42 protein-coding genes and 2 pseudogenes (1 of these 44 running past the window's edge) are annotated in these 57,671 nt (G+C 71.4%); 26 read left to right on the forward strand and 18 right to left on the reverse strand.

Going from position 1 to position 57,671, the window contains the following annotated elements; all coding sequences use genetic code 11:
* A partial coding sequence (locus ACZ7DE_RS29940) for a cytochrome c oxidase subunit I (protein WP_470766579.1) occupies window positions 1-728 on the forward strand: 728 nt, incomplete at its 5' end.
* Entirely contained in the window at window positions 725-1,078 is a 354-nt protein-coding gene (locus tag ACZ7DE_RS29945; RefSeq protein ID WP_470766580.1) for a hypothetical protein, read from the forward strand. The genes ACZ7DE_RS29940 and ACZ7DE_RS29945, both read left to right, overlap by 4 nt.
* A 106-nt stretch (window positions 1,079-1,184) precedes the next feature.
* Here the strand turns inward: ACZ7DE_RS29945 and ACZ7DE_RS29950 are convergent, their stop codons facing one another.
* The 4 genes and pseudogenes from ACZ7DE_RS29950 to ACZ7DE_RS29965 form a co-directional block, all read right to left on the reverse strand.
* Entirely contained in the window at window positions 1,185-1,685 is a 501-nt protein-coding gene (locus ACZ7DE_RS29950) for an ATP-binding protein (protein ID WP_470766582.1), read from the reverse strand.
* 275 nt (window positions 1,686-1,960) lie between these two features.
* A pseudogene (locus tag ACZ7DE_RS29955) lies at window positions 1,961-3,255 on the reverse strand (PP2C family protein-serine/threonine phosphatase).
* Window positions 3,255-4,058 carry an alpha/beta fold hydrolase gene (locus ACZ7DE_RS29960; RefSeq protein ID WP_470766584.1) on the reverse strand — a complete coding sequence of 268 codons (804 nt, stop codon included), beginning with the start codon at window positions 4,056-4,058 and terminating at the stop codon, window positions 3,255-3,257. Before ACZ7DE_RS29960 ends, ACZ7DE_RS29955 begins: the two are co-directional and overlap by 1 nt.
* 507 nt (window positions 4,059-4,565) lie before the next feature.
* Window positions 4,566-4,958, reverse strand: a complete 393-nt coding sequence (locus ACZ7DE_RS29965; protein WP_470767077.1) for a winged helix-turn-helix transcriptional regulator — start codon at window positions 4,956-4,958, stop codon at window positions 4,566-4,568.
* Between the two features lie 112 nt (window positions 4,959-5,070).
* On the opposite strand from ACZ7DE_RS29965, the gene ACZ7DE_RS29970 reads away from it, so the two are divergent.
* Window positions 5,071-5,898, forward strand: coding sequence for an NAD(P)H-binding protein (locus ACZ7DE_RS29970; RefSeq protein WP_470766586.1), 828 nt, complete (start codon window positions 5,071-5,073; stop codon window positions 5,896-5,898).
* Window positions 5,899-6,036: 138 nt separating this feature from the next.
* Here the strand turns inward: ACZ7DE_RS29970 and ACZ7DE_RS29975 are convergent, their stop codons facing one another.
* Entirely contained in the window at window positions 6,037-6,978 is a 942-nt protein-coding gene (locus tag ACZ7DE_RS29975; protein ID WP_470766588.1) for an alpha/beta fold hydrolase, read from the reverse strand.
* Between the two features lie 97 nt (window positions 6,979-7,075).
* Between ACZ7DE_RS29975 and ACZ7DE_RS29980 the strand changes: the two genes are divergently transcribed.
* Complete coding sequence (locus ACZ7DE_RS29980; RefSeq protein WP_470766589.1) at window positions 7,076-7,690, forward strand: TetR/AcrR family transcriptional regulator; 615 nt, start codon at window positions 7,076-7,078, stop codon at window positions 7,688-7,690.
* Window positions 7,691-7,802: 112 nt separating this feature from the next.
* Here ACZ7DE_RS29980 and ACZ7DE_RS29985 read toward each other — a convergent pair whose 3' ends face one another.
* Window positions 7,803-8,786, reverse strand: a complete 984-nt coding sequence (locus ACZ7DE_RS29985) for a helix-turn-helix transcriptional regulator (RefSeq protein WP_470766591.1) — start codon at window positions 8,784-8,786, stop codon at window positions 7,803-7,805.
* A gap of 473 nt (window positions 8,787-9,259) precedes the next feature.
* Here ACZ7DE_RS29985 and ACZ7DE_RS29990 point away from each other — a divergent pair, with 473 nt between their 5' ends.
* From ACZ7DE_RS29990 to ACZ7DE_RS30010, 5 genes are all read left to right on the forward strand, one after another.
* Entirely contained in the window at window positions 9,260-9,691 is a 432-nt protein-coding gene (locus ACZ7DE_RS29990) for a cupin domain-containing protein (protein ID WP_470766593.1), read from the forward strand.
* Window positions 9,692-9,839: 148 nt separating this feature from the next.
* The gene (locus tag ACZ7DE_RS29995) at window positions 9,840-10,724 is read left to right on the forward strand and encodes a restriction endonuclease (protein ID WP_470766595.1); all 885 of its coding nucleotides are present in this window, start codon (window positions 9,840-9,842) and stop codon (window positions 10,722-10,724) included.
* A gap of 729 nt (window positions 10,725-11,453) precedes the next feature.
* Window positions 11,454-11,801, forward strand: a complete 348-nt coding sequence (locus ACZ7DE_RS30000; protein WP_470766597.1) for a carboxymuconolactone decarboxylase family protein — start codon at window positions 11,454-11,456, stop codon at window positions 11,799-11,801.
* A 119-nt stretch (window positions 11,802-11,920) separates the two neighbouring features.
* Window positions 11,921-12,340, forward strand: a complete 420-nt coding sequence (locus tag ACZ7DE_RS30005) for an SHOCT domain-containing protein (RefSeq protein ID WP_470766598.1) — start codon at window positions 11,921-11,923, stop codon at window positions 12,338-12,340.
* A gap of 112 nt (window positions 12,341-12,452) precedes the next feature.
* Window positions 12,453-12,680 (forward strand): DUF5133 domain-containing protein, encoded by a 228-nt coding sequence (locus ACZ7DE_RS30010; protein WP_470766600.1) that lies wholly within the window; start codon window positions 12,453-12,455, stop codon window positions 12,678-12,680.
* A 159-nt stretch (window positions 12,681-12,839) separates the two neighbouring features.
* On the opposite strand, the gene ACZ7DE_RS30015 is transcribed toward ACZ7DE_RS30010, so the two are convergent.
* Window positions 12,840-14,186 carry a chloride channel protein gene (locus ACZ7DE_RS30015; protein ID WP_470766602.1) on the reverse strand — a complete coding sequence of 449 codons (1,347 nt, stop codon included), beginning with the start codon at window positions 14,184-14,186 and terminating at the stop codon, window positions 12,840-12,842.
* 292 nt (window positions 14,187-14,478) lie between these two features.
* Between ACZ7DE_RS30015 and ACZ7DE_RS30020 the strand changes: the two genes are divergently transcribed.
* Window positions 14,479-16,458 carry an APC family permease gene (locus ACZ7DE_RS30020; RefSeq protein ID WP_470767079.1) on the forward strand — a complete coding sequence of 660 codons (1,980 nt, stop codon included), beginning with the start codon at window positions 14,479-14,481 and terminating at the stop codon, window positions 16,456-16,458.
* A 465-nt stretch (window positions 16,459-16,923) separates the two neighbouring features.
* A complete protein-coding gene (locus ACZ7DE_RS30025; protein ID WP_470767082.1) occupies window positions 16,924-18,348 on the forward strand; it encodes a family 43 glycosylhydrolase in 1,425 nt (474 codons plus the stop codon).
* An 89-nt stretch (window positions 18,349-18,437) separates the two neighbouring features.
* Here the strand turns inward: ACZ7DE_RS30025 and ACZ7DE_RS30030 are convergent, their stop codons facing one another.
* Window positions 18,438-19,139, reverse strand: a complete 702-nt coding sequence (locus tag ACZ7DE_RS30030) for a hypothetical protein (protein ID WP_470766604.1) — start codon at window positions 19,137-19,139, stop codon at window positions 18,438-18,440.
* A gap of 263 nt (window positions 19,140-19,402) precedes the next feature.
* Here ACZ7DE_RS30030 and ACZ7DE_RS30035 point away from each other — a divergent pair, with 263 nt between their 5' ends.
* The 3 genes from ACZ7DE_RS30035 (at window position 19,403) to ACZ7DE_RS30045 (ending at window position 21,606) form a co-directional block, all read left to right on the forward strand.
* Entirely contained in the window at window positions 19,403-19,939 is a 537-nt protein-coding gene (locus tag ACZ7DE_RS30035; RefSeq protein ID WP_470766606.1) for a hypothetical protein, read from the forward strand.
* Window positions 19,940-20,125: 186 nt separating this feature from the next.
* Window positions 20,126-20,620 (forward strand): lamin tail domain-containing protein, encoded by a 495-nt coding sequence (locus ACZ7DE_RS30040; protein ID WP_470766608.1) that lies wholly within the window; start codon window positions 20,126-20,128, stop codon window positions 20,618-20,620.
* A gap of 65 nt (window positions 20,621-20,685) precedes the next feature.
* Complete coding sequence (locus tag ACZ7DE_RS30045; protein WP_470766610.1) at window positions 20,686-21,606, forward strand: GNAT family N-acetyltransferase; 921 nt, start codon at window positions 20,686-20,688, stop codon at window positions 21,604-21,606.
* Window positions 21,607-21,812: 206 nt separating this feature from the next.
* On the opposite strand, the gene ACZ7DE_RS30050 is transcribed toward ACZ7DE_RS30045, so the two are convergent.
* Both ACZ7DE_RS30050 and ACZ7DE_RS30055 read right to left on the reverse strand, forming a co-directional pair.
* Window positions 21,813-22,775: an anti-sigma factor RsbA family regulatory protein gene (locus tag ACZ7DE_RS30050; RefSeq protein WP_470766612.1), complete on the reverse strand. Its 963-nt coding sequence runs from the start codon at window positions 22,773-22,775 to the stop codon at window positions 21,813-21,815.
* Entirely contained in the window at window positions 22,772-23,578 is an 807-nt protein-coding gene (locus tag ACZ7DE_RS30055) for an MEDS domain-containing protein (protein ID WP_470766615.1), read from the reverse strand. The genes ACZ7DE_RS30050 and ACZ7DE_RS30055 overlap by 4 nt, the downstream gene beginning before the upstream one ends.
* Before the next feature lie 423 nt (window positions 23,579-24,001).
* Between ACZ7DE_RS30055 and ACZ7DE_RS30060 the strand changes: the two genes are divergently transcribed.
* The 4 genes from ACZ7DE_RS30060 (at window position 24,002) to ACZ7DE_RS30075 (ending at window position 41,149) form a co-directional block, all read left to right on the forward strand.
* Complete coding sequence (locus tag ACZ7DE_RS30060) at window positions 24,002-24,316, forward strand: hypothetical protein (RefSeq protein ID WP_470766617.1); 315 nt, start codon at window positions 24,002-24,004, stop codon at window positions 24,314-24,316.
* 492 nt (window positions 24,317-24,808) lie between these two features.
* Complete coding sequence (locus ACZ7DE_RS30065; protein WP_470766619.1) at window positions 24,809-26,575, forward strand: cellulase family glycosylhydrolase; 1,767 nt, start codon at window positions 24,809-24,811, stop codon at window positions 26,573-26,575.
* Between the two features lie 1,038 nt (window positions 26,576-27,613).
* Window positions 27,614-27,784 (forward strand): hydrophobic protein, encoded by a 171-nt coding sequence (locus tag ACZ7DE_RS30070; RefSeq protein WP_470766621.1) that lies wholly within the window; start codon window positions 27,614-27,616, stop codon window positions 27,782-27,784.
* A 309-nt stretch (window positions 27,785-28,093) separates the two neighbouring features.
* A complete protein-coding gene (locus ACZ7DE_RS30075) occupies window positions 28,094-41,149 on the forward strand; it encodes an amino acid adenylation domain-containing protein (protein WP_470766622.1) in 13,056 nt (4,351 codons plus the stop codon).
* 103 nt (window positions 41,150-41,252) lie between these two features.
* On the opposite strand, the gene ACZ7DE_RS30080 is transcribed toward ACZ7DE_RS30075, so the two are convergent.
* Window positions 41,253-41,582 (reverse strand): helix-turn-helix transcriptional regulator, encoded by a 330-nt coding sequence (locus ACZ7DE_RS30080; RefSeq protein ID WP_470766623.1) that lies wholly within the window; start codon window positions 41,580-41,582, stop codon window positions 41,253-41,255.
* 107 nt (window positions 41,583-41,689) lie between these two features.
* Here ACZ7DE_RS30080 and ACZ7DE_RS30085 point away from each other — a divergent pair, with 107 nt between their 5' ends.
* Both ACZ7DE_RS30085 and ACZ7DE_RS30090 read left to right on the forward strand, forming a co-directional pair.
* Window positions 41,690-42,094 (forward strand): STAS domain-containing protein, encoded by a 405-nt coding sequence (locus ACZ7DE_RS30085; RefSeq protein WP_470766624.1) that lies wholly within the window; start codon window positions 41,690-41,692, stop codon window positions 42,092-42,094.
* 310 nt (window positions 42,095-42,404) lie between these two features.
* Window positions 42,405-44,423 (forward strand): eCIS core domain-containing protein, encoded by a 2,019-nt coding sequence (locus tag ACZ7DE_RS30090; RefSeq protein ID WP_470766626.1) that lies wholly within the window; start codon window positions 42,405-42,407, stop codon window positions 44,421-44,423.
* Window positions 44,424-44,643: 220 nt separating this feature from the next.
* Here ACZ7DE_RS30090 and ACZ7DE_RS30095 read toward each other — a convergent pair whose 3' ends face one another.
* Complete coding sequence (locus ACZ7DE_RS30095) at window positions 44,644-47,754, reverse strand: AfsR/SARP family transcriptional regulator (RefSeq protein WP_470766628.1); 3,111 nt, start codon at window positions 47,752-47,754, stop codon at window positions 44,644-44,646.
* Between the two features lie 324 nt (window positions 47,755-48,078).
* Between ACZ7DE_RS30095 and ACZ7DE_RS30100 the strand changes: the two genes are divergently transcribed.
* The gene (locus tag ACZ7DE_RS30100; RefSeq protein ID WP_470766633.1) at window positions 48,079-48,549 is read left to right on the forward strand and encodes a hypothetical protein; all 471 of its coding nucleotides are present in this window, start codon (window positions 48,079-48,081) and stop codon (window positions 48,547-48,549) included.
* Window positions 48,550-48,673: 124 nt separating this feature from the next.
* On the opposite strand, the gene ACZ7DE_RS30105 is transcribed toward ACZ7DE_RS30100, so the two are convergent.
* The 4 genes from ACZ7DE_RS30105 to ACZ7DE_RS30120 form a co-directional block, all read right to left on the reverse strand.
* Window positions 48,674-49,102: a MarR family winged helix-turn-helix transcriptional regulator gene (locus ACZ7DE_RS30105; protein WP_470766636.1), complete on the reverse strand. Its 429-nt coding sequence runs from the start codon at window positions 49,100-49,102 to the stop codon at window positions 48,674-48,676.
* Window positions 49,102-49,518, reverse strand: a complete 417-nt coding sequence (locus ACZ7DE_RS30110) for an SRPBCC family protein (protein WP_470766641.1) — start codon at window positions 49,516-49,518, stop codon at window positions 49,102-49,104. The genes ACZ7DE_RS30105 and ACZ7DE_RS30110 overlap by 1 nt, the downstream gene beginning before the upstream one ends.
* A gap of 126 nt (window positions 49,519-49,644) precedes the next feature.
* Window positions 49,645-50,634, reverse strand: a complete 990-nt coding sequence (locus ACZ7DE_RS30115; RefSeq protein ID WP_470766644.1) for an aldo/keto reductase — start codon at window positions 50,632-50,634, stop codon at window positions 49,645-49,647.
* Between the two features lie 354 nt (window positions 50,635-50,988).
* Window positions 50,989-51,330, reverse strand: coding sequence for a carotenoid oxygenase family protein (locus ACZ7DE_RS30120; RefSeq protein ID WP_470766646.1), 342 nt, complete (start codon window positions 51,328-51,330; stop codon window positions 50,989-50,991).
* Window positions 51,331-51,493: 163 nt separating this feature from the next.
* Between ACZ7DE_RS30120 and ACZ7DE_RS30125 the strand changes: the two genes are divergently transcribed.
* The 5 genes and pseudogenes from ACZ7DE_RS30125 (at window position 51,494) to ACZ7DE_RS30145 (ending at window position 55,361) form a co-directional block, all read left to right on the forward strand.
* The gene (locus ACZ7DE_RS30125) at window positions 51,494-51,988 is read left to right on the forward strand and encodes a VOC family protein (protein ID WP_470766648.1); all 495 of its coding nucleotides are present in this window, start codon (window positions 51,494-51,496) and stop codon (window positions 51,986-51,988) included.
* Between the two features lie 26 nt (window positions 51,989-52,014).
* Window positions 52,015-53,730 carry a bifunctional 3-(3-hydroxy-phenyl)propionate/3-hydroxycinnamic acid hydroxylase gene (locus ACZ7DE_RS30130; protein ID WP_470766650.1) on the forward strand — a complete coding sequence of 572 codons (1,716 nt, stop codon included), beginning with the start codon at window positions 52,015-52,017 and terminating at the stop codon, window positions 53,728-53,730.
* Entirely contained in the window at window positions 53,727-54,572 is an 846-nt protein-coding gene (locus tag ACZ7DE_RS30135; protein ID WP_470766652.1) for a fumarylacetoacetate hydrolase family protein, read from the forward strand. Before ACZ7DE_RS30130 ends, ACZ7DE_RS30135 begins: the two co-directional genes overlap by 4 nt.
* Before the next feature lie 125 nt (window positions 54,573-54,697).
* A pseudogene (locus tag ACZ7DE_RS30140) lies at window positions 54,698-54,757 on the forward strand (hypothetical protein); the annotation flags it as partial.
* Between the two features lie 103 nt (window positions 54,758-54,860).
* Entirely contained in the window at window positions 54,861-55,361 is a 501-nt protein-coding gene (locus ACZ7DE_RS30145) for an IclR family transcriptional regulator (RefSeq protein ID WP_470766654.1), read from the forward strand.
* A gap of 84 nt (window positions 55,362-55,445) precedes the next feature.
* Here the strand turns inward: ACZ7DE_RS30145 and ACZ7DE_RS30150 are convergent, their stop codons facing one another.
* Window positions 55,446-56,957: a sensor histidine kinase gene (locus ACZ7DE_RS30150; protein ID WP_470766656.1), complete on the reverse strand. Its 1,512-nt coding sequence runs from the start codon at window positions 56,955-56,957 to the stop codon at window positions 55,446-55,448.
* Window positions 56,954-57,671, reverse strand: partial view of a response regulator transcription factor gene (locus ACZ7DE_RS30155; protein WP_470766658.1) — the 3' portion only. Its footprint extends 23 nt past the window's final position; 718 of the gene's 741 nt are visible here — the last part of the coding sequence; its start codon lies off the right edge, out of view; the stop codon is at window positions 56,954-56,956. Before ACZ7DE_RS30155 ends, ACZ7DE_RS30150 begins: the two co-directional genes overlap by 4 nt.

Genomic DNA, 57,671 nt, shown 5'->3' on the forward strand with positions numbered 1-57,671 from the left:
GCGGAGTGCTGCTGCCGTTCTTCTCCTTCATGACGTTCCTCATCGCCGTACCCACCGGCGTGAAGTTCTTCAACTGGATCGGAACGATGTGGAAGAGCTCGCTGTCCTTCGAGACGCCGATGCTGTGGGCGACGGGCTTCCTGATCACCTTCACCTTCGGCGGACTGACCGGCGTCATGCTCGCCTCCCCACCGCTCGACTTCGCCGTGTCGGACTCGTACTTCGTCGTCGCCCACTTCCACTACGTCGTGTTCGGCACGGTCGTCTTCGCGATGTTCTCCGGCTTCCACTTCTGGTGGCCGAAGATGACCGGCAAGATGCTCGACGAACGCCTCGGCAAGATCACCTTCTGGACGCTGTTCATCGGTTTCCACGGCACCTTCCTGGTCCAGCACTGGCTGGGCGTGAACGGAATGCAGCGCCGGATCCCCGACTATCTGGCCGTGGAGGGCCTGACCACCCTCAACACGGTCTCGACGATCTTCTCCTTCCTGCTCGGCACTTCGATGCTCCCGTTCTTCTACAACGTGTGGAAGACCGCCAAGAACGGCAAGCCGGTCGGCGTCGACGACCCGTGGGGCTACGGCCGCTCCCTGGAGTGGGCCACCTCCTGCCCGCCGCCGCGCCACAACTTCCTCACCCTGCCGCGCATTCGCAGTGAATCCCCGGCGTTCGACCTGCACCACCCCGACGGCCCCGCCAGGGAAAGGGAGTTGGTCGCCCCATGACAGCCATGGAGGAACACCCCCTGGACACCGGGGGCTTTCTCAACGACATCGAGGGGCATCTGCTCATCGCCGCGGCCCGCCAGGAGGGCCGTACGGCCGCCGCACGCTTCTCGGCCCGGCTCGACTGGCTCACCGTGGGGCAACGCGAGGAGGTGGCACGGCAGTTCGAGAAGGAGTACCTCATTCTCAGCTGCCTGTCGTGGCAGCGCACTGCCGAACGGGGCCGGGAACTGCGTGACGAGTACGAGCAGACCTACCGCCGTCTGCGGCAACGCGTCCTCGCCTGCTGTCTGTTGGGGGGCGTCCTGCTTGCGGCGACGGCGCTCGTCGCCACTGTGGCAGTCGCCTGAGGTGCGGTGTGGCCGGCGTCGGATCGACCGACGCGGTCGCGGCTGTCTGCGTTGTCGGCTGCGGAGCCGCGGTGCCGGTGTCGGCCGGGGAGCGGGACGGCGGTGTTCAGGCGGGGAGGAACGCCGGGAAGGGGGTCCCGCAGCCGGTGGTGGTCTGCGGCGTCAGGGACAGATGCGCGGTGACCCGTTTCCCCGTGGCGCGAAGGGCGACGACGACTTTGTCGCTGACAGTGTGCACCAGGTGCAGTCCATGACCGCCGATGCGGCGAGGGTCGGCCTTCTTCGGCGCCGGTTTCTCGGTGGAGCTGTCCCACACGGTGATCGTCAACTCGTCGCTGGACAGCTGCAGGGTTATCCCGCAGGGACCCGGAGCGTGGAGGATGGCATTGGTGACCAGTTCGCTCGCGGCGAGTTCGGCGTCCGCCGCCAGGGCCGTCGGCACCGCTTCGCGGCCGGTTCGCGGCGCGTGGCCGAGAAAGGCGCGCAGGGCCCGGCGGGCGTCCGCGGCGCGGGCAGCGCCGTCCCCCCAGGTCGCGCCGTAGCGCAGTGGGGCGCCCTCGTTCGTACCCTGCTTCCCTGCCGTCTGCTTCCTCAGCGGGATGACCATACGAGGCTCTTTCATCGCGTTCACCGATCTTCGGCCCTTTTCGCCATTTCCGTCCTTCCGCTTACCCGAATACCGACCGCGCATTCCGTGGACACTCCCGATGGCGCCGTAGGAGAGCCCCCGGCGGACGGGACCGGGCACGCGTCGCTGTCAGGGTGGAGGGGATTCGTGATGAGCAGGTCCAGCAGCTCAGTGGCGTCGAGGTGGTCGAGTTCGCCGATGAATTCCAGAACGGGAGCGGTCGTGACCGGTCGTGGCCTCCTGGGTGGTGATCTTCAGCGTGCCTGTGCGGGGCTTTCGGTCCTGGGGTCGGCCGCGGGAATTCCCAAGGCGAGCAGGGCGGTGTCGTCGTCGAGTCCGTCGCCGAAGTCGTCCAGCAGGCCGCTCAGGGCCTCGATCACGGCGGGCGGGGGTTCGCCGGCGTGGTCGGCGACGAAGGCGCGCAGGGCCTCGTCCCCGTACAGCGTGGTGCGGTCCTGGCCCGTGCGGGCTTCGGTGAGACCGTCGGTGTACAGCAGAAGGGTGTCGCCGGGTCCGAGGAGCGTGGTGGCGGTGGCGAAGCGCGCGGAGGGCAGCGCGCCGACGAGGAAGCCGCCGGGGGTGGGCAGGAAGTCGGCGGTGCCGTCCGCACGCAGGACGAGGGCCGAGGGGTGGCCGCCCGAGGCGATCCGGACGGTGGCCTGCCCGGTCGTGGAGTCCGGCTCGACGATGCCGAATATGGTGGTGCAGTACCGCGGATCGCCGCCGGTGTAACGCTCGTGAAGCACCTTGTTGGGGTGGAGAGCGCGGCGACGGGATCAGGATCGTGCAGGGCGGCGGTGCGCAGGGTGTAGCGGGTCAGCGAGGTGACCGCGGCGGCCTGGGGGCCCTTGCCGCATACATCGCCGAGGAAGAAGGCGAAGCGCTTGCCGTCGATGGGGAAGAGGTCGTAGAAGTCGCCGCCGAGCCGGTCGGGAGAGGCCGCGCGGTAGTGGACGGCCGCCTCCATCCCGGGCACGGACGGCAGGGACTCGGGCAGGAGCGACTGCTGGAGCACGGCCAGGGCGTCCTGGAGCCGAGCACGGTCGGCCTCCGCCTGGCGATGCGCTTCCTCCGCTTCCTTCCGGGCGCGCAGGAGTTCGGCTTCGTAGGCGCGGCGGTCCCGCGCGTCGAAGAGGGTGGTGCGGATCAGCAGTGGCTCGCCATGACTTCCGTGTTTGACCGCTGAGGAGACCAGTACCGGCATCCGGGCGCCGCCGGTCTGCTTGATCTCCAGGGCGATGCCGCCGATCTCGCCCTGCATCCGCAGCAGCGGCGCGAAGTGCGTTTCGTGGTACAGCTTGCCGCCCACGGTCAACAAGTCGGTGAACCGCATACGGCCCACCACAGCCTCCTGCTCCAGGCCGAGCCAGGCGAGCAGCGTGGCGTTGATCTTCGCGATGGTGCCGTCCATCAGCGTGGACAGATACCCGCAGGGCGCGCTCTCGTACAGTTCCTCGGCACTGTCCTCCAGCAGCGCGGCGAACGCCGCATCCGCTGTCGCCTCGTCGCCCTTGCCCTGCGGGTCGGGCTGCTGCCCGGTGCGGCACATCAGCGCAAGCCGGCCAGGAAGGCGGTGATCGCCTCGTTGGTGGCCTCCGGCGCGGAGAGGTGGGGGCAGTGCCCGGTCGCGTCGAGGGTGACCAGCGTCGAGCCGGGGATCGCCTGGTGGACGAAGGCTCCGACCTCGCGGGGCGCGATGACGTCCTGGGTGCATTCCAGTACCAGGGTCGGCACCTGTACGGACTTCAGGTCGTCTCTCGAGTCCGACAGGAATGTGGTCCGGGCGAAGACGCGCGCCATGTCAGGGTCGGTGGCGCAGAAGCTGTTCGTCAGCTCCTGCCCGAGCTCGGGCCGCTCCGCGTTCCCCATGATCACCGGTGCCATCGCCGCCGACCAGCCCAGGTAGTTCGATTCCAGTGACGCCAGCAGCTCGTCGATGTCCTCGGCGCTGAAGCCGCCCCGGTAACCGTCGTCGTCGATGTAGCGCGGAGACGGAGCGACCATCACCAGCGCCCCGATGCGCTCCGGAGCCATCGCGGCGGCCAGCACCCCGATCATCGCGCTGACCGAGTGCCCCACGAACGCCGCGTCGCGCAGGTCGAGTGCTTCGCAGACCTCGACGACGTCCCGGGCATAGCCGTCCAGGTCGGCGTAACGGTCCTCCGAGAACGCGGACGGATCCGAGCGGCCCGAACCGACGTAGTCGAACAGGACCACCCGGTAGTCCTCGACCAGCGCCGGCACCGTCAGCCGCCACATGTTCTGATCGCAGCCGAACCCGTGCGCCAGCACCACCGTCCGCCCCTGCGGGTTGCCGGTGACGGTGACGTTGTTCCTGCGATCGATTTCCATACCCCCACCCTCTCAGACGTCACCCGCCACTCCCGCCGGGCGACGCATCAGCGCCCGCCCTATCCGCCTCCTTCACACTCTGCGCATATGACAGGGCTCAGTCGTTCCGGCCGCGCAAGGTGCTGGTCACGCCCGAAGCCGTAAGCGGCTCGGTCACCGGCTCTCGCGCCGCCCCGCACACTGCCTCCCGGATCGTCACGGCGCCCGGCGCAACGCCTGCGGCACACCGGGCGCGGCACCCCGCCCGCCCCCTGGCCCCGGCCGGCTGCACCTCGTCCGACCACCCGGCCCCTCTGGCCGGCGCACCCTCGTGGAGCCGGTGCGTTTCCGCTGCCGATGAAGATCGCGGCCCCCACTTCAGGCCCGTCCGGTGCTGCCCGACGATGTGATGGAAGTCGCCCATTGCCCGGCCGCCCAGCGATCACGGAGTTGCGGCTGTGATCACCGGGGCTCTGTGATCACCGGGGCTCTGGGCCCGGGATTCCACCACGGCTGAGCGAAGGTCTCTCAACTCCGACGGCCACGGGGCCGCTCCTTGGCGTCGTACTCCTGCCGGGCCTGCTCCACCTCGTCCAGGTTGACCGACCAGTCGGCGAGTGCTGCGAACAGCGGCGACAGGCTGCGCCCCAGTTCGCTGATCTCGTACTCCACCCGCGGTGGCACTTCGGGGTAATAGGTGCGCACGACGAGCCCGTCGCGTTCCATCCGCCGCAGCCGTTCGGCCAGCACCTTGGGGGTGATGGTGGCGATGCGGCGTTCCAGCTCCACGAACCGATGCCGTCCATGCTCATGAAGCGCCCACAGAATCGGAGTGGTCCAGCGGCTGAAGACGATGTCGACCACCGGGGCGATCGGGCACGCCTGCTCGGGGGCGATGCCGGCACGAGCCGCCGGAGTCATGTCGTGGGTCACAATGAGCCCTCCTCGCCATTACTTTCCTCTAGGTACCTACTATCCCCGTGCCGGTAGCTTCCGTTGGGCCCAAAGAAAATACTCGTCAACGGGAGCGAAAGTGATTGTGGTTACCGGAGCTACGGGCAACGTCGGGCGGCCGCTGGTGCGGGCGCTCGTCACGGCCGGCGAACAGGTGACGGCGGTGTCGCGAGGAATCTCCGCACGGGACATTCCGGCCGGCACACGGCACCATCAGGCCGACCTGGCCGAACCGGAAAGCCTCGCGCCCGCATTCGACGGCGCCGACGCGCTGTTCCTGCTGACCTCGGGCGACTTCGTATCGGCCGGTGGCAGCGTCAGCGACGTCCTCAAGGTCGCGCGGGCGGGCGGGATCAGCCGGGTTGTCCTGCTCTCTTCCCAAGGCGTTGGCACCGGAAGCCACCCCTCGACACTTGAGGACCCCGTCACGCGGTCGGACCTGGAATGGACACTGCTGCGGCCGGGGGGCTTCGACTCCAACACGTTGCAGTGGGCCGAGACGGTCCGCGCGCAACGCAGGGTCGGCGCGCCGTTCGGCGACGTCGCGCTGCCGACCGTCGACCCGACCGACGTCGCCGAGGTCGCTGCCGTGGCATTGCGGAACGCCGGCCACAGCGGCAGGACATACGAGCTGACCGGGCCGGCGCCGGTCTCACCCCGCCAGCAGGCGAGAGCGATCGCCGACGCGCTGGGCGAGCCGGTGACGTTCGTCGAGCAAAGCCGCGCGGAAGCTCGGGCACACATGCTGCAGTTCATGCCCGAGCCGATCGTGGAGGCCACCCTGGACGTCCTGGGCACGCCGAAAGCCGCCGAGCAGCGGGTGAGCCCCGACGTCGAGCGCGTCCTCGGCCGCCCGCCCCGCACCTTCGCCCAGTGGGCTGCACGCAACGTCGCAGCCTTCAAATAGGAGGCCGCACGGCAGGCGTGGACTCAATCGAGACACGCGCGTTCGACGTCGGGCCGTGCGACAAGGGGCCGAGCCAGTGCCGCATCAGGCAGCGCCGGCCCCGTTCGGCGGAGCCAGATCCCGCACCATACGGGCTTCTCATGCGCCTCCCGTGTGGTTCAGGATTTCGGCGGCCAGACGGTCGTCCAACTCCGTGGGCAGGGTGTGACCCATGCCCTCGATCATGACCAGACGGGCGCCGGGGATGGCAGCGGCGGTGGCCACGGCGTGCGCGGGCGGGAACATCGGGTCCTCGGTGCCGTGCAGGACCAGCGTCGGAGCGGTGACGGAGGCCAGTTCCGCGGTGGAGCCCGTACCGGCGGCTCCGGCGAGCGCGTGGTTGAGCGCCGCCCGCGGGTCCCGCGCCCGCCCGTACACCAGCCGCTCCATCGCCCGGTACTCGTCCCCGTGGAAGGGCAGTACCGTGCCGTGCAGCACACGCCACAGCGTCAGCCGGGCGGCGAGGTAGTCGTCCAGGCCCACGTCCGGCTCGGGGAAGGCCGAAGCGAGGGCGGCCAGCAACTCGGGCTTGGGCGGAGGCAGTTCGCCGGGCATTGGAGGCTCGCCCGCCAGCACGCGCTGCACCACGGCTGCCGTGTCCGTGCCGAGGGGCTGGGACGAAAGGCACGTCAGGGTCAGCACCCGGTGCGCGTGCGTGACGGCCAACCGCTGGGCGATGATGCCGCCGAGCGAGGCGCCCACCAGGTGGACTCGTTCGACCCTGAAGGCGTCCAGGACGGCGAGTGCGTCGGAAGCCATGTCGGCGACGGTGTACGGCTGGGCCGCGAAGTCGACGGTGGAAGAGCGACCGGTGTCGCGGTGGTCGTAACGGATGACCCGTCGCCCGCCGTCGACCAGGCGACGAACGATGCCGTCGTTCCACTGGACGCCTTGCGCCTGCGCGCCCATCACCAGCAGCACCGTCGGGTGGTCCGGGTCGCCGAAATCCTCTGCCCACAGCTTGAGGTCGCCCGCACGGACCATGCGCTCACGACCCGTCAGGTACGCGTCGTCGGTGTTCTTCAGTTCATTTTCCTGCATGACCATTCAATATAATGGTTCGGTGCACGCGCCGCACCGGATTTCCCGCCGGACGCGAGTTGGACGCGGCGGCTGCACGCCGGGCACCCTGATCCCCATGGCCGGAGTCAAGGGACAAGTGCAGAAGCGGGGCGTGGAGCGGCGCCGCGCCATGGTCGACGCCGCGATCGAACTGTTCGCGCGGCAGGGAGTGCGGGGCACCGGAGTGGCCGCGATCGCCGAGCGCGTCGGTACCACTCCGTCCGCCCTCATCCACCACTTCGGCAGCAAGGAGGGACTCGTCAAAGCCGTCATGGAGGAGGCCGACCGGCGCGCCCTGGAACGACTGTCCATCGCGCCGGGCACCGAACCCACCCTGGAGCAGGCTTTCGACTGGTTCGTGCGGGACGCCGAGCACACCGCTTCCGCCGAACGGGAACTGGCCGCCCTGCACGTCACCCTCACCGCGGAGAACCTCGAGCCCGGGTCCGTACTCCATACCTGGTTCCGTGACCGCGGCCGGGCCCTACGGGCCCATCTGGTCTCCCTGTTCACGCGGGCCGCGGCCGACGGTTCGGCCCGCACCGACCTGGACCCGGTGATCCTGGCTTCGGAGACGGCCGCGTTCATCGAGGGAGCCCACCTGCTGTGGCTGCTGGACCCCGAGCAGACGGACCTGACGGCAGTGCACCGCAGCTACTTCGAGGGGCTGGCCTTCCGGCTGCGGCCATGACCGCCGACCGACATGACGTACATCGCGCGTGAGCGTGCGGGACGGGCGCATCGCCTCCCGCCCTCGGCCGACCCCTGTCGTGGCAACCCGTACGTCGGCGCTCGCTGCGCGTCTACTGCGGTACCGGCCCCGCCTGGAACCGGTATTCCGTGGGCGAGAGGCCGTAAGCGGTGCGAAAGGCGCGGGTGAAGTCGGAGGCGTGGAGGAAGCCCCAGCGGGCGGCGATGGCGTAGACGGGAGTGGAGCGCAGCGAGGAGTCGGCCAGGTCGCGGCGGGCGCCTTCCAGCCTCTGACTGCGGATATAGGCGGCGACCGACTCGCCCCGCGCCTGCTGGAAAACCCGGTGCAGGTAGCTGAGGGATATGTGATGCGCGGCGGCGACCACGGGCGGCGCCAGCTTCGGATCGTGCAGGTTCTGCCGGATGAACGCCCGGATGCCCTCCACCGTGGCCGCCTTGCGCGCCTCCTCGGACAGGGCGGTCTCCGCGTCCAGCACTTGGGCGAACCAGGCGGACATCAGGTCGAGCACGACGGTGCCCAGACGTGGCGCGTCGGACGGCTGGAGAGTGTCGGCCTGTCTGTCCAGGCTGACGAGGAGGTCCGTCAGCACGGCGCCGAGGCCCTCCCGTCCCGACAACCCCCGGCCCAGCAACTCCCTTACCCGGTGCGGTGGCAGGGGCAGCAGCGCCTTGGGGAAGTCGACGGCCACTCCTCTGACGGCACGGCTCTCCGAGTCGTCCGTCGACCGGACGTCGTAGGGCCGTGAGCTGTCGGCCAGGTGCAGGTCACGTGGACGGAACCTGTCGATCCGCCCGGCGTGGTCGACAGCCAGCCCGCCGTCCAGCAGGAGCGTCAGGTGGTACATCTCGGGGTCGCACTGACGCACCATCTTCTGGCTTCGCCGGAAGCGCGTCGGCAGGAACGACGCCGACCACACGGCCACCGGCCCCAGCTCCATCAATCGGTACTCCGCCCAGAAGTCGGCGGCGTGAACGCTGGTGATGTCGCTTGAGCGGGTCTGGCCGATCAGTTCCCACCAGGAGTCGAACCGGTGGTCCGCCGGCACGTCCGCGGTGCGGAACACGCTCCCGATCATTCCGTCCATCCCTGATTCCCACTACGGCACTTCCGTCGGCATCCTTCCACGTGGAGATCACTCCGAATGCGTCGCGTTCATCACGGGTGCCCATGCTGCCGGCAACGATGCTGGGGCCGGCACTGGCACTGGCGCGGTGAAGGACGGTGTCCTTCTCGGCGAGGACCAGGATGCAACCGGGCGCACCCCCTCCCCCGTGCGCTCCTGATGGCCGCGTGGGCGGCCCGGCCTTCGCGGGTCAAGCTGGGCGCGGGTGCCACAGGCTGCAGGCCACCGCCGGCGAGGGTGTGACACGGTGAGAGAGCTGTCGTCCCATGCAGGAGCGGGACCCCGGACGGCTGTGGAAAGAGATCGATCTTGCGTCAGCCGACTTCCGCCGGGACGATCTTCGCGAAGGGTGATCGTGTTCTCCTGGCAGAGGGCCGGCCCACGCCGGTGATCGACCAGGCAAGACGCATCGGATGGTGGTAGCGATGACTGTGTCAGGTGGCGACTCCTCGACCCCGGCCGGCGGAGCGCCGGTGCCTCGGGTTCTCTTCGACACCGGCACGCTGGAGGAGCTCGGTTCGGCATCGACGGGCGCGGTGTGGCGATTGTCGGAGCCCGGTCGCCAGCTCGACGCCAACATCGTCCGCATCCCGGCCGAACAGCGCGTCGAAACCCATGCCGAGCCGGACCTCGACGTCCTCCTGCTGGTCGTGTCCGGGGACGGCACCTTGGTCACCGCCGACGGGCCGTGTCCCCTGGGCGAAGGCAGCCTCGTCTGGCTGCCCCACGGATCCACCCGCGCCCTCGTCGCAGGCCGGCAGGGCATGGCGTACCTGACCGTTCACCGGCGTCGGCCCGGCATGCGGATCCAGTCCGCCGGGGACGGCCGGGACCGTGGGTCCGACCGGCGGCCCTGAACTCGATCAAGGCTGCACCAAGCCGGTGTCGCCGTACACGATGCAGGTGTGCCCTCACCGTGCAGGGGAGGGACCGAACGTGCCGAGCGGCGGCCACCGTCACGGGGGCTACCTGCCGAGGTCGGATGTCGTAGCCCTGTGATACTTCATGTCTGTGACCAGTGAGAATCCCCGTACCGTGACATCAGCTGCCCCGCCGGCCAGGCGACAGATCCAGTCCTGGCAGGACGCCGAGCACAACGCCGCGGTATGGATGCGTCACTGGGGCTTCAGTGACGCCCGGGCAACGCCAGGCGGTGCCGACGGAGGTATCGACGTACGCTCGCGCCGCGCCCTGGGACAGGTCAAATACCAGGCCGCGGCGGTCGGCCGCCCTGAGCTGCAAAACCTTTTCGGCGCCCGGGGCCGCGACATGCACAAGCAGCTGTTCTTCTTCACCGGCAGTAGCTATGCCGCCACCGCCATCGAATACGCCGACACCAACGACATCGCCTTGTTCGTCTACGCCCTTGACGGGGCGATGGACCCCGTCAACGAGGTTGCCCGGCGCGTCGGCAAACCGCCGGCCCCCGTCACGCCCCCGGCTCCGACGCACCCCCTGCCCCTCATTCCGGTTGCCATCACCCCGGCCGCATCCGCTCCGCAACCCTCGGAGCCCCCACGGCATGAGCTGAAGACGCGCAGATGGGGCCGGATCGTCCTGGGGCTGGTCCTGGCCGTCGTAGCCGTTGCCGTTCCCCACGAGTCCACGGTCATTCCCTGGCCCAACACGGTCGTCATGACCATCGGACTGCTGGTGATTCCCCTCATCCTGATCTTCTGGGGGATGGGGGCGAAGAACCAGCACAGCTTCGTGTCCATGGGCGCCGGCCTGGTCCTCATCGATTTGTCCTTGAGCTGGATGATGAACCGGCATCTGCGGGACAACAACGCTTATTGGATCCTCACGATTGTGGCCCTCGGCCTTGCGACCCTGTTGATCCGATCGAATGCCCGGGGCCGTGCTCGGGCCAGGGCTGCTGCGGCTGGCTGACCTGACCTCGCCGGACTCCCCATCCGCCGGTGTCCAGCAGCCCTCATAATCGGCTCGCCAAGGCGTACACGAACACGGCTGACTTCCCGCGCCAGGACAACGAAGGTCCATGCCCAACCGGTGGCGAGGCTGAGGGCGACAAGGTCCCAACAAGGCCTACGGGTGCCCGCCGGCCGCGCACCCGCCGGTGGTAGCTGACTGCCGCCGACTGCGGCTCGTGCCGCAACCGTGCCGGACGCACAGGTCAGCCACGGTCAACAGGGGCCGGGCCATCGTGCCGGCGAGCGAGCGCAAGTTCCTCCGTCACGGCATCTACGAGCGTCCAGGATGCGGATCAGGTCCTCCTCGTCCAGTGGACCACCCGACTGGGGGATCCGCACGTTGGTCAGGTCCTGCGGGCCCCCGGCCGAGAACCGCCCAGGAAGGGGAGCCGTGACGGCCGCCGGGATGCGGGCCGCTTCGAAGCCTCCAAGGTTCTCCCAGCCGCGTCGCGATGATCGCCGTGACCGACTGGACCGGAGACGTGACCGACTGGACCGGAGAACTGGTCCCTGCGGTCACGGGAGGGGGGCGGGCCAGGCTCGACGCCGCAGCCTCGGGCACAGCCGCGCAACCCGGTCGTCGGCCTCCGGCCATTCATCCGCTCCGGGTGATGCGGGCCGACACCCGTCGGGGCTCTCCTGAAGACAGAAGTCAACCGGAACGCCAGAACCAGACAAGGGGTCCGAGATGGCTGAGCAACAGACCGGGGCAAGCGGCGTCGCCGCCCTCGCCGAGGCCGACGCGCCGGTGTTCGAGACGCTCGTCCAGATGACGCTCGACACGTTCGAGCGGTCCGGACTGGACCAGGAGACGTACCTGCTGGCACGCATCGCGGCTCTGGTTGCCATGGACGCCTCCGCTCCCTCATACCTGCTCAACATCGGCACCGCCGCGGAAGCCGGCGTGCCGCTGGAGAAGGTCCAGGGAACGCTCGTGGCGATCGCCCCCGTGGTGGGCAGCGCCCGGGTCGTGTCCGCCGCCCGTGCCATCGGCGAGGCCTTCGGGCTGGAAATCCCCGGAGAAGACGAGCAGTGACGGCGCACCCGGCCGGGGCGGCGAGTCCCGGCCGGCTGGGCAACGGCCAGAGGTCCCTGCCCCTCCTCCCGCACCAACTGCGACCTCGACCCGGACGACACCACGACACAGGAGAAGCAATGGGCAGCAACGTGAACCTTGCCTACGACTACCCGGTCCTGGGCGCCTTCTGGACGATCATGTGGATCTTCCTGTGGGTCATATGGATCATCCTGCTCTTCCGCGTCATCGTCGACATCTTCCGCGACGACTCCATGAGCGGATGGGCCAAAACGGGATGGCTGGTCTTCACGATCGTCCTCCCCTTCCTGGGCGTCTTCGTCTACCTCATCGCCCGCGGCAAGAACATGGGCAGGCGTGAACAGGAGCACGCCAGGGCCCAGAAGGAGGCGACGGACCGCTACATCCGCGAGACAGCCGGCGCCACCGGCCCAGCCAGCGAGGCGGACCAACTCGCCAAGCTCTCGGAGATCAGGGCCCGCGGCGACATCTCCGACGAGGAGTTCCGCCGGGCCAAGGAGAAGGTCCTCCACTCGTAAGTGCCGTGCGGGGCAAGCCCGTCGGTCCGAACCCGACGACGGGCGCCGGCCGGCAGGGGCCGGGCCGGCGGTAGAGCCCAGGAGTGCCATGGTCTGGCACAGGGAGGCAGTCATGACGGTGGTGGCAAACCCTTCGCTTCTGCGGGAGCTGGTCGAGCGGTGCGAGAGGCTCAGACGGCACGCCGCGGCCGGCGGCAGCCCGGAAGCCGACCGGCGGCTCGAGGACGCGACGTACACGCTGTGTGTGGTCACCGGCACCCGCCAGTTGGATGCGGCACTGTTCGTGGCCCGTCGCCAGTTGGCCGCCGCGATGACACGACATCAGCCTGCCCGCCGCTGAACACGCACCCGGCGTAGGAGCACCGGATACGTTGCTCCGCCGGCCAAACACGCCTGCATGAGCAGTGGGTTCCCGCGCTGCCCACACCGACCACTTTGCGTGCGGCCACGTCGGCGAGTCGTTGAACCGCGGTGAGCGGCGCCGGCACGGTCACAACGGCTACGGCCGACGCGGCCCCGGTTCTTCCCCGGGCTCCGGGGGAAGAGGTGTCAGCTTCACCGTCGCGACGTACGAGACCACGACCGCGACGATCACCAGCGGCATGACGGTGAGCCCCTGTGAGCCGATCAGCAGCGTGGCGAGCAGGACCGAGACCAGCGGAAGCCTCAGCATCGCGGCGCTCATCGCTCCGATGCCCATCGCGAACCCCGCGATCAGGCTCAGCCCCGGCAGGTGGGAGAACAGGATGCCGCCCGCCGCTCCCACGAACATCGCGGGAAAGATCGGCCCTCCCCTGAAGCTGCTGAGCGATGCGCAATAGGCCAGGCCCTTGCACAGCACCAGCAGCGACAACGCGCCCACCGAGTACGCGGTGCTGCGCGTGAGGAGTGGATCCAATGCCGTCTGCCCGGAATACAACACGTCGGTCGCTGCCTTGCCGGTGCCCTCCGCGTAGCCGATCGCCAGCCCCGCCACGACCAGGCCCATGACCACCGTGGCCAGCACTCGTCGCCTCTCGACGCGCGTTTTGAGCCGGATGGCAAGCCATCGGATGCCCACGCCCACGAGTGCGGCCGACAGTCCGATGGCCAGAGCCCAGCCGAATTCCGCCGCTGTCGGCCTCGTGGCCTCGGGCACGTCGTTCAGTGCCAGCGAGTAGGTGCCCAGCCCGGTCCAGTTGCCCAGACCGACGAAGATGAGTGCACCGATGCCCGCAGCCAGCAGGCCGGGCACCAACACCAGCGCCATCATCGGCCCGCCCACACCCGAGGCTTCCATCAGGAGAAATGCTCCGAGCAGGGGCGATCCCAGTAGCGAGCTGACGGCTGCAAAACTGCCGGCCGCGCCCAACACCGCGCTCACCTGCTCCGGAGGGTTCCGTTTGACCATCCGCAAGGCGCCGGCGGCGAGCCCCGCGCCGAGCGTCAGGAGGGGCGACTCGGGTCCGAGGACAGCTGCGAAGCAGAGGGTCGCCAGGGCGGCGAAGAAGATGCCGGGCAGCTCGATGGGTGTGGGCGGTCCTGTGGTCTTGAACCCGGCTGTCGGTTCATGGCCGCCGTGCCCCGGCAGGTACTGGATCGTCAGCCCGGCGAGCAGTCCCCCGACCGCGAGCAGCGGCAGCGGCCACCACGGTGGCGTTCCGTCGAACCCCAGCGACTTGGGCAGATCCGTGTAGATCAGTGGCTGAAGTTCGCCGACCAGTGCAAGGAAGCCGAACGCCGCCGCGGACACCGGCACGCCGATCAGTGCGGCCAGCACCAGGAGCACCAGGTACTGGCGGCTCCGAAGGAGCGTCAGCGGGTCCTGGGGGGACGCGGCCTCGGATCCAGTCCTGGCGACCGGCATGCGCAGTGCCTCCTCTCGATGCGGACCTCGTTGACCGTCTCACCGGCCGCTGACCTGCGCGTGTCCTGACTCTGGTGGCTGCTCGCGATTCACCCGCTCGCGCTCGCGCCGAGAACCTCGGGAGCATACCGAGGCGCCGGCCGGGAATTGGTGAGGCTCACGGGTGTCGGTGGGTCGCCCCCGGTGGAGCCGGGGCTGTGGGGAGGTCGCATACTCGGTGCTCGTCGCGGGACGTGAGTGCGATGACGGCTTTGGCCGGTGTGCTGGGCGAAAAGGAAGGCTGATGGGGGACATGAAGGACGCGAACGAACTGGCCGTGCCGGAAGAGGTGGACAGTCCCGCTCTTCGGACCCAGCCGACCGGCAGCCTGGCGCGGTGGCTGCTGCGCCACCGGGTGCAGCCGGTCGGGCCGACGGCAGGCCAGGGGCATTCCGAGTCGCATGCCTGGTGGAAGGTGATGTGCCTGACGGGGGTGGACTACTTCTCCAGCCTGGCCTACGTGCCGGCGATCGCGGCGCTCGCGGCGGGGGCGGTGTCGCCGCTGGCGACCTTGCTGATCGTCGCGTTGACCCTGGTGGGGATGTTGCCGATGTACCGCCGGGTGGCTCGCGAGAGCCCGCACGGGGCCGGGTCGGTGGCGATGCTGGAGGACCTCCTGCCGTTCTGGTGGGGCAAGCTGTTCGTGCTGGTCCTGCTCGGCTTCGTGGCCACGTCGTGGATCATCACGATCACCCTGTCCGCGGCTGACGCCTCGGTCCACATGATGGAGAACCCCTACCTGCCCCATGCTCTGCACGGTCATGAGGTCGCCATCACGGTGACGTTGTTGCTGCTGCTCGGAGGGGTGTTCCTGCTCGGGTTCAGTGAAGCGGTCAGCGTGGCCATCCCCCTGGTCGCGGTGTTCCTCGTGCTCAACGCGGTGGTCATCGCCGTGGGAATGGCGGACGTCTTCACCACGCCGGAAGCGTGGTCGGCGTGGACGCAGGCCCTCGCCGACGGCGGAGGCGTCGTCGACCTGGCAGGGCCGGCGCTCGTGGCGTTTCCCCTGCTGGTGCTGGGCTTGTCGGGCTTCGAGACCGGGGTGAGCATGATGCCCCTCGTGTCCGCCAAGGGCGCCGATCCCGAGCAGCAGCTGCGTTCGCGGATCCGCAACACCCGCAAGCTCCTCACCACCGCCGCGCTCATCATGAGCGTCTACCTGTTGTCCGCCAGCTTCGTCACCACCGTCCTCATCCCGCACAAGGAGTTCGAGCCCGGGGGCGCGGCCAACGGGCGGGCCCTGGCCTGGCTTGCCCACGAGAAGGTCGGGGAGGCGTTCGGCACCGCCTACGACATCAGCACCATCCTGATCCTGTGGTTCGCGGGCGCCTCCGCGATGGCCGGACTGGTCAACATCGTCCCGCGGTACCTGCCCGACTACGGCATGGCCCCGGAGTGGGGGCGCGCGGTACGCCCCGTCGTGAGTGTCTACACCGTCCTCTGTGTTCTCATCACCTTCGCCTTCGACGCCGACGTCGACGCTCAGGCCGGCGCGTACGCCACCGGCATCCTGGCCATGATGGTCTCCGGCTCCTTCGCCGTCACCGTCTCCGTCGCACGCCACCGACGGCGCGCCGCCGCAACGGGCTTCGCACTGCTCACGGCGGTCCTTTTCTATGCCTTGGTGGCCAACATTCTCGACAAGCCGGACGGCATCACGATCTCCGGCATGTTCATCGCCGGGATCATCGCCGTGTCGCTGATCTCCCGGGTCTCGCGCACCACCGAACTGCGCGCGGACCGCATCGTCTTCGACCAGGCCGCCCGCCGGTTCATCACCGACACCCTCGCCCACGACAACGCGATCAACATCATCGCCAACAGGCGGGAGGCCGGTGACCATGCCGAGTACTCCGCCAAGGAACGTGAGCAGCGCGGCAGCAATCCGGTGCCCGGACCGGCCGACGTGATGTTCCTGGAAATCGACGTGGTCGACCCGTCAGACTTCAGCGAAACATTGGCCGTTCGCGGCGTCGAGGTCGACGGTTACCGGATCCTGCGCGCCGAGGCCCCGGCCGCGCCGAACGCCATCGCCGCGATCCTGCTCGCCCTGCGCAACGCCACCGGCGTGCAGCCGCACTGCTACTTCGCCTGGGCCGAAGGCAGCCCTCTCCTGCACATGTTCCGCTACTTCCTGCTGGGCCGCGGCGACACCGCTCCGGTCACCCGCGAGATCATCCGCAGCAACGAACCCGACCCCGATCGCCGTCCGGGCATCCACGTCGGCGGCTGACCCCACTCCCCGCGTGCGCGCCGTCGGCGTCCGTGCGGTGGCGCGCACGGTGGTGCGCGCGACGGTCGGTGCTGTGCTGCTCGGTGATGTGGTCGGGCCGACATGGCATCGGTGCCGGAGGCGTGGCGCACGCCGGTTCCGGCACCGATGAGGCCTCGGCCGGGCTGAGGTCCGGCTGAGCCGATGCCTCGGCCGGTTCGTCGGCGGAGCCCACCCGGTCGGCTCGCTTCTCCGTTGCGCGGGAATGGGGAAGGCCACGCCCTCGTGCCGTCGTCTGAAGCCTGTGTGACGGAAGCGTTGACTGGGCCATGTACAGCACCTAACGTCTGGCCCAAATTACGAACTACGTTCGAAATACCGACGGAATACGGGCTGTTGGTGACTCTCCGCCCGCGGTTCCATCCAGGTTCAGCCCAGAGGGAGTAGTCCGTGAGACCTGCGCTCACCCGTCGAACGGTCCTCGGCATGATCGCCGGTTCGGCCGCCGCCACCGTCACCGGCGCCTCGGCCGGCGCCGCCCACGCCGCCGTCCCCGCGTCACCCGGTGTGACGTACACGAACACCATCGCCGAGCAGCGGGCCGACCCGCACATCTGGAAGCACACCGACGGCTTCTACTACTTCACCGCCACGGTGCCCGCGTACGACCGCATTGTGCTGCGCCGCTCCACCACGATCCAGGGGCTTTCCTCCGCCGCCGAGACGACCATCTGGACCAAGCACGCCACCGGTGTGATGGGGGCCCACATCTGGGCCCCGGAAATCCACTTCATCGACGGCAAGTGGTACGTCTACTTCGCCGCCGGTGACGCCGACAACGTGTGGAAGATCCGGCCGTACGTCCTGGAGTGCACCGCCGCGAACCCGGTCACGGGCACCTGGACGGAGAAGGGGCGCATCGCGCTGCCGCTCGACACCTTCTCCCTGGACGCCACGTCCTTCGCCGTGAACGGCACCCGCTACCTCGCCTGGGCGCAGAACGACCCGGCCGTCGGCTCCGGCACGAACATCTACCTGGCGCAGATGTCCAGCCCGTGGGCCATCACCGGCACCCCCGTCATGCTCAGCCGCCCGACCGCCTCGTGGGAGACCGCCGGCGGCCAGACGGTGAACGAGGGGCCGGCCGTCATCCAGCGCAACGGCAAGGTCTTCATGACCTTCTCGGCCAGCGCCACCGACGCCAACTACTGCCTGGGCATGCTGACCGCGTCCGCCTCCTCCGACCTGCTCAACGCCTCGTCCTGGGCCAAGTCCGCCGGCCCGGTCTTCGCCACCAACGCGGTCACCGGCCAATACGGCCCCGGCCACAACCAGTTCACCGTCTCCGAGGACGGCAAGTCCGACATCCTCGTCTACCACGACCGCAGCTACAAGGACATCAGCGGCGACCCCCTCAACGACCCCAACCGCCGCACCCGCGTCCAGAAGATCTACTGGAAGGCCGACGGCACGCCCGACTTCGGCATCCCGGTCGCCGACGGGCTCACCCCGATCCGGCTCTCCTCGTACAACTTCCCCGACCGGTTCATCCGGCACTGGGCGTACCGCGCCCGGATCGAGCCGAACGTCTCCCCCTTGGCCGACTCCCAGTTCCGTGTCGTCACCGGTCTCGCCGGCAGCGGCACCGTCTCCCTGGAGTCGGCCAACTTCCCCGGTTACTTCCTCCACCAGAAGAACTCCGAGGTGTGGGTGGAGAAGAACGACGGGACGGCGCAGTTCGCCGGTGACGCCTCCTTCACCGCCCGGGCCGGCCTCGCGGACTCCGCCGGAGTGTCCTACGAGTCGTACAGCTTCCCGGGCCGCTATGTCCGCCATTACGACTACCTGCTGTACGTCCAGGCTCCCAGCACCGCGACGGACCGGGCCGACGCCACCTTCTACACCCAGTGAGCGGTTCCGAGCCGGGCTGACCCCGCGGGCGCGCGCCGTCGGGATCCGTCCGCCGATCACGGTGTTGGCCGGCCGGTGCTGTGCCTCGGTCACGTAGCCGGGGGGCCGCCGAGGTCGAACAGGTAGGGCAGTTCGCTCGCGTGCGGTGCGCCGAGGGGAAACGGCCGTGTGCCCGAGGTGAGCGGTGGGGCGTGCTCGCCGGCGAACTCGTGGCGCCAGACGGGTACATGAGCGACGAGAAGGTCGTCGGTGCGCACTGTCGCGCAGGCGAAGTTCGCGTCGCCGATGACCGTTCGCCGAACACCGGGCCCCGTCGGCGCGGTGCGCCGGGTGCTCGCGGACGATCTCCTGGGCCTGCCCCGGTGAGGGGAAGAAGGCCGCCACGAATGCGCGAGGACCAGAGCCACGGCCACCGGGAGCCGTCGGCCGTGCTCCGTGCCGGCGACCGGCACCGCGGTGCCGAGGCCCGTGAGCACCAGGCCGGCCGACCCCCACACGACGCCCGGGCGGCCCGGGGCGACGCGCGCTCCCGGCTTCCCCGACGAACGCCTCGTCCGGCAGTGGTAGGCGATCTCGGGACGTGTGGGCACCACGGCGAACGCCGACACCAGACACTCGCCCAGCGCGTCCGGTGACGGCCGCGCGAAGGTTCCCTCCCTGATCAGCGTGAGCGCCGCCTGTGTCGACATGCTCCCGTCGGCGACCTGCGCCGCCATGAAGTAGAGGTCGCCGAACGGCGGCCCGATGACGATGCGGTCCCGTCCGTTCCCCCGAGGGCTGCGTGATGACATTCCCGGGGTATTCCCTGTGTCCCGGTGCGCGGAATCCATGAACGGGGCCCGGATCTGCCGGACTTGTCACACCGCTCACCCTCGCGCCCGGACGCGCAGAGGCATGCCTCGAACCGGTTCCCCTCAGAAGGGAACCGAATGACGGCCTGTGGCCCTCACGGTCGCGAATCGCCCGCCGTCCGCGCTTCGGTTCCGAGCAGCCTGGAAGCAGTGGAGCGCCGCTCTCGGGAGGACTGTCAGTGCTCGTTCTTAGGATCACCGGCATGACTGATGCCTTCACCGTCTTGTGGACCCATGACACGTGCCGCGCTCTGCGCAGGGCAGGGCGGGTGGGCGAGCGGCCGCCCGTCGCCTTCAGCGGCGTCCATTCCTCGCTGCCCGCCTGGTCGGGCGCCCGTGCCGGAGACGAGGTGTACGCGTTGCACGTCAACCGATGCGAGGTGTTCGTGGTGAGCCGGATGCGGGTGATCGACTTGGAGCGACGGGACTGCTGCGGCGCCGCTGCCGCGACATGGCAGGAGTCGTCGTTCCCCGGTCACGGCGACTGGTCGATGCTCGGCGCCGGCGGCTGCGGAGCTGCGGCCGTGCACGTGGACGCGACGCCCGTGCGCTTCGACGTGCCGATTCCCGGCGATCTTCTGTCGAGGCTCGCCTGGCGGAACCGCCGAGGTCATACGCGCAACCTGAAGTACGTGGTGGACGGTCGTCTCGAGCGATCCGTCAGCCTCCAGGGGTTCTACCGCCTGACGTCCGAGTCGGCCGACGAGCTGGCGGAGGTCGTCGGCAACGCCGCCCCTTGATCCCGGGCTGCGGCGCTGACGTCGGCGGCTCGGGACCTTCCGTGCATGTCGCCCTTCGAACGGAGCGACTCCTGACCCGCCCGGCTACTCACCACATCCACAACCTTCACACAAAGAGCACATTCGCTGATCACTTTTCGCTATGCTCCTGACGCTCCATTCGCACCACTGAGGGGGGATTTCCTCATGCGCATACGCCACGCCCTGGCCCCACTTGCCGTCGCAGGCACGGTCGCCGTCATCACCGCCGCCCCGGCCCAGGCCACCGAGTACTCGTCCGCGCTGAAGCTCAAGGGCGTCCAATACGACGCGCCCGGCAGCGACTCCAACCGGTGCTCGGGCGGCAACACCAAGGACGAGTACCTGACGATCAAGAACTACTCCCGCACCGCGACCGTCAACCTCAAGGGTTACGTCGTCAAGGACGCCACCGGCAACAAGTTCACCTTCACCGCCGGCCACAAGCTGGAGCCGGGCGACTATGTGAAGCTGCGCGGCGGCCGCGGCACCGACTCCGACGCCGGCAACGTCGTCTACCGCCAGAACTGCAACTTCATCTGGAACAACGACAAGGACACCATCTACCTGCTCAAGCCCACCGGCGCCAAGGCGGACGTCCACTCCTACACCAAGCGCGCCAACGACCCCGACGGCAACGGCTACATCAACTACCACGGCTGAACCCGCGAGGAGAAATCCGGCGCGCGGCCTTGTGAGGAAATCCGGTGCACGGCTACCCTCCGCCGGTGCCCTCCCTCGTCCCGCCCCTGCCGCCCGGCTATCGTTCCCGGCCCGCGACCGCGGACGACGTCCCGGCCCTTCACGCGCTGGTCACGGACTGCGAGCGGGAGGTGTACGGGCGGGCCCGGAGCGACGCCGGGGCCGTGGCCGCCGATCTCGCACGGCCGGGCCTGGACCCGGAGTCGGACACCGTCCTCGTTCTCGACCCGGCCGATCGCCTCGTCGCCCGCGCCTGGGTGGACCGGCGCTCCGAGGTGGACGTGCATCCGGAGCACCGGGGCCGGGGTCTGGGCGCCGCGCTCCTCGGCTGGACGCTGGCGCGGGCGCGTCAGGCCGGTACCGCCCGCGTCGTGCAGACCGTGCCGGACGCGGACACCGGCGCCGTGGCGCTGCTGCGCACGCACGGGTACGAGCCGCTGGTGACTGCCTGGCTGCTGGAGTTCGCCATGTCGGCCGAGCCCGCGGTGCCCGAGCCCCCGGCGGGCATCACTGTGCGGCCCTTCCGCACCGGCGACGGGCCCGCCGCACACGTCCTCGTCCAGGACGCGTTCGACGAGTGGCAGGAGCGGCGGCAGTCGTACGAGGAGTGGGCCGCCCACACCGTGCAGCGGCCGACGTTCTCCCCTCAGCGGTCGGCCCTGGCGTTCGCCGGTGACCATCTGGTGGGCGCCGCCCTCGCTCTGGACGTGCCGGGTACGCAGGAGGGCTACGTCGAAGAGGTCGCCGTACGCCGCGACCACCGCAGCCGCGGCATCGCCCGGCTCCTGCTGCGGCACACCTTCCGCGCCTTCCACCGCACGGGCATGTCCTCCTGCACCCTCTGGACCCACTCGGACACCGGCGCACTCGATCTCTATCTACGGGTCGGCATGACGGTCCGGCACAGCTCCACGGTCTTCCGCAAGGACCTCGGCCCGGGCGTATAGAACCGCTCCGCAGACCTGGCCGGGAGGTTCGGTGGGCAGGCCGAGAACGGGCGCGTGGTTCACCGGATCCCCGGTTCCACCATGGCTAGCCGCTCAAGAGAGCGATCACCGTGCCGTGACCGGCCCAGCGATCGCCACCGGGAAGAGCCGTCCCCGCTCCCCCGGACCCCCGGCCCCCCGCGACCCTCCCGTTCGCCCCGGCGGACTCACTTGGGGACGTCGACGTGGAGGCGGACGGTGGTGCCCTGGTCTCGGGTGGAGCGGATCTCGACCAGGTCGCAGAGCTGGTGGACGAGCCAGAGGCCGCGGCCGCCGATCTGGTCGGCGGTGGGGCGGGTGCGACCGGCCATCACGTCGGAGATGTAGCCGCCGTCGCGGAACTCGCACACGAACGTCGCGTCCTGGGTCCAGGTGCGCAGGGTCCCGCGGCCTCCGCCGTGCCGGACGCTGTTCGTGGCGATCTCCGTGACGGCGACGGCCAGCTTGCGCAGCCCGTCGTCCGGGACGCCCGCGTCCGACGCGCACTGGGAGACCTTCGCGCGGATCGCCGCCAGGTCACCATGCGTGTAGCTCAGCTCCTGGAACGGATCGCACGGGGCGCTCATGGCCTCGAAGGGATACTCCTCGGCGGCGAGGTAGCCCTCGTTGCGGACGTGGCGGCCGTCCTGGCGGATCAACGGGTGGCAGCGCGACAAGGACTGCAGGGCACCCTGGTCCTCGTCGGCGGCGTCGTAGGGGCACAGCATCGACCAGGCCGAGCTGCTGGCGAACGCCCGGTTCAACAGCCACTCGTGATACCGCAGTTCGGAAAGGTGCGCGGCGCTGCGGGCCTCGCGCCAGGCCGTCTCCCCGATGCCGCGTACCGGCCGGTCGCCCTCACCCTGCTCCTTCATCCAGGCCACCCAGGCGCCGAGGAGCCGGCCGGGGTTGGGTCCGAGGGTCGTGGTGTCGACGAAGGTGACGGCGAGCTCGTCGGCGAGCTCGTCGCGCAGGAGGGACGCCTTGTCCGAGGGGACGGCCACGACCACGGCTTCGCCGCCTTCGAGCGCCTCTTGGATGTAGCCCAGCGTCCCGGACAGGAACTGCGATTCGCCGCGGTAGGGATAGAGCTCGTGGCGGAACGAGGGCTCGGCCCGGCCGGACGGGTTCGAGGGCGAGATCGCGGTCATGCCGCCATCACCACCGGCATGCCGTCGGTGGCGTAGCCCGCGAGCTCCCAGCACAGACGCACGGTCTCGTTGGCACCTTCCACGACGATGCGGCGACCCGGCAGATCACGGGCGGCCTGGACCAGTGCGTGCATTCCAGCGGCGTCGATCATGTCGAGGGTGTCGAAGCGCAGCTTCACCCTGGGTGAGCACCGGATGGCTGCACGTACCGCGGTGTTGAAGGCGTCCGCGCACTCCGAGTCGATCACTCCGTCAACGCTCCAGCTGTCGGCACCCGTGCTGTACATCCGAAAGGCCGGACGCTCAGCGCGTATGCCCATCTCGTGCGGGTGCACACATGCCACGTGTTCCAGCGTAGGCCCGTCCCACTGCGACGGCCTGAAGGCGCAGACCACGATGGCGTTGCTCTCCGAGGCGAACTCGTCGAGCTTCAGCTCCTGGGCCACCAGTTCCTCGGTCCCGCTGGGCGCCGCCGCCGGCAGCCGCTCGGTGAGTACGCGCACCGAGCGGTAGCCCTCCCGCACCGCGGTACGGGCTTCCCGGCGCACCGCGGCCAGGACGGAGTCGGGGTCGGCGAGGCGGGGGAAGTCGAGGATCACCGAGGCGGACGGCACCGCGTGACGGGGCAGGCCGGAGACGGCTCCGGCGGAGCCGATCACCACGATCTTGTCGCCGTACAGAGCACCGTCAGCCACGTAGGCGAGCACGTCTGCGGGGGCCGTGGCGGCCGAGTCCGTGTGCCAGCAGACATGATCACCGAGCCCGACGTCGTCGAACGTAGTCAGCGCCCGCGCCGCTCTCACCTGATCTCCCTTCCGACCACGTACCCGTCCCGGGACAGAGAGACTACTGGGCCCGCCGGACGATCGTGCAGCCGAAGGAGGATCGACCGGACAGGCAGGTCACAGCGGGACGGCCTGTTACCCCTCTGCCCCTTGAACGCGGCACGAACCCTGGAGGGCATGCCGCCCCCGCGCCCGGCTCAGCCGGCCAGGGCCGACGCCCGTCCGCACCACACGCGCCACCGCCACCCCACCAGCACTGTCGAGATCGCCATCCGAGCCGTCTCCCGACCCGAACCGAGGAAGCCGCGCCTTGTGCTGTTCCGACCAAACGATGAGCCGCCGATGACGCCATCAGCGTGATGTACGGCCGCGACCGCAACCGGGGCGGGCTCCGCACGCCTCCTGTCCGGCAGAACCCAAGACGCCGGTGAGGAGATCAACGTGACGACCACCGCCCCCGAGTACACCTCCAGCTACACCTACGTCGACCCGTACGCCGCCGATTCCGCCGAAATTCTCTGGCCGGCCCCGGCCGACTCCGCCGACACGGACTACCCGCTGCCGCCGCCCAACCCCGCCGAGCGCCTCGACCTCCTCGTCAAGCCACGGGACCACCAGCGCATCGAACTGCACGCGGCCCTGACCGCGGCCGGCATCCCGCCCCACCCCGAGGACCGCGACGCCATCGAACAGCTCAGCGCCCTGTCCGGCAGCGTCAACGCCGCCCTCCAGCGCTGGCTGCACCACCCCAGGTGACTCCACGCACGAATCGACCCGATGCCGACGAACCTTCGGGTCGCGGCCGGAGCCCCGGCAGCCGCTGGACGGCCGGGGCTCCGCAATCCCCCGATGGATCCGGAGGGCCGGGTTGCGGGGCACGAGCCCACTGAGCCGTTACGGCAGCGGGCCGGTCGTACTCGAAGCGCATCAACGACGCCTCTCCGTTCGCCAGACGTCCCCAACTCCCCTTCACAGCACCAATCTCGTGGTGTTCAAGCCCTTGCTGCGCCGCAAGCCTCGTCACTACTCTCCCCAGAAGTCGAAGCGCTTCAACGGCTCGGCGAGCAGCCGACGGCGATGATCATTCGGCCCCAGGCACCCCTGACAGAACTGGCCCGTGCACGAGATCCGCTGCGCGCCACCGACTGCGGACGGCTGATCGCCGCCCCCTGCCCGGACTCGACACCGTGCGGGCCTTTCGGTCGTGGGCGGCGGAGCACCGAATCGGTCGGACGAAAGGGACGAGACATGAGGACGACACGACCACCCGCGCGCGAGCGCGGACGCAGGTTCAGTCGAGGGACGGGCCTGGTGCTGGCTCTGCTCGTCGCGCTCGGCCTCTTCGGCGGCGCAGCCTTCGCCGCCCCTCCCCGGGGCCCGGCGCACGGTGCCGCAGCCGCCGCCCCGGCTCCGGTCGCCGACAACACCCTCACCACCGTGGCCGCCATGCAGCCGAGTTGGAACCTGGGCAACACCCTGGACGCCATCCCCGACGAAACGTCCTGGGGCAATCCCCTGACCACCAAGGCGACGTTCGACACCGTCCGGGCACAGGGCTTCCGCAGCGTCCGGATCCCCGTCACCTGGAGCAACCGGCAGTCGGCGACGGCTCCTTACACGGTCGACCCGGCCTACATGAGCCGCATCCGGCAGGTGGTCGACTGGGCCCTGGCCGCCGATCTGTACGTCGTGCTCAACGTCCATCACGACTCCTGGCAGTGGATCGGCAAGATGGCCGACGACCACGACCGGGTGCTGGCCCGCTTCAACGCGACGTGGGAACAGATCGCCACCGAGTTCCGCAACTCACCGCGCAGGCTGCTCTTCGAGAGCGTCAACGAGCCGGTCTTCGACAACGCCAGTGACGCGCGGAAGACCCAGCTGCTGGCCGAGCTGAACACCTCGTTCCACCGCATCGTCCGTCAGAAGGGCGGCCAGAACGCGACCCGTCTCCTCGTCATGCCCACGCTGGGCTGCACGCCGGACCAGAGGCTCATGGACGAGCTCGCGACCACGATGAGCTCGTTGAACGACCCCAACCTGGTCGCCACCGTGCACTTCTACGGCTTCTGGCCGTTCAGTGTGAACATCGCCGGGTACACCCGGTTCGACGACACCGTCCTGAAGGACATGACCGACGCCTTCGCCCGGATGCGCAACATTTTCGTCGCCAAGGGCGTCCCCGTCTACCTCGGCGAGTACGGGCTGCTCAGCTACCCCGACTACACCAAGGCCAACGACGTCGTCCAGCGGGGCGAGGCCCTGAAGTACTTCGAGGCGTTCGGCAACCAGGCGCGGGTCAACGGGGTCACCACCGCCCTGTGGGACGCCGGCTCCTTCCTCAACCGCAACACGCTGCAGTGGCGCTACGCCGCCCTGTCCGCCCAGATCAAGTCGAGTTGGACCACTCGCTCGGGAACCGCCTCCTCGGACCACGTCTACGTGCCCAAGTCCGGTGCGATCACGGCCAAGACGCTCACTCTGAACCTGAACGGCACCTCGTTCCAAGGGCTTTGGCAGGGCAACACCCCGCTCGTCGCGGGCCGGGACTACACGCTGTCGGGCAGCGGGCTCACCCTGACGGCAACCGCCCTCACCCGCCTGACCGGCAGCGGCGGCTACGGTGTGAACGCCACGCTCCAGGCCCGGTTCTCCTCGGGCGTCCCCTGGCAGATCGACGTGACCAGGTACGACCCGCCGGTGCTGTCGAACACGACGGGCACGGCCAACGCCTTCTCCATACCGACGCAGTTCCGGGGCGACACTCTGGCGACCATGGAGGCCAAGTACGCCGACGGGTCGGCCGCCGGCCCCACGAACTGGACCTCCTACCAGCAGTTCGAGTCGGCCTTCGCCCCGAACTACAACGGCAACGCCCTCACTCTCACCCCCGCCTTCTTCGACGCGGTCCGCGACGGCGCCCGGGTGAGCCTCACCTTCCACTTCTGGAGCGGCACCACCGTGACGTACTACGTGACCAAGTCGGGAGGCTCGGTGACGGGCACGGTCTCCTGAGAGGGCGGCGTCCCGGGGCATGCGCGAGATCCTGACCGAAGGGTTCCTCGCCCGACCCGCCCAAGGCTCACCAGCGGTCCGGGCCCGCACTCCCGCACCCGGTCGCGGCCGGCTGCCGGCCGCGACCGGGGAGACGGGTGCGGGTCGGGACCGGGAAGACGGGTCCGGTCGGGACCGTGGCCCCTAGGGAAAGTACAGGGACGCCTTTCCAGGACGTGCCGCGTGAACATCCCGCCCCACGCGACCCCGCCGCGGTACATCGTGGCCCGGGACACCCCCGAGGCCGACGCCTCCACCGCAACGGGTCGGCCTATCACGGACGTTCCGAGAATCCGGGCGTCCGCGGCAGCCCACGCACTCGCCGACTGCTGAACGCTGCCGCCGACCAGGGCGGGCAGAACCATGACCGCGTTGCGGGCGCCGGGCAGACCGCCGCGAAGGCCCTTCACGCGGTCCATGGCCCATCCGGTGAACTCGGCCATCGCAACGTCGTCGACCTCGGGGGCCGCGGCGGCAAGGACGAACAACTCCACCTTGGTACCGAACCACCGTGCCCTGCGGTCCGATCGGCCGGCGACCACCACGGGCCGGTCCCTCCAGGTGCCGGCGGTCATCTCGCATCCGTCCGCCGCCAGCCGCTCACACAGTGCCGCCATGTACACGTTGGCCGCGTCGGCCGGCGTCGCCTCATCGGTGCGCTGCTGGGTCATGCCTGGATCATCCATCGCCGGCGACGCAGGCGGAAGACCGCTCTCACCGCTCGTCCCCTCGTACCCCTCGTACCCCTCGTACCGCCCGACTCTCGTCGTGTGGCCTCCGGGCCGTGGCAGCCCGGACTCGGCGAGTGGTCGCGAGCCGGTTCCCGATGTCACCGAACCTCCGGGCGCGCCCTGCTGCCGCACTTCGCCGGAGAGCGAAAAAGTGAAACGGCGGTGGAGAAACAGGGACCAGTTCCCGTGCGGGCGGTGAAGAAACCAGGTGAATCGGCCGTATGTTCCTCCATTCGCCGGGCACGAGGAGCGTCGGAGGTTGATAACCATGATTCCCCTGCTTCTCGTTCTGCTGCTGGCCCTGGTTCTCTTCGGCGCGGGCTTCGCGCTCAAGGCACTGTGGTGGATCGCCGTCATCGTGCTGGCCGTCTGGCTGCTCGGCTTCGTCATGCGCAGCGCCGACACCGGCGGCCGCAAGGGCCGCTGGTATCGCTGGTAGCCCGTCCGGCACCAGACCGTCCGTGGGCCCCGGGAACACCCGGGGCCCACAGGCATGTCCCGCCTCGGAACATCGCTTGCGGCAATCGGTGTAACCGCCACCTTCACCGGGCAGCAGACCTCATGGCTGGGGCCCGGTGAAGCAGCGGAACCTGCACCTCCATCCACCGGACCCCAGCCACACCCCGACCCCTCACCCGCCGACCGGGGGGCACCGCCGCGCCACGGGCCGGGAAACTGCCGGCACTGCGTGACTCGTGCCCGCCACCCGACTTGTAGGGTCCGCAAGGTGGAGAGATCGAATGAACGTGTGAACGGCGGATCCGCGTCGACGCTGCTCGACGTGCTGCTCGGAGCGGCGCAGGAGGCCCCCGGCCAGACCGTCGTGCACGTCCGGGGGGACGGCACCGAACACACGGTCACCTTCGCCCAACTCCGCGACGACGCACTGTGCGTGGCGGGCGGGCTCGTGGCGGCGGGCGTGGAACCGGGCACGCCGCTCCCCCTGGTCGCCGACCGGGGGGACGCCTTCCAGCCGATGTTCTGGGGTGCGCTGGCGGCAGGGGCCGTACCCGTCCCGCTCGCCCCGGAGCCGCGCCGGATCGGCCCGGTGTGGGAACTCCTCGGCAGGCCACCCGTGGTGGTGGACGAGTCGACGACCGCCGTCGTCACCGGGACGAGCGACGGGCCGCACGGCCAACCCGGCAGCGGAATAACGGTGTTGAAGCTGGACGAACTCCGTCGCGGCCGCCCGCTGCAGCCCCTGCACCGCCCCGCCCCGCACGACGTCGCCTTCCTCCAGTTCTCCTCCGGCAGCACCGGCGCCCCGAAGGGCGTGGAACTGACCCACGCCGCGATCCTCGCCAACCTCCACCAGATCCGTGCCGCGATGGCGATCACCCCGGACGACGTGATCGCGACCTGGATGCCGTACTTCCACGACATGGGGCTCATCGGCACCCATCTCGTCCCCATGGCCGCGCGCCTGAAGCAGATACGGATCGAGCCGCTGTCCTTCGCCAAGCGGCCCGCCCTGTGGTTCGAGGCCGTCGCCCGCCACCGCGCGACGCTCCTGTCGGCCGCGAACTTCGCCCTCGCCCTCGCGGTGCGCCGCGTCCCGGCGACCGCCCTCGCCGGTCTCGACCTCGGCTGTGTACGTCTGATGCTCGTAGGCGCCGAACCCATCGCACCGCGCGTCTGGCGGGAGTTCACGGCCCGCACGGCTCCGGCGGGGCTGGATCCACGTGCCCTGCTGCCGGTGTACGGCCTGGCCGAGGCCACCCTCGCGGTGACCGTGCCACCGCTCGGCGAGACCGCCACGCCGCTCGTCCTGGACCGCGCGGCGCTCAGCCGGGGCCGGGTGGTGGAGAGTGAAGTGGGGCCGCACACCGTGGAGTTGATGGACCTGGGTCGTCCGGTGGACGGCTGCGAGGTCCGAATCACCGGCGAATCCGGCGCGTTCTCGGAGGAGTTGCGGGTCGGGCAGGTGGAGGTGCGGGGGCCGCAGTTGGGGCGCGGGTACCACCGGTCGCCCGAGGCGAGCACGGAGGCGTTCGGCGGTGACGGCTGGCTGCGTACCGGTGACCTCGGCTTCCTGCGGGACGGGCGGCTGTGCGTCACGGGACGCGACAAGGACGTGGTGTTCGTCAACGGCCGTACGTTCCACGCGTCCGACCTGGAACAGACGGTCGCCGCGACGCCCGGCCTGCCGCCGGGGGCCGTGGCGGTCGTGGGGTCCACGGATCCGGACGACGGGGGCGAACGGGTCGTCGCGTTCGTGCAGTGGGCCAGGCCCGAGCCGTCCGCCGCCGCACCGGTGCTCCGCGCCGCCGCCGGTCGGCTGCGCGAGGCCCTCGGCCACGACGACGTACGGGTGCTGCCGGTGCCGCCGGGGGCGTTCCCCCGTACCACCAGCGGGAAACTGCGCCGGAGTGTGCTGCGGACACGCTTCGAGAGCGGGGCGTACGCGGCGATGGAGAGCCGCTGGGTCGGCACGGCGGCCGCGGTGACCGGCCGGACGGCCGGGGCGGGTGTGATCGCTCCACGGTCCCTGCGCGAGGTCCAGGAGTCGGTGCGGGAAGTCTGGGCGCGTGTGCTGGAGCTGCCCGCGTCCGAAGTCGGCCTCCACGAACGGTTCTTCGACCTCGGCGGCTCCTCGCTCAAGGCGATGGCCGTGCTCGCCGGGCTGGAGGACACATTCTCCTTGAACGTGGAGCCGGGTGCGCTGCGGGACCACGACACGGTGGCGGGGCTGGCCGGGCACGTCCTCGCCCTGCTGGCGGACGCCGAGTCCGAGGCAGGGTCGGAGACCGAATCGGACGCGGACGGGCGCCTCACGGCTCGGGGAGAACCGTCCACTCGCGACGGCGGACATGGCGTCGCCGATCACCCGATTCCCCGCACCACGGAAGGGCCTGCGGCGCATGCCGGGCCCGGTGCCGATGACGGGGCCCTCGCTGTTCTCTCCGCAGCCTGTCGGTTCCCCGGCGGCGACACGCCCGAGGCCTTCTGGGCGTTGCTGACAGCAGGCGGTGAGACGGTCGGCGAGACACCCGAGGGCCGGCTCAGGAACGAGGGGCCCCGCCCGACGCCCCGCTCGGGTTTCTTCCTCCCCGACCCCGCTGCCTTCGACGCCGAGTTCTTCGGAATGGACGAAGCGGAGGCCCGGGCGACCGACCCGCAGGCCCGGATCTTCCTGGAACTGGCCCACGAGGCGCTGGAACGTGCCGGATACGCGGGACCCCGGCGGACCGGCCGCAGGATCGGGATCTTCGCGGCGACCGGCGACAGCGGATACCGCGAGGTGCTGGCCGAGGCCGCCGAAGGGGACCTCGCCCGTCACCCGGCCGCCCTCACCGGCAACCTACCCAACCTGATCGCAGCCCGCGTCTCCCAGCTGCTCGACCTGAACGGCCCCGCCCTGGCCGTCGACACGGCCTGCTCTTCCGCGCTGGTCGCCCTGCACCTGGCCCGGCGCAGCCTGCTGGCCGACGAGTGCGACCTCGCGGTGGTCGGCGGCGTCAACCTGGGCCTGACCCCGACCGGCCACCGCCTCCTCGAAGCGACGGGCGCGCTGTCGCCGACCGGCCGGTGCCGCGCGTTCGCCGCCGACGCGGACGGATTCGTACCGGGAGAAGGCGGCGCGGCGATCGTCCTGGCACGCCTCGACGACGCCCACGCCGCCGACGACCCGGTCCTCGCCCTCGTCCGCGGTACGGCGGTGAACAACGACGGCCGCTCGCTCGGCCTCCTCGCCCCCACGCCACGCGGCCAGCGCGAGGTGATCGCCCGTGCCTACGAGGAGTGCGGCATCGACCCGGCCGACGTGTCGTACGTCGAGGCGCACGGCACGGGAACGCCGATCGGCGACCCCGTCGAGGCGCAGTCGCTCGGCCAGGCCTTCCCTCCCCGCGCCGACGGCGTCCGGCGAGGGCTCGGGTCGGTCAAGGCGAACGTCGGGCACCTCCTCAACTCGGCCGGCATGCCCGCCCTCGTCAAGGTCGTCCTCGCCCTCACCCACCGCCGGCTCCCGCCGACCCCGCACGCCGACACACCCGCCCCCTTCCTCGCGCACACCGCCCCCGGCTTCCGTCTGGTCACCGGGCACGAGGAGTGGACGAGCGCTGAGGGCCGGCCACTGATCGCGGGCGTCAACTCCTTCGGCTTCGGCGGCACCAACGCGCACGCGGTCCTGGAAGAGGCTCCGAAGGGCAGGGCGAGGGCGGCGGACGCCGACCCGGCCGCGACGGCGCGGTCCACCAGCGGCCCGCACCTGCTGACGCTGTCCGCCCGCACCGGGGGCGCACTGCGCGTCGCCGCCGCGGAGTTGGCCGCGCATCTGCGGGCCCACCCCGAACTGGACGAGGGGGACGTGTGCGCCACCGTCAACTCCGCCCGGGACGAGGGGCCGTACCGGCTGGCCGTGGTGGCACAGGGGGACATCGCGGAGCAGCTTGAGCAAGCGGAGAAGGAGGGCGCGGCGGAAGAGAGCGGAACCACCGCAGTGGGCGAAGCCGTAGGAGTGGGCGGGCGGCTGGGTTCCGCGAGCGCGGCGATGGCGATGAAGCCCGTGCGGACCCGTCCGCGCACGGTGTTCGTCCTTCCCGGCCAGGGTGCCCAACGACCGGGTCTCGGGCGGGAGTTGTACCGTTCGGCGCCTGTGTTCCGTGACGTCCTGGAGGAGGCCTCGTCCCTCACCGGGCCGGTTCTCGGCCGTAGCCTGGCCGCCTGGTGCCTGGACGAGGACGCCGACCCCGCGGCCCTGGCCCGCACAGAGGTGACCCAGCCACTGCTGGTCGCGTTCGGAGTGGCATTGGCCGGCCAACTGGCCGCGTGGGGCGTGGCGCCCGACGCCGTCGTGGGCCACAGCGTCGGCGAGATCACGGCCGCGTGCGTCGCCGGCGCCCTCGCGCCGGCCGAGGCGGTCGGTTTCGCCGCCGAACGCGGGCGCCTGATGGGCGAGCTGGCCGCGCCGGGCGCCATGGCGGCCGTACGGGGCGACGAGGACACCGTCGCCGGCGTGGTCGACGCGTCCGACGGCACGCTCTGGGTCGCCGCCGTCAACTCACCCACCCAGGTGGTGCTGGCGGGCGAGGCGGAGAGCGTCGACCGGGCGGTCGCGGCCCTTACCGCCCGTGGCGTGGCCGCCCGCCGCCTGCGCGTCTCGCACGCCTTCCACTCCCCCATGCTGAGCCCCGTTCTCGGCTCCGTGCACAACGCGGCGAAGGCCCTGACGGTCCACCCGGCCGGCCTCCCGATGCTGAGCACGGTCACCGGCAGGTGGGGCCCCGACCTCACCCCCGGTTCCGGCTACTGGCGCGACCACGTGATCCGCCCCGTCCGCTTCGGCGCGGGCGTCTCCCGGCTCCTCGACGAGGGGTACGACACGTTCGTCGAACTCGGCCCCGACGCCTCTCTCGCGGGCCCGATCCACGCGGTCGCCGCCGCGCGTTCCGGGGTCGTGCCCTCCGACGTGGCGGTCCTGCCCGCGCTTCCCTCCGGTGAGGCAGCGGGAGCTGCGGCCCTGCTCCGGACGGTGGGCCAACTCTGGACCCGTGGGGCCCCGCTGTCCCCGTCGTCCCCGGCGCGCGGCACGGTGCGCCGACGGGTCCCCGTCCCGACGTACCCCTTCCAGCGCGGCCACCACTGGCCGGACGGACTCGACACGGCACCCCGGCCCTGTACGGCAACGACACCGCCCACCGCGCTTCCCTCGTCCGACGGCATACCCGTCCCGCAGCCCCTCCTCTGGCGCGACGCCCCACTCACCGCAGGCCCCAGCCCCCGTGTCGTACGGCTGACCGGCGCCGACACACCGCTGCGGCGATCGGTCGCCGACCGGCTCGCCGAGCGCGGAGTGACGGTGCTGCGCGGAATGACGGAGCTGCGCGGAGTGACAGAGCCTCAATCGCACCCGGCGCCGACCCAAGCACCCGTACCCGCAGGGAATGAAGCCCCCGAGGAAGCCGAGAGGACGGCCGCTCCGGAGGCGGTGCTGTGGTTCGCCGACGACACCGCCGGACCGGAGCCGGACACCGGCGCCGCCGTCTCCGCTCTGCGCGAGGTGCTGTCGGCGCTCGGCACGACGCCCACCCGCCTGCTGTTGGTCACGGAGAACGCTTACAGCACCGGCAGCGGCGACACCTCCGTCCGCACCCGCCCCGCCCAAGCCCTTCTGCACGGTTTCGCCCTGGCCCTGCCCGAGGAACTCCCGGGACTCTCGTCCCTGAGCGTCGACCTGTCCTCCCAGGATCCGCTCGACGCGCAACTCTCTTACGTGGACGCCGAGTTGCACACCATGGTCCCCGCCCCCGGCGCCGGCGCGGGTGCGGGTGCGGGCGGCACCGTCGCCTGGAGGACGGGCCGCCGACTCGCCCGTACGCCTGCGGCCGCAGCCCCTGCCCCGCCGGCCCCCGCGACGGCACTGCCCCCGGACGGCACCTACCTGATCACCGGCGGCGCAGGCGGCCTCGGCTCCGCGCTCGCCCGTGACCTCGCACAACGCGGCGCCCCGACCCTCGTCCTCACCGGCCGGACCCCGACCCCGCCGCGCGCGCTGCTCACCGAACTACGCGCCCTCGGCGCCCACGCCCGCTACCAGGCTGCGGACGTCGGCGACGCGGACGACGTCGACGAACTCATCGCCGGCCTGCCACCGTTGACCGCGGTGTTCCACGCGGCCGGCACGGCCCGACCCGGCAGTCTGCGCGCCAAGTCGGACGACGAGATCGAGGCCGTGCTCGCCGCGAAGGTGCGCGGCACCGCACTGCTCGCCGAGGCCCTGCGCAGGCACGGCCGACAGGACGCCGTCTGCCTGGCCTTCTCGTCCGTCTCCGCCGTACTGCCCGGCCTCGCCGGCGCCCTCGGCGACTATGCCGCCGCCAACTCCTTCCTCGACGCCTTCGCCACCGCCGAACGCGCGGCCGGCCGGCCCTGGCAGACGATCGCGTTCGGCCCCGTCACCGACACGGGATTGGCGAGCGGCCCAGGCACGCAGAGCCGGCTCCGGTCACCCGGGCCCGCACACGCCACGGCCGCCCCCATGACCGTGGAGGCCGCTTTGGCGGGCCTGCACACGGCGGTCGGCCTGGACGCGGCGCACGTCCTGGTGACGGGCGTGAGCGTCACGGACCCCGCACCCGCACCCGCACCCGCGGAGGCGGGCTTCACCACGGCCCGGCCCCACACCGCCGGCCGACGCGGCGACGCGAACGAGCCGCCCGCCCACATCGACCGGGCCCCCACCGACGACGCGACCGACGACGCGACCGCCCAACGCACCGCCGCCGCCCAACGCGTCGCCACGGCTCCGTCCCCGATCACCGAGGTCATACGCGGCCTCCTGGCCGACGCCCTGCACCGCTCCCCTCAGGACATCGGCGACGACGAACAGTTCCTCGCCCTCGGCCTGGACTCGCTCAGCGCCGTCGACCTCGCCCGCCGCCTGGAACGCGAACTCGGCCGCCCCCTCCCGGCCACCCTCTTCTTCGAGCACCGCACGATCGGCGAACTGGCCACCCACCTGGCGACCACCGAGCCGACGACGCCGAACCCCACCCCGTCCCCGGCCGGCCCGACGACGGCGAGGACCACGACGACGGCCGACGACCGTCGCCCACTCCCCCTTACTCCCTTCCCCCTCACCCCTCTCCAGCTCGCCTTCCACACCACCGAGACCCTCCACGAGGGCACCACCGCCTTCGGCTACGTACGCCAGAGCGTCACCGGGCCACTCGACACCGACCTCCTCGGTCTCGCACTCGCCCGCCTCGCCGCCCGCCACCCCATGCTGCGGATGCGGATCACCGACACCTCCGCCCGCCCGCAGCAGTACGCCGCACCCGCCGGGCCCGTGGACACGGCGCCCCGCTGGTACGAGGTGCGGCAGGCGCACGACCTGGCACAGCTGGAACAGACGCTGTGCAACCGCCCGTTCGACCTGACGACGGAGGACCCGGTCCGAGCCGTCCTCGTCCACGACGGTGACGACACGGACCTCTCCCACCTGCTCCTGGTCGTCCACCACTCCGCCGCCGACGGCTTCAGCCTCAAACTCCTCGCCGAGGAGCTCTGGTCCCTGTATACGGCCCTCGCGCGGGGCGACGAGGAGGGGGACGCGGACCCATTCGAGAGGAGCGGCGCACTGCCCGCTCCCCAGGCCGAGTTCGCCGACTATGTGGCCGCCGTCACCGCCGAGCGCCGGTCCCCGGCGTACGCACAGGACCAGCGGTACTGGCGCGACCGCCTCGCCGAGCACACCCCCGCCACCACGGCGACACCCCTCTCCCTACCGTACGACGGCGATCCCGAAGCACCCCCCGCTCCGCCCCTCACCCACCACCGCACCGGCATCGACGAAGAACTGACCTCAGCACTCCGCGAGACGGCGGCGCGGAACGGGGTGTCGTTGTTCCACCTGCTGCTGGCGGTGTACGGCCGTTGTCTGGCCCGGTGGAGCGGGCGACGAACCGTCGCGGTCAACGTGGCGCGGGCCCGGCGGGAGTCACCGCTCGTCGGCATCGACCGTCTGGTGGGGCCGCTGGCCGACACGCTGCCGGTGTTCGTGGACGTCGACCCCGGCGAACCGGTCACCACGCTCGCCGACCGGCTACGGCGGATCTGGCGGGAGGCCGAGGCCCACGCAACCCTGAGCAGCACGGACTTCGCCCGTCTGCTGTCCGAACTGCGGCCCGCCACAGGCCCGGCGCCGCGCACCGTGGCCGAGGCGGGGTTCAGTTTCGCCCGCTTCCCAGTGGTCCACGGCCCCGACTGGCCGGTCACCGTCACGCCCACGGCCGCGGCCACGGCGTCCGCCGCCACCCGGCTCGGCCTGCTGTGCTGGGAGGCCGACGCCGCCCTGCGCCTGTCGTGGAACTACCCGGCCCGCCTGTTTCGCCCCGAGACCGTGCGCCGTCTCGCCGACGAGTACGTGACCGAACTGCGCGCCGCCGTAGCCGACCCGTCAGCCACGCCGGTCTCCGCGGTCTCCCCGGTCTTCGCGGTCTCCCGGGTCTCCGCGGTCTCCGCAGCGCGCGCCTCCACCACCCCGGTGTCCGTCTCGAACGGCGCGGACGGTGAGGACTGTGAGGACGGCGTGAACAGCGCGGACGGCGCGGACAGCACGGAGGGCGTGAACGGCGCGGACGGCGGCGGGATCGTGGCCCGCCTGTGCGCCCAGTTCCGCGCCACGCCCGAATCCATCGCCGTCGCCACCGGCGGCCGGGCCGCACTCACCTACGCCGCGCTCGACAAAGCGTCCGCCGCCCTCGCCGCCCGGCTGCGCGCCCAGGGTGTGCGCCCCGGCGACCTGGTCGGACTGCTCACCGAACCGGGCGGCACGGACACGGTGACCGCAGTCGTGGGCATCCTGCGGGCGGGCGGCGGATGGGTGCCGCTGGACGCCACCCACCCCGCCGCCCGGCACCGGGACCAGCTGGCCCGCACGGGAGTGCGCGTACTGGTCTGCGATGCGACGAGCCACGAAGCCGCGACCGGCCTGGACGGCGTCACCCCGGTCAGCACTGCCGTTTCCGGCGACACCGCGACGGTCGCGGCCCCGGGAGACAGCGACCCCGGCCCCGAGGCCATCGCCTACGTCATCTTCACCTCCGGCTCGACGGGCCGGCCCAAGGCCGTACCCATCACCCACCGGTCGATGACGAACTACCTCGACTGGTCGCTGGCCACCTTCGGCTACGGTCCGGGCGACCGGCTCGCCCAGACCGCCTCGGTCTGTTTCGACGCCTCCGTACGGCAGTTGCTGGCCCCGCTCCTGTGCGGCGCCACGGTGCACGCCCTCTCGCGCGACCTGCTGCGCGACCCCGAGGCGCTGCTCGACCGCGTCGTCGCGGACCGCATCACGGTGTGGAGTTCGGTCCCGACGCTGTGGGAACGCCTGCTGACCGCCGCCGAGGAACGCACCCGCCAAAACGGTGTGGCCCCCGACCTCTCGGCCCTGCGCTGGGTCCACGTGGGCGGCGAAGCCCTGCCCGCCGCCCATGTACGCCGCTGGTTCGACCTCCTCGGCACCCCCGCCGGTCACACTCCCCACCACCCCCGCCGTCACCGGATCGCCAACCTCTACGGCCCCACCGAGGCCACCATCAACGCCACCTGCCACATCATCGCCACCCGGCCCGCCGACGACGTGCGCCACCTGCCCATCGGCCGCCCGATCGCCGGCACCGAACTGACGGTGATCGGCGAGGACGGCCAGGAGTGCGCCCCCGGCGAATCCGGCGAACTCCTCATCGCCGGAACCGGACTCACCCCCGGCTACCTGGGCGACCCTCACCTCACCAGCGCCGCCTTCACCGAGCGGGACGGCCGCCGCTGGTACCGCAGCGGCGACCGTGTCCGCCGGACTGCCGAAGGGGTACTGGAGTTCCTGGGCCGGCTCGACGACCAGGTCAAGGTCCGCGGCCACCGCGTGGAACTCGGCGAGGTCGAGGCCGCCCTGCTCACTCACCCCGGCGTGGCCCGCGCGGCCGTACTGCTGCTGGAGGGACGGCTCGAGGCGTACGTCGAGCCCAGGACCGGTGCGCACACCCTCGACCCACGCGAGGTGCGCGCCTTCCTCTCGCGCACTCTGCCCCCGTACATGCTCCCGGCCCGCATCCACTCCCTGGCGGCCCTGCCGCTCACCGGCACAGGCAAGATCGACCGCAACCGGCTCACGCCGCGGAAGGAACCCACGGGCACCGAGCCCAGGGACAGCGAACCCCGGCCCACGCCTCCCGCGACGCCCACCGAGCGCCTGCTGGCGCGCGTCTGGTCCGAGCTGCTGGACGTACCGGAGTCCGGCATCAGCGGCCAGGACGACTTCTTCGCACTCGGCGGCGACTCCATCAGCGTGCTGGAACTGTTCTCCCGCCTGCGCCACGAACGCCCCGCGCTGCCCCGCCCGACCGCTCTCTACACGCACCGCACACTGAGCGCCCTGGCGGCGGCCATCGACGTCACGGCCACCAGGGCCGGCGCCGACGCCGGTGCCACCGTGACGGCCACGGCCATGGCCACCACCACCGCTACGGCCACAGCCGCAGCCGAGCCGACCGCGAGTCGGCACCAAGAACCGGCGGCCGCCCTCGATCTCGTCGGCCCCCTCGACCCCTACCCCCTCACCCCCGCCCAACAGGGCTTTCTCCTCGCCGACGCCATCGCCTCCGGCACACCTGGCGCCCCCGGTTCGACCGGTGCTCACCGCGCCAACCCCGCCTGGCTGGCCCGTTTCCGTATCCGCGGCCCCCTCGACCCGGACCTGTTCCAACGCGCGGTCGACGTCCTCATGGCACGGCATCCCATGCTCCGCACGGTCTTCCCGGCCGGCGCCCGCCCACCCGTGCAACAGGAACTCCCCGCCTCTCTACGGCTCCCCGTCGAGACGGAGACCCTGGCCGGCCCCGAACTGCTGGAGGAACGGGCGGCCGAGGAGGCCCGCCGCCGCTTCGAACCCTGGGCGTGGCCCCTGTTGCGGCTGCGTCTCCTCACCGTCGCGCCGGACGAACACGTCCTCCTCGTCCACGCCCACCACCTCATCGGCGACGGCTACAGCGCGGCGCTCCTCACCCGCGAACTCCTCACCGTGTACGGCCGTTTCGAACGCGGCCTCCCCCACGGTCTGGAGCCCCTGCAGGCCACCTTCCGCGACCACGTACTCCACCGGGCCGCTCACCACCGACCCGCCAACATCCCCGAAGCCTCGGACCCTCCAGCACCAGCCCCTCAGGCCCCGGGCTCGCGGACCCCGGACGCACCGACCGAGGACCCGCAGACCAAGGAGTACCGCGACCGCCACCACGCCCCTTACACCCCACCCGTCCTGCGCACACCCCGTTCCGGTGCCTCCGCTCTCGCCCCCGGTTTCCACACCACGACCTTCACCCTCGGCGCCGACCACACCCACACCCTGCGCGGCCTCGCCCGGAGCTGCGGCACCACACTGCACGCCCCGTTCCTGACCGCGTACTACCGCGCCCTCGCCGCCCTCACCGGCCACCGCGACCTGGTCCTCGGTCTGGCCGTCACCGGCAGGGAGGAGACCGCGCGGGACGCATATCGCGTCTTCGGCCCGTTCAGCGAGGCGGTGGCCCTGCGCCCCGGCCTCGTCCCAGTCCCCGGCCCGGCCCCCGACCTCGCCCCCTCCCCCGCCTCCGTCCCCGCCTTCGACGAGGACCTCCGCCGGGTCGCCACGGAGTCGATCGCGGCCCGCGCCACCGCCCCCCTGGACCTGCGGACGCCCCAAGGCCTTCCCCGTAGCGCCCAGTTCTTCTTCACGTTCCTCGACTTCACCGCTCTCGGCCCGCCCCCCGACGCCACTCTGACCCTCCAGGCCGACGACACCGACACCGAGCTCGCCCCGCCACCGGTGGGTACCGACGTCTTCCTGGCCGTACGCCCCTCCCCGGACGGCGAAGGCCTGCGCGTGACGGCCCGCGCGTCGTCGACCGCCCTCACTGCGGACGAACTCTCCGACTTCGCGGCCGATGTGAGAGACGAGCTGGAAGAAGCAGCCCGCCACCGCAACGACGACTCCATCTCGTCCTCACCGTCCCCTCCGTCCCCTCTGTCCTCGCCTTGCTCCCACTACTCGCCGTCCTCCTCTTCCTCGCCGTCCTCCACGCAGCTCGACGCCGCCCTCATCGGATACCTCCCCGCCCCTCACCACCTGGCCGCCTTCGCCGGATTCCCCTCACACGCGGCCCCCAGCCGCGAACACATCCGCGCCCTGCTGTTCCCGGACGGCAAGGCCCGGCTTCTGGAGAGCGTCACGAGTCCGCTGGGCAGATCCGGGTTCGTCTCGCTCCCGCTGTTCGCCGACGAACTGACCGGCCCGCTCCCCACCGGGGAGCCGACCACCCTGGCCGCCCTCACCTCGCACGCCGTCGAACACGCCGCTACCCTCGGCGCCCGTTGTGTCTCGCTGGCCGGCATGATCCCGTCCCTGACCGGCTACGGCTACGACGTCCTGCGCGAGACCTCGGCGACCAGCGCCGCCGGCACGACCGCAGACACCTCACCGGCCCTCACCACCGGGCACGCGGCCACGACCGTCGCCGTGGTCAAGACCGTCCATGCCGCCCTCGCCGCGACCGACCGCGATCTGGCCGAACTCACCCTGGCCGTCGTCGGCTGCGGTTCCATCGGCACGTCATCGCTGCGGCTGCTCCTCGCCCGCAGCCCCCGCCCGCCGGCCCGTCTCCTGCTCTGCGACGTGCCCGGCAGCGCACCCCGCCTCCACGGCCTGGCCGCGGAACTCTCGGCCGAGCACCCCACGATGCCCGTGGACGTCGTCGAGTCGGTGGACGTCACGGACCTCCCCACCGAGGTGTACGGGGTGGCCGACGTCATCGTCACGGCGGTCAGCGGCAGCACGACGCCCCTGATGGACGTCGACCGGCTGCGGCCCGGCACGATCGTCGTGGACGACTCCTTCCCGCACTGTTTCGACACCGCGCGAGCCCTGGACCGCATGCGTCACCAGCAGGACGTGCTGATCGTCGGAGGTGGCCTCCTGGCCCTGGACTCCACCGAGACACACCTGTCACCGGACCTTCCGGCCGCCGCCCTCGCGGGCCATGCCACCGCTCGCTCCCAGCACCACCTCACGCTCCACCTCCCCGGCACCCTCGCCTCCTGCCGGCTGGAGTCCCTCCTCCACGCCCACCACTCCGACCCCGACTCCGGCGGCGGCGAACTGCCCCTGATCCACGGCCTCGTCGACCTCCCGCGGGCCCTCGCCCACTGGGACGCCGCCGAAGCCGCCGGAGTCCGTCCCGCCCCCCTGCACCTCCTCGACCACGCCGTCCCCCCGGAGGCCCTGAGCGCCCTGCCTCGGCCCCGGTCCCGGCGCCGGCGATCGCGCTGAGAACCTCTCGCGGCCGACGCCCGGCCGGAATCGCCCCGGCCGGGCGCTCAGGCACCCGGAGCGCGCGAAGAGGGCGTCGGCGGCCCCTGTTTGCCCTGGGCCGTTACTGAGCGACCGGCTTCCTGGCGCGGTCGGTCTCGTCCTGGACGAGCAGGGAGAGCAGGGAGGCCACGGGGAGGCCGGCCTCGGCCGGGTGGCGCAGCACCTTGTCCGCCTCGATGCGGTAGGTGTTCGTGCGCCCGTCGCGGGTGTGGGAGAGGTAACCGTCCTGCTCGAGATCGGAGATGATCCGCGCGACGGCGCGCTCCGTGAGCCGACAGCGGGCCGCGATGTCGCGGACGCGGATGTTCGGGTTGTCAGCGATGGCCGCCAGTACGCGCGCGTGGCTGGTGATGAACGTCCATCCGGTGTGTGATTCGGGCACTCCAACCATGCTCGGCATTTTATGCGGCAGCGTTGCCTGAACGTAGATACATGACATAGTTTTCAGGTAACGAATGACATGCTCCCGCGAGGGAGAGGCACAGAAGGAGCCCCAAGGTGCCCTCGGACAAGGCCGTCATGCCGACGCTCATGCGCAACGCCGCCGGGAATCCGTTGCCCCCACAGGCCACCGAGCATGCCTCTGAAGGGCCTGCGGTTCTTCACTACGAGCGGGACGGGGCCTGGGTCGTCGCCGCTCACGGCGCCTTCGACATGCAGTCGATCCCGCCCCTGGAGCACGCGCTGCAGACCGCGGCCGGGAGGCATCCGAAGGTGATCCTGGACGCCTCGGGCGTCACCTTCGCGGACTCGACGCTCCTGAACCTGCTGATCCTCACCCACCAGAGGTGCACCCTGCGTGTGGTCGCGCCCTCCTCGCAGCTCCAGCGGCTCTGTGAGATCACCGGAGTCGACGGCCTCCTCGAGTTCCGAGCCACCATCGACGACGCCGCCGCCTCCTGAGTCCTCCGCCTCCTCCTGAGCTCTCCCTGCGACGCGGCGACGACGGCCCTCTCGGCCGATGCGGCGGACCGTTGCCGCGCCACGGACATCCCCTCTCCGCATCGCCGGCTCAGGACCGACGTTGCCCCCAGGTGTGCCCTTGCGGGCATGGGCAACGGAGTTCGCGTACGGAAGGGTGGAGAGTTCATCGCTCTCGTGGGGAGAAGGGGAGACCGTGCGCGCACAGCGACATGAGGCCGACCGGGAACGCGGTCAGGACCGTGGCCGCCGAGCCGCCGGCTCTCCGGCATTGCCGGGCAGGTTCTCCGTCATGTCGCCGCAGCGGGCACTGACGTTGCAGCGGTTGGCGGGCAACGCGGCCGTGGCGCGGACGCTGCAGGACGAACGCGAGCGCGAAGCCCTCGCGCCGTCCTCGGACGCGGCGCACGAGCCCGCCGCGAAGACCGCGGTGCAGCGTTCCACGGTGCACGAGGTGCTGGCGGGAGCGGGGCGGCCGCTGGACGCCGAAACACGTGCCGACATGGAGGCACGGCTGGGGGCCGACTTCTCGGACGTGCGCCTGCACACCGGTGCCGCGGCCCAGCGGTCGGCGGACGAGATCGGCGCCCGGGCCTACACCTCGGGCCGTCACATCGTCCTGGGTGCCGGCGCCGGGGACCGGCACACGCTCGCCCATGAACTGACCCACGTCATCCAGCAGCGCCGCGGACCGGTGGCCGGCACCGACCACGGGGACGGACTCAGCGTCTCCGACCCGTCCGACCGCTTCGAGCGGGAGGCCGAAGCCAACGCCGGGCGCGCGCTGAGCCTGCCGGCCGGCCACGCCGCGCCCGCGCACGAAGGGCCGGAGGGGCACGCGGGCCACGGCCACACCGCGACGGGCACCGCCGTCGTGGCGCAGCGCATGTGGAACAGCGGCGGCTCGGGCAGCCGGTCCCGGCGCGTGGGTGCGGACGACCACGGAGCCCAACTGGCGAGCGGGCAGCGTGAGCAGATGCAGTACCTGCCCGCCCTGTACGTGCCGGCCGAGACCTTCGGCCGGGACGGCAGCCTGCCGCCCCAGCCCACGCATGCCTACACGGCGGCGGGCCCGGGCTTCGTCGAGATCCTGCGGATGGAGGACTCGCCCCTGCCGAGCGTGGCCCACCGCGCCCCGGGTCCGCGCGACTCGTGGCCGATGAAGTACCAGTCGGGAGACTTCGTCTACCGCGTGGAGATGGTCAACGACCCGCAGGGCCGGACCAGCAGCCTCCTCATCGACTCGAGCCAACCGTTCCGCGTCCTGCGGCGGACGCTGAAGATGCGGCAGGGCGGCGCGTCGGCGGGCCGTACGTACCGCTTCGCGGAGCGCTGGGCGCCCAACCCGGCGTACTGGAACCTGCACGACCGCCGGGACGCCGCCCAGGCCGAGGCACAGGCCGCGGACCGGGGGCTGTCCGAGCAGGACCGTCTCAGCCGGGACGACGTGGACGACTTCTCGCCCCTGCCGACCGCCCCCGACCAGCCGTTCGTCTTCTACGTCTCGCCGAGTTCCGTCGACCCGCACTTCCAGCGCAGGGACGGCACACAGAAGAACGACCGCCGGTACCTCAGCGCGGAACGGTTCGACAACACCGTCGCCGCCGGATCCGCGGTGACGGGCTACGAACAGCAGGCGTTCCAGGGGCTCTCGGCGCCGCACCAGGTGGACCGCCGCACCGCGCGCCGCGACCCGGCCCGCGCCATGGGCAACCGGCAGGCCAACGAGCTGATGGGCAACGAGGGGCGCGGGGGCTCCACCGGTGAGCGCCTCGCCTCGCACGAATGGTGCCACCTGGTCGGAGACGGCGACGGCGGGCCGGACATCCCGGCCAACCTGGTGATCGGGACCAACGCGGTCAACACCGAACAGCTCGCCATGGAGACCGCGCTGCGCCCGTTCGTCGGGCAGTTGCGCACCCTGGGCTACTCGATCCAGCTCCGCGTCCGGGCCCTCGTCACGCCCGTGCCCCATCCGACGCTCCCCGACAGCCCGTGGAACGCGGCGCAGTACATCAGCTACCGGATCTCGCTCGTGCCGCGGGGCGAACTGGACGCGGCCAACCCGTGGGAGATCCACCGGCAGATCATGGACGGTCAGCGCGGCACGATCACGGAGCTCGAGTTCACCTACCTGCACCACACGGTGCGGGCCAAGCTGCGCCAGGTCGTCGAGGAGATCGAGGCCGAGCAGGACGACGACCGCATGAGCGACGGGCAGAGCGACCCGGCGTACGGCGCTCCGTACGGTTACGCGCCCGCACTCCAGCCGGCGATGCCGGGCGCGAGCGCCGGGTACTCCTACTACTGAGGCGTCCGCCGGGCCGTCGCCCGCGGCCCGGTCCGCCGCCTCTCGGGCGATGCCGGCGTACAGACGGAAGAGGACGGGGCGGGCTTCGCCGCCTTCCCGGTCGCGCAGAGCCGCCCAGCACCGGGCGACGAGTTCCCGGGCCTGGGCTGCGGGCCAGGGCCGGGGTTCCACGGCGACGGCCTCCCCCCGCCCACCCACGCGACGGCTCGGCGCAGCCGAACTACCCGGCCGTGACCGAGAGGAGAGCCAGGCGGGCCTCCTCCGCGCGGGGCGAGCCCAGCGCGGTGTACAGGGACAGCGCCTGGTGAAGGTGTTCGACGGCGTGCGCCCGCTCCCCCGTGCCCTGCCGGACCAGGGCCGCACCGATGTGGGCGCGGGCCTGTTCCTCCTGTTCGCCGATTCCACGGGCCACTTCCAGCGCCGACGCGTGGGCGTCGAGGGCCTCGGCGTGCCGTCCGGCGCCGTGCAGCGCCTCGCCGAGGCCGTTGAGAGCGCCCGCCTCCCCGTAGCGTTCGCCGGTCCGCCGGAAGTGGACCAGGGCCTGGTGCTGATGCTCGGCGGCCTCCTCGTACCTGCCCTGGCGGCACAGCGCGTTCCCCAGGTTGGACAAGGCGTGCGCCTCGCCCCCGGTGTGTCCGAGCCGCCGGAAGGCGACGAGCGCCTGCTCGAAGCGCCGGGCCGCTGCCTCGTGGTCGCCCAGTCGCGCCAGGACGATCCCCAGGTTGCCGAGGGCGCTGGCCTCCCCGAACGTGTGGCCCGTCTGCCGATACAGGGCCAAGGCCTGCTGATACCGCTCGGTCGACGCCTGGTAGTCCTCCAGCAGCTCCTGAACGATGCCGAGGTTGTTGAGCACGTCGGCCTCCCCGTGGACATCACCCACCGCGCGAAACAGCTCGACCGCCTTCTCGTGGTGCTCGGCGGCCTCCCGGTACCGGCCCTGCAACTCGTGCAGCACACCCACATTGGTGAGATGTCGTGCCTCGCCGGCCCGGTAGCCGACCCGGCGGCACAGCGACAGCGCGTCCGCGTGGTGCCGGTCGGCGCTCTCGTAGTCTCCGAGCCGCCGGTGGACCGCGCCGACACAGGCGAGGACATCCACCTCGCCGCGGACGTCCCCCACCGCACGGGCCGCCCGCACGGCGTGCGTGTGCACGGTCAGCGCGTCGGCGAAGTGCCCCGCCCGCTCGTAGTGGCGGTGGAGCGTGGTGGCGATCCGCACGGTGTGCCGTGACGGGCCGGGCTCCTCGGTCCGGGAACACAGAGCCACCAGTGTGGGCTGCGCGGCGCGCAGCCACGCGCGGCACTCGTCGGCCGTGCGCAGGGGCGGCAGACCGGTGGCGGGCACCTCGACGTCGGGACGCAGGTGCCGTTCGGCGGGGTACAGCACGTCCATGGCCGCCGCCGACGCCGCCAGACAGTGGTCGAGCAGACGGGTGACGGCGGCGTCACGCTCACCCGGCCCGTCGTGCCGGTTCGCGAGCTCGGCGGCGTAGGCGCGCAGCAGGTCGTGCATGCCGTGGCGGCCGGGCCCACTGCGGTGCACCAGGTGCGCGCGGGACAGGACGTCCAGGGAGCGCCGCGTCCGCTCCACGGTCCCGCCGACCAGGGCGGCGGCCGCGTACGCGTCCACGTCGGGCCCCGGGTGCAGGCCCAGCAGCCTGAACAGGCGGGCCTCCTGCTCGGGAAGGCGGTCGTAGGACCAGGAGAAGACGGCCCGGACGGCGGCCCGGGGATCCCCGTCGCCGCTGTCCAGCAGATCCAGACGCCGCCGGTGGTCGCGCAGTTCCTCCACGAGGCGGGCCAGGGGATCCGACGGACGGGACAGCACCAGTTCGGCCGCCACCCGCAGCGCCAGGGGCAGCCACCCGCACTGCTCGGCCAGGGCGGTGGCGGCGTCGAGGTCCATGTCGACGCGTGTCCCGGTCAGGGAGCGCAGCAGGGCGAGCGCCTCGTGCGGCGAGAGGACGTCCAGGACCACTCGGTGCGCCCCGTGCACCGCCACCAGGGACGACAGCGAGTCCCGGCTCGTGATCACCACCTTGCACGTGGGGCTGCCGGGCAACAACGGGCGTACCTGCGCCGCGGAGGCGGCGTTGTCGAGGAGGACGAGCAGACGCCGTCCGTCGACCGCCGTGCGGTAGCGCGCCGCGCGGTCGTTGAGCCGCAGCGGTATCTCCTGCCCGGGCACGCCCAGGGCGGTGAGGAAGCCAGCGAGGGCCTGGGCGGCGGAGACCGGCTCGTCCGGGTCATAGCCGCGCAGATCGACGTAGAGCTGGCCGTCGGGAAAAGCCTCGCGTGCCTGGTGCGCCCAGCGCACGGCCAGCGCGGTCTTGCCCACGCCCGCAGTGCCGGAGACGGCGCAGACGACCACCGCCGCCCCGCCCTCTCCCCCGTCCCGACCGTCTGTCGCGGCCAGGTACCGTGTGAGCTCCGCCAGTTGCTCCTCCCGCCCGCTGAAGTGACTGACTGCCATCGGGAGTTGGGCGGGGACCTGGGCAGGGGGCAGGGCGGGCGCTCCGGCGGCGGCAGGGGCGGGTCCCGGCTTCGCCGGCTCCTCCCGTCCGGTGCCGCCGCGCAGCATCTCCTCGTACGCCGACTGCAGTTCCCGGCCCGGGGTCACGTCCAGCTCGGAGCACAGCCGGTCGCGGATCCCGGTGTACGTCTGCATGGCCTCGGCCGTTCTTCCGGTGGCCGCCAGGCTCCGGATCACCGCCACGGCGAGCGGCTCGCACAGCGGGTGCTCGGCCAGCAACGGCTGGAGGACGGGGGGCACTTCCTCGGGTCTTTCCTGCCGCAGCAGGGCGCGGGCCCAGGCGAGCGCCGCCTCCACGCGCTCCTGTGTCCAGGCGGTGCGCGTGCGCTCCGCCCACGCTCCCGCCAGCCCCGCCAGCGGCGCCCCGCGCCACAGCCGCAGAGCCTCCTCCAGGATGTGTGCGCGGCGGGTGTCGGACAGGTCCGGCTCACGCCCCTGCACGACGAGCGAGCGGAATCGCAGCAGGTCGACGGCGTGTTCGTCCGCGTCCAGGACGTATCCGCCGGACGTCCGGCGGATACGGAGGGACGGTGGGGCCGTCTCGGCTTCGCCGTCGCCCGGGGCAGCTGTCGCGTCGTCAAGGAGCCGCCGCAGACGGCTGATGTGCGAGTACAGGACCGACCGGGCCCCGTCGGGCGCGGCGGTGTCCCAGACGCGGTCCACCAGGGTGTTCACGGGGACCGGCCGGCCGGTGTCGGCCGCCAGCGCTGCGAGGACGGCTTGACGACGGGGCTGCCCGACGTCGACCACGCGCCCCGCGACGCACAGTTCCAGGGGTCCGAGCAGATGCAGGTTCATCGCGCCTCACGCAGGAGGGGCGGTGGAACGGCCGTCCGGCGGCGGGGTCTTCGTCCGCCGGCCGGAGCCGGGATTCCACACGGCCCTCCGTCCTTCGCTCCGGGGCCGCCTCAGCAACGGCCGTCACAAGGTTTTCGCAAGGTTCACCGTAGATCCTCACCTCACATGCCGTCAGGCGGATCGCGGCAGGCCTGCGGACCGTGGGGAGCGCCGGCCTCGGCTCGTACGGGGCTTTCGGTGAGCGACGTCGCCACGCGCCTGCCGACGGGCGCGTGAGGCCTGACCGAGCAGACGTGACCAGAGAAATGGACTGCAATGCGCACGATGATGTCCCGAGTCAACCGGACGGCCGTCGCCGTCGTCGCCACCGCCTTCATGGCGTCCGGCGTGGTCGTCGCGGGGGCGACGACCGCGTCCGCGGACGGGTGCGTCGGCCCCCTGTGCGGCGCGGTGAAGAACCGGACCGGCCAGACGATGCACTACACGACGAGTCTCGGCGAGGGCCCGCACTACTGCGACGTGTGGAACTGGGGCGGCGGCACCGGGAGCGAGTTCAAGCACGCCAAGTGCAAGCAGGAGTCGTTCGGCAACGGCACGCGGGGCGGCAACGGCACCGGCAAGGACGTCGACGCCTTCACGTTCGCCTCCCACGGCTACCACGAGCGGTTCTCGCGGGTCGGCACCTGGCACTGGCGGGCGAAGGGCGTCTGGACGAAGATCCGCAGCGGAGAGATCGCCGACTGCGGCATCGGCGACAACAACGAGGTCTGGTGCACCGTGCTGGTCCAGGCCTGACACGGGCTCGTGGGGCGGCGGCACGCTTGCGCCGCCGTCCCACGAGGGCCCGCCCACGCGGCCGGCCCTCGCAGACCACCGACCGACGGGGGGCCGGTGGCCTGCGAGAGCCGGCCCGGGCGGGTCAGGGTTCGGGATGAGCGAGGCGGCCGAGCAGGGCCACCGCCTCCTCGACGGGGACCGGCTGGAAGAACAGCGCGTCGACGCGCTCAACCGCCTCGATCGCACGCGGCGCCAGGTCGGCGCCGGCGTCGGTGACGCGTAGCCGTTTGGCGCGGGTGTCGGCCGGGTCGACCTCGCGCTCGACGAGGCCCTTGTGTTCCAGGGTGCGCAACACCTGGGAGGTCATCTTCACGTCGGTGCCGGCCTGGCGGGCCAGGGTCAGCTGGTTCGGCTGCTCGCCCTGGGAGTTGAGCCACCAGGTGCAGGCGAGCAGGACGAACTGCACATGAGTGAGATCGAGCGGGGCCAGGGCCGTGGCGATGTCGCGCTGCCAGCGCAGCGTGGCATGCCACAACAGGAATCCGGGGCTCTCGCCGGGACTGAGGGGCATCAGCGCACGGCCGTCCCGACGAGCGAGGCCATGGTGTCGGGCCAGTCGGCGGTGATGCCCGGGCCGATCTGCGGACCGATCTCGTCCGCTCCGGCGCCGGTGATCTCCATGCGGTACACCACGCGGATCCGCTCCTGGCCGACCCGGTCGATCCGGTGGGTGGTGCGCAGCAGCAGGTCACCGAAGCGGGCCTCGTCCACGAACCGTTCGCCTGCGACGACCTCGGCGACGCGCAGCAGGATCGGATCGTCACCGGGAGGCGTCATCGTGATCTGCGCGCCCTCCGCGAACGGGCCGCTGATCTCGATCTTCTCGATCTCGGCGTTCCAGGTGCCCCAGCTCGGCACATCGGCCCAGAGCCGCCAGATCGCCTCGGGGGTGGCGCTGGTCTCGATGCTGTGCTCGTACTCCCACATGCGGGCCTCCTCGACGAATAATGTGTGCATAGATTATCTACGCAGAGACTATCTGTCGAGTGCGCGGCGCCGACCGCCGCGCCTCCCCCTCGGGGCGGGCGGCCAACGCAGCTCTGCCACGACCGACTAGCGGTTGATGGCGCGCATCCCCGCCTCGTCGTACCGCTCGCCCGCCGCCTCGGGCAGCTCGGCGTCGATACGGGCCAGGTCCTCCCCGCTCAGTGCGATGTCGACAGCGGCGGCGTTCTGCTCCAGGTACGTGCGGCGCTTGGTGCCCGGGATCGGCACCAGGTCCTCGCCCTGGGCCAGCACCCAGGCGATGGCCAGTTGGGCGGGGGTCACGTCCTTCTCGGCGGCGATCTCCTTCACCTTCGCCGCGAGCCGCTGGTTCGCCTCCAGGTTGGCGTCCTTGAAGCGCGGGTTCTCACGGCGCCAGTCGTTCGCGTCCAGTTCCTCCGTCGAGGTGAACCGCCCGGCGAGGAAGCCGCGCCCGAGCGGCGAGTACGGCACGAAGCCGATGCCCAGCTCCCGGCAGGCGGGCAGCACCTCGGCCTCCACATCCCGCGACCACAGCGAGTACTCGCTCTGCACCGCGGTGACCGGGTGCACGGCGTGGGCGCGCCGGATGGTCTCCGCGCTCGCCTCGCTCAGGCCGATGTACCGCACCTTGCCCTCGGCGACCAGTTCGGCCAGCGCGCCGACGGTCTCCTCGATGGGCACGTTCGGGTCGACCCGGTGCTGGTAGTACAGGTCGATGTGGTCGGTCCCCAGACGCTTCAGGGAGCCGTGGACGGAACTGCGGACGTGCTCGGCCGAGCCGTCCTGCGGGCCCACCGTGCTGATGTCGCCCGGCACGGCGTCGTCCATCCGGTAGTTGAACTTCGTCGCGATGACGTACTCGTCACGATGCCCCTGGATCGCCTCGCCGACGAGCGACTCGTTGGTGAGCGGACCGTACATCTGCGCGGTGTCGAGGAAGGTCACCCCGATGTCGAGGGCCCGCCGGATGGTGGCGATGCCCTCCTGCTGATCCGTGGATCCGTAGAAGGCGGACATGCCCATACACCCCAGGCCGATGGCCGATACCTGGAGGTCCCGCAGACTGCGCTTCTGCATGTGGTGTCCCAGCCTTTCCCTGCACGCTCGTTCGTCGTTCGGACCGCACGAATCCCGTCATCCGTCTCATGACGAACGCCGTCGCCGGCATCCCGTGCGGGACACCGGGCGACATGGCTTCGTGCGCCGCGATGCAATCGACGCTACGACCTGGAGCGCACTCCAGCGCAAGTCCGCTGTGCGGCGGAGCGGCGGAGCGGCGGAGCGGCGGAGCGGCCATGCGTTCCACAATGCGTGACGACGACCCCGCCGCGTCCGGGGACGGATCACGGCGCTGGTTCCCAGGCCGAGGCCCGGGCGCCGTGTCGGCCGGGCGGTGGGCCCGCACGAAGGTCAAGTCACCGCTGCCGGCGGTCACTCGCCCTTGCGGCAGGCCGCGACGGCCCCGTCCAGGGTCCGGTGGTCGGCCCAGCTGCCGTGGAAGCCGAACGGCACCCGGCTGGGGAGCTTGACCCGGGCCAGCGGGGTGCGGCGCAGGTCGGCGGCGTCGTGGACGAGGAGTTCGCTGAGGCCGGTGGCCCGGTTCCACCGATCTGAGCCACGCAGATGGCGAGACAGGCCGCCACCAGCGTGCCGCGGCTCAGGGGAACGAAGAGGTGCGGGGAGGGCCTTGGGCTCTCGGCGCCGTGATCGGTCATGAGGGATGCCTCCAGTGGTGCTCGGCGGACGCCGTCGAGTGGGCGACGCTCGCGCCATCGTGTCCCGTATCGCCGGACAGGCATTTCATTAAGCAGGACGGTGCACCGCCCACCCGCCCTCAGTCAAGAGGTCCGACAGCGGCAAAGCAACGATTGACGCACCAACGCAAGGTAGCTACCGTCCTGACTAATAACTGGTCAGTCCTGAATAAGGAGACGACATGAGCGTCACTGGTCTCGGACACACCGGCTTCTGGGTCGACGACCTCGAGAAGATGCGCGACTTCTACAGCCGGGTCCTGGGGCTGACCGTGACCGACGAGGACGAGGAGCGCCGCATCGTGTTCCTCTCGTCCCGCCCAAACGAGGAGCACCACGAGTTCGTGCTCCAGGAGGGGCGGACCGCCCCGGCGGGGAGCAAGCTGACGCACCAGGTGTCGTGGCGGGTGGACTCCCTGGAGACGATCATCGACTTCCACCACCGGTTCCGCGCCGAGGGCATCGAGGTCCAGCAGGAGGTCACCCACGGCAACGCGATCGGGATCTACTTCTTCGACCCCGAGGGCAACCGCAACGAGGTCTACCTGCGCATCGAGCGTGACGTGCGCCAGCCGTTCCGCAAGACCCTGAACCTCGACCAGTCCCCCGAGGAGATCTTCGCCGACGCCGAGCGGCTGCTGACCGAGGGCGGCCCCGCCTACCAGCCCGTCCAGTGATCCACGGCCCGCGACGGAGCACCCTGATGACTGAACCACCCTCGGCCCCCCAACCGGCATCCGCGTCCGACGACCGGCCAGCGGTCCTGGTCGTCGGCGCCGGACCGACCGGTCTGACGGCCGCCCACCTCCTCGGCTCCCGGGGCGTACGGGTCCTGCTGATCGAGCGCAACGCCGCCACCAGCGACGCCGCCAAGGCGATCAGCCTCGACGACGAGTCCCTGCGCACCCTCCAGTCGGCCGGCCTCGACGAGGCGGTCTACCCGATCATCGTGCCGGGCACCGGGACCAAGTACTTCGGCGCCGACGGACGCCCCCTGGTGCACGCCCGCGGCACCGGTGACCAGCGGTACGGCCACCCCTTCAAGAACCCCTTCGCCCAGCCCGACCTCGAACGGGTGCTGTGCGAGCAGCTGCGCCGCCTCCCGGACGTCGACGTCCGCTTCGGCACCCGGCTGACGAACCTCCGCCACCACGCCGACCGGGTCCGGGTCACGCTGCGCACCGGCGGCGAGGACGGACCCGTCGAGGAGTTGGACGTCTCCTACGTCCTCGGCTGCGACGGCGGCCGCAGCACCGTGCGCGACCTGCTGTCCATTCCCATGCAGGGACGCAGCTTCCCCGACGTGTGGCTGGTGGCCGACACCCTGGAGGACGGCCACGACCAGCGCTACGGCATGCACCACGGCGACCCCGGGCGTCCCGTCGTCATCGTGCCGGGTCGGGACGGCCGCTGCCGCTACGAGTTCCGGCTCAGGCCGGGCGAGTGCGAAGCGGGCACGCCGCCCCCGTTCGAGCTGGTGAGTCAACTCCTGCGCCCCTACCGGGAGATCACCCCTCAGCAGGTCGAGCGCACGGTCGCCTACAGCTTCCACGCCCTCCTGGCCGACCGGCTGCGCGACGGCCGCTGCTTCCTGCTCGGCGACGCGGCCCACATGATGCCGCCGTTCGCCGGACAGGGCCTCAACTCCGGGGTGCGGGACGCGGCCAACCTCTGCTGGAAGATCGCCGAGGTCCTCGCGGGCAGGGCCGGTGACGCCCTGCTCGACACCTACGACACCGAGCGCCGCCCGCACGCCCGGGCCGTGATCGACCTGTCCGTGCGGCTCGGCCGGATCGTCATGACCACCAGCCGCCGCCGCGCCCGCCTGCGCGACCTGCTGGTGCGCACCGCCATGCACACCCCGCCGGGACGCCGCTACCTCACCGAGATGCGCTACCGCCCCGAGACCCGTGTGCGCCACGGAGCCGTCGTACGCCTCGACGGCCCGCACCAGTCACTCGTCGGCACACCGCTGCCCCAGCCGCGTGTACTGCGCGCCCCCTGCCACCGGGTCACCCGGCTCGACGACGTCCTCGGCCGGAGCTGGAGCCTGCTGGGCATCGGCGTGACCGAGGCCGACTGGGCGACGGCCGCCGTTCGGCCCGGCCTCCCGGACGCCGCCCGCGTGGACGTCCGCCTCGACGACCTCGCCCCGCGGGACCACGTCGGCCGCGCCGGGATCGCCGACGCCGACGGACGCCTCGACGCCCTCTTCGCCTCACTGGCGGGCCACTTCGTGCTCGTGCGCCCGGACCGGCTGGTGGCCGCCGTGTTCACCCCCGACCTGACCGGGCGCGTGGCCGCGGAGTTGTGCCGCTCGGCCGGCAGCGCCGGGAGCGACGCCTCCGCGACGCCGGCCGCCGTCTCCTCCCGTCCCGAACCCCAAGTCCAGCCCCGCATCCACGGAGTACACCGATGAGACTCAGCACCGTCCGTCTCGACGGCGAAGACCGCACCACGAGCGCCGCCCGGCAGGACGGCGACGCACTCGTCCTGCTGCCGTACACCGACGTCGGCGCGCTGCTCGCCTCCGGCGAGGACTGGCGGGAACGGGCCGCCGACGACGGCGGCGCCCGCGTCCCGCTCGACGGGGCGGCCCTCGCCCCCCTCGTCCCCCACCCCAACAAGATCGTCTGCCTGGGCCTCAACTACGCCACGCACATCAAGGAAATGGGCCGCCAGACGCCCGCCCATCCCACCCTCTTCGCCAAGTACGACGGCTCCCTGATCGGCGCCCACGACGCCATCCACATGCCGCCGGTCAGCGACGACCTCGACTGGGAGGCCGAACTCGGCGTCGTCGTCGGCCGCCCCGGCCGGCACATCCCCCGCGGCCGGGCCCTCGATCACGTCGCCGGCTACACCGTCGCCAACGACGTCACCGTCCGCGACTGGCAGCACCGCACCCGCGAGTTCCTCTCCGGCAAGACCTTCGAGGCCACCACCCCCGTCGGGCCGGCCCTCGTCACCCCCGACGAAGTCCCGCCCGGCGCATCCGGGTTGACCATCTCCTGCGGCGTCGACGGTCACACGATGCAGAAGTCCAACACCGCCGACCTGCTCTTCGACGTCGCCGACGTCATCGCCTACGTCAGCACCATCATCACCCTCCGGCCCGGCGACCTGATCCTCACCGGGACCCCAGGCGGCGTCGGCGCCGGACGCGATCCCAAGGTCTTCCTGCGGCCGGGCCAGGAACTCCACACCGCCGTCGAAGGCATCGGCGAACTGCGCAACACCGTCGTCGAAGACGGACCGTGACCGCGCGAAGGGCACCCGTTCCGGGCCCGTGCCACACGGTCACAGCGTCCAACCTGTCAGGAACAGCGTCCCCGAACTACCGTGAGCGCAACTCCACCGCCGATCGGGCGCTGGACATCCTGACCATGTTCGACGACACCCATCCCGTCGTCTCCGGCACCGCGGTGGCCGAGCGGCTCGGCGTCGCCCGGTCCACCGCGTACCGCTATCTCCAGAGCCTGGTGGCCGGACACTTCCTCGAAGAGGCTCCCGGCGGCGGGTTCCGGCTCGGCCTGCGCCCTGCCGCCGATGCAGGCACTCGCGGACGAGGTGCGCGAGACCGTCCTTCTCACCCGCCGCACCCTGGACCTGGTCGTGTGCGTCGACCGCGCGGAGAGCGGAACCCGCGCGGTGCGGATCTCCTACGAGCGCGGCAGCACCCTGCCGCTCAACGCGGGCGCCTCCGCCCTGGTTCTGCTCGCCTGGAGCCCCGAGGACGAAGCCCGCCGACTGCTGGAGACGGCGGAACTGCGCCGCTTCACCCCGGCCACGCTCACCGACGTCGACGCCCTGATGGAACGCCTCGCCCGGATCCGCCGCCTCGGCCACTCGGTCACCCGCGGCGAACTCGACCCCGACGTCGTGGGCGTCGCCGCCCCCGTCATGGCCCCGGACGGGCAGGTCACGGCAGCGGTGAGCGTGGCGGCCCTCGCCTCCCGCGTCCCCCCGGAGGCGGAGACGGAGCTTGCCCAGAAGGTCCGCGCCACGGCGGGCGGGATCAGCGAACGCCTGGCCCTCACCGCGGCCTGACGGTCGCCGTCGGCGCAGGGTGACCGCACCGGCCGGCGCGCGGGCCGCACCGCGGGCGGCGCGCGGGAAATGGGGCGACGCCGGTCAGTCCCCGGCCGGAAGCACCAGGCGGAACGTGCACCCGGGACCCGCTCCGGTGTCGAGTTCGAGGCGTCCGCCGTGGCCCCGGGCGATCGCCGTGGCGATGGCGAGGCCGAGGCCGCTACCGCCGTGGTCACGGGAGCGGGAGGGGTCGACGCGGTAGAAGCGCTCGAAGACCCGCTCGGCCTCCTCCGGCGCCAGTCCCGGTCCCCGGTCTGCGACTTCGATCACGCAGACCGGTGTGCCCGGGGCCAGCGGCGGTGAGCCGCTGGCCCGGCCGGGGCGGTCGGTGCCCCCTGCCGCGGCCCCCGCGCGGGCGGTGCCCACGCACACGTCGACCGCGGTCCCGGGCGGCGTGTGGACGAGCGCGTTGGACAGCAGGTTGTTCACCACCTGGAGCAGACGGTCCGGGTCCCCCACCGTCTCGACGACATCGAGTTCATGGTCCCGGGCGTCCCCCGCCTTCGCGTCGAGCGGGCTGAGGGTCACCCGGTGCTCGCCTCCGCTCCGCACGGCCGCCGCGCTCACCGCGTCGGCCGCGAGGGACAGCAGGTCGACGGGGACGGCGCGGTAGGACGGCTCCTGGTCGAGTCTGGCCAGCAGGAGCAGGTCGTCGACGAGATGGTTCATGCGCTCGGCGTTCCTGGCGACCTGTTCGTCGGCCTCCCGGCGCTGCGCGGTGGGCCGGTCCGGGTGGCGCAGGGCCAGCTGGGCGAAGCCCTGGATGGAGGTCAGGGGCGTCCGCAGCTCGTGTCCGGCGTCGGCCACGAAGCGACGCAGCCGGGCCTCGGAGAACTCACGTTGGTGCAGGGCCTGTTGGAGACGGTCGAGCATGTCGTTCAGCACGGTTCCCAGGCGGCCGGTCTCGGTGCGCGGGTCGGTGTCGGGCAGCCGCACGCTCAGATCCCCCGCAGTGATGTCCTGAGCCGTGTGCTCCATCCGGGTCAGCGGAAGGAGACCGAGTCGGACGACCCACCGGCCGACGGCGATCAGCCCCACGACTGCCGCGGCGAAGACGGCCAGGTTGAGGGCGAGCAGTTTCGACGTGGCCCCCTCCACGGTGTCGAGAGGCAGGGCGACCACGAAGGTGGTTCCGCCGGCCTTGGCGTCCTTCCACGACACCCGCCAGTTGCCGTCGCCGGACTCGGCCGGGACGGTGGCGTGGCCCCCCTTCCCCAGAGGGAGTCCGCCGGTGTTCGCCGGGAGCGCCGGGCCCGGCTTCGTCCCGCCGCCGAGGGCTCCCCACTTCCGGCCCGAGGTGTCGTAGAAGGTGATCCGGAAGTCCGAGGGCAGGGTGGCGGAGTCAGGGGCCGGCGTGGTGTGCGGCCCGGACTCTTCGGCGAGGGCGCGGGTCGGCAGATCGAACTCCGTCAGCTGCTGGTCGACCCGGTTGAGCAGCCACGAGTGCAGCACGAGGAACCCGACGGTCTGTGCGGTGAGAACCGCGGCCGCGGCCAGCAGGGTGACGCCCCACACCAGCCGGCCGCGCAGGGACCGGGGACGGACCCGGATCACCGGTCCGCCCCGGCGCGCGGCAGGCGCAGACAGTAGCCCACGCCTCGCACGGTGTGCAGCAGGGGCGGGTCGAAGCGGTCGATCTTGCGGCGCAGGTACTTGACGTAGGTCTCCACGATGCGGCTGTCGCCGGCGAAGTCGTACCCCCAGACATGGTTGAGGATCTTGGTCTTGCTCAGTACCCGGTTGGCGTTCTCCATCAGGTAGGTGAGCAGGTTGAACTCGGTCGGTGACAGCGGGACGTACTCGCCCGCCCGGTGCACCTCGTGGGCGTTCTCGTCCAGTTCCAGGTCGGCGAAGCGCAGGATCCCGCTGTCGGCGCTCTCCGCCTCGACGATGCGCTCGGGGTCGGTCCGCCGCAGGATGGCGCGGATGCGCAGCAGGACCTCCTCGATGCTGAACGGCTTGGTCACGTAGTCGTCGCCGCCCGCGCTCAGGCCCGCGATGCGGTCGGCGACCTCACCGCGGGCCGTGAGGAAGAGCACCGGCGTCCGTACCCCCGCGGCGCGCAGGCTGCGGGTGACCTCGTAGCCGTCCAGATCGGGCAGCATCACGTCCAGCAGGACGAGGTCGGGGCGCAGCCCCTCGATGTCGCGCAGGGCGTCCCGGCCGGTGGCGGCGCCGGCGACCGCGTAGCCGGACAGCCGCAGCGCCGACTCCAGCAGCATGCGGATGCCGGGGTCGTCCTCGACCACCAGAAGTCGGTACGGGGCC

The organism is Streptomyces sp. NPDC037083 (assembly GCF_055606485.1).

Excerpts from the sequence above, each read along its gene's own strand:
- ACZ7DE_RS30135 (WP_470766652.1), top strand. The coding sequence starts at position 53,727 with ATGAGACTCAGCACCGTCCGTCTCGACGGCGAAGACCGCACCACGAGC.
- ACZ7DE_RS29995 (WP_470766595.1), top strand. The coding sequence starts at position 9,840 with ATGTCTGTGACCAGTGAGAATCCCCGTACCGTGACATCAGCTGCCCCG.
- ACZ7DE_RS30025 (WP_470767082.1), top strand. The coding sequence starts at position 16,924 with ATGATCGCCGGTTCGGCCGCCGCCACCGTCACCGGCGCCTCGGCCGGC.
- ACZ7DE_RS30145 (WP_470766654.1), top strand. The coding sequence starts at position 54,861 with ATGCAGGCACTCGCGGACGAGGTGCGCGAGACCGTCCTTCTCACCCGC.
- ACZ7DE_RS30080 (WP_470766623.1), bottom strand. The coding sequence starts at position 41,582 with ATGGTTGGAGTGCCCGAATCACACACCGGATGGACGTTCATCACCAGC.
- ACZ7DE_RS30050 (WP_470766612.1), bottom strand. The coding sequence starts at position 22,775 with ATGACCGCGATCTCGCCCTCGAACCCGTCCGGCCGGGCCGAGCCCTCG.
- ACZ7DE_RS30015 (WP_470766602.1), bottom strand. The coding sequence starts at position 14,186 with ATGCCGGTCGCCAGGACTGGATCCGAGGCCGCGTCCCCCCAGGACCCG.
- ACZ7DE_RS30125 (WP_470766648.1), top strand. The coding sequence starts at position 51,494 with ATGAGCGTCACTGGTCTCGGACACACCGGCTTCTGGGTCGACGACCTC.
- ACZ7DE_RS30065 (WP_470766619.1), top strand. The coding sequence starts at position 24,809 with ATGAGGACGACACGACCACCCGCGCGCGAGCGCGGACGCAGGTTCAGT.
- ACZ7DE_RS29980 (WP_470766589.1), top strand. The coding sequence starts at position 7,076 with ATGGCCGGAGTCAAGGGACAAGTGCAGAAGCGGGGCGTGGAGCGGCGC.
- ACZ7DE_RS29985 (WP_470766591.1), bottom strand. The coding sequence starts at position 8,786 with ATGATCGGGAGCGTGTTCCGCACCGCGGACGTGCCGGCGGACCACCGG.
- ACZ7DE_RS30010 (WP_470766600.1), top strand. The coding sequence starts at position 12,453 with ATGACGGTGGTGGCAAACCCTTCGCTTCTGCGGGAGCTGGTCGAGCGG.
- ACZ7DE_RS30105 (WP_470766636.1), bottom strand. The coding sequence starts at position 49,102 with ATGCCCCTCAGTCCCGGCGAGAGCCCCGGATTCCTGTTGTGGCATGCC.
- ACZ7DE_RS30100 (WP_470766633.1), top strand. The coding sequence starts at position 48,079 with ATGATGTCCCGAGTCAACCGGACGGCCGTCGCCGTCGTCGCCACCGCC.
- ACZ7DE_RS30000 (WP_470766597.1), top strand. The coding sequence starts at position 11,454 with ATGGCTGAGCAACAGACCGGGGCAAGCGGCGTCGCCGCCCTCGCCGAG.
- ACZ7DE_RS30030 (WP_470766604.1), bottom strand. The coding sequence starts at position 19,139 with ATGTCATCACGCAGCCCTCGGGGGAACGGACGGGACCGCATCGTCATC.
- ACZ7DE_RS29945 (WP_470766580.1), top strand. The coding sequence starts at position 725 with ATGACAGCCATGGAGGAACACCCCCTGGACACCGGGGGCTTTCTCAAC.
- ACZ7DE_RS29950 (WP_470766582.1), bottom strand. The coding sequence starts at position 1,685 with ATGGTCATCCCGCTGAGGAAGCAGACGGCAGGGAAGCAGGGTACGAAC.
- ACZ7DE_RS30115 (WP_470766644.1), bottom strand. The coding sequence starts at position 50,634 with ATGCAGAAGCGCAGTCTGCGGGACCTCCAGGTATCGGCCATCGGCCTG.
- ACZ7DE_RS30035 (WP_470766606.1), top strand. The coding sequence starts at position 19,403 with ATGACTGATGCCTTCACCGTCTTGTGGACCCATGACACGTGCCGCGCT.
- ACZ7DE_RS30070 (WP_470766621.1), top strand. The coding sequence starts at position 27,614 with ATGATTCCCCTGCTTCTCGTTCTGCTGCTGGCCCTGGTTCTCTTCGGC.
- ACZ7DE_RS30005 (WP_470766598.1), top strand. The coding sequence starts at position 11,921 with ATGGGCAGCAACGTGAACCTTGCCTACGACTACCCGGTCCTGGGCGCC.
- ACZ7DE_RS30110 (WP_470766641.1), bottom strand. The coding sequence starts at position 49,518 with ATGTGGGAGTACGAGCACAGCATCGAGACCAGCGCCACCCCCGAGGCG.
- ACZ7DE_RS29990 (WP_470766593.1), top strand. The coding sequence starts at position 9,260 with ATGACTGTGTCAGGTGGCGACTCCTCGACCCCGGCCGGCGGAGCGCCG.
- ACZ7DE_RS30040 (WP_470766608.1), top strand. The coding sequence starts at position 20,126 with ATGCGCATACGCCACGCCCTGGCCCCACTTGCCGTCGCAGGCACGGTC.
- ACZ7DE_RS30095 (WP_470766628.1), bottom strand. The coding sequence starts at position 47,754 with ATGAACCTGCATCTGCTCGGACCCCTGGAACTGTGCGTCGCGGGGCGC.
- ACZ7DE_RS30020 (WP_470767079.1), top strand. The coding sequence starts at position 14,479 with ATGAAGGACGCGAACGAACTGGCCGTGCCGGAAGAGGTGGACAGTCCC.
- ACZ7DE_RS29975 (WP_470766588.1), bottom strand. The coding sequence starts at position 6,978 with ATGCAGGAAAATGAACTGAAGAACACCGACGACGCGTACCTGACGGGT.
- ACZ7DE_RS29960 (WP_470766584.1), bottom strand. The coding sequence starts at position 4,058 with ATGGAAATCGATCGCAGGAACAACGTCACCGTCACCGGCAACCCGCAG.
- ACZ7DE_RS30130 (WP_470766650.1), top strand. The coding sequence starts at position 52,015 with ATGACTGAACCACCCTCGGCCCCCCAACCGGCATCCGCGTCCGACGAC.
- ACZ7DE_RS30120 (WP_470766646.1), bottom strand. The coding sequence starts at position 51,330 with ATGGCGCGAGCGTCGCCCACTCGACGGCGTCCGCCGAGCACCACTGGA.
- ACZ7DE_RS30090 (WP_470766626.1), top strand. The coding sequence starts at position 42,405 with ATGTCGCCGCAGCGGGCACTGACGTTGCAGCGGTTGGCGGGCAACGCG.
- ACZ7DE_RS29965 (WP_470767077.1), bottom strand. The coding sequence starts at position 4,958 with ATGACTCCGGCGGCTCGTGCCGGCATCGCCCCCGAGCAGGCGTGCCCG.